Origin of the sequence: Actinoplanes auranticolor, from assembly GCF_018332655.1 — a bacterium.
GTDB classification, from domain to species: domain Bacteria; phylum Actinomycetota; class Actinomycetes; order Mycobacteriales; family Micromonosporaceae; genus Actinoplanes; species Actinoplanes auranticolor.
Genome location: NZ_BOQL01000078.1, coordinates 1 through 55,934, shown reverse-complemented (window position 1 = coordinate 55,934; position 55,934 = coordinate 1). Strand labels below are relative to the sequence as shown.

Annotated in this window: 53 protein-coding genes; 28 read left to right on the top strand and 25 right to left on the bottom strand. The window is 72.7% G+C overall.

Annotated features, from left to right (window positions below; translation table 11 throughout):
- Positions 1-476 precede the first annotated feature (476 nt).
- Complete coding sequence (locus tag Aau02nite_RS41385; RefSeq protein WP_212994139.1) at positions 477-1,985, top strand: chromosomal replication initiator protein DnaA; 1,509 nt, start codon at positions 477-479, stop codon at positions 1,983-1,985.
- Positions 1,986-2,203: 218 nt separating this feature from the next.
- Complete coding sequence (locus Aau02nite_RS41380) at positions 2,204-3,349, top strand: SigB/SigF/SigG family RNA polymerase sigma factor (protein WP_212994138.1); 1,146 nt, start codon at positions 2,204-2,206, stop codon at positions 3,347-3,349.
- A gap of 15 nt (positions 3,350-3,364) precedes the next feature.
- On the opposite strand, the gene Aau02nite_RS41375 is transcribed toward Aau02nite_RS41380, so the two are convergent.
- The 6 genes from Aau02nite_RS41375 to Aau02nite_RS41350 form a co-directional block, all read right to left on the bottom strand.
- The gene (locus Aau02nite_RS41375) at positions 3,365-4,093 is read right to left on the bottom strand and encodes an ATP-binding protein (protein WP_212994137.1); all 729 of its coding nucleotides are present in this window, start codon (positions 4,091-4,093) and stop codon (positions 3,365-3,367) included.
- 58 nt (positions 4,094-4,151) lie between these two features.
- Positions 4,152-6,014, bottom strand: coding sequence for a CheR family methyltransferase (locus tag Aau02nite_RS41370; RefSeq protein ID WP_212994136.1), 1,863 nt, complete (start codon positions 6,012-6,014; stop codon positions 4,152-4,154).
- Positions 6,015-6,047: 33 nt separating this feature from the next.
- On the bottom strand, positions 6,048-7,100 hold the full coding sequence (locus tag Aau02nite_RS41365) for a chemotaxis protein CheB (RefSeq protein WP_212994135.1): 1,053 nt from the start codon (positions 7,098-7,100) through the stop codon (positions 6,048-6,050).
- Positions 7,097-7,837, bottom strand: a complete 741-nt coding sequence (locus Aau02nite_RS41360; protein WP_212994134.1) for an ATP-binding protein — start codon at positions 7,835-7,837, stop codon at positions 7,097-7,099. The genes Aau02nite_RS41365 and Aau02nite_RS41360 overlap by 4 nt, the downstream gene beginning before the upstream one ends.
- An 87-nt stretch (positions 7,838-7,924) precedes the next feature.
- A complete protein-coding gene (locus tag Aau02nite_RS41355; RefSeq protein ID WP_212994133.1) occupies positions 7,925-9,061 on the bottom strand; it encodes a glycosyltransferase in 1,137 nt (378 codons plus the stop codon).
- Entirely contained in the window at positions 9,058-10,074 is a 1,017-nt protein-coding gene (locus tag Aau02nite_RS41350) for a glucosyl-3-phosphoglycerate synthase (protein WP_212994132.1), read from the bottom strand. The genes Aau02nite_RS41355 and Aau02nite_RS41350 overlap by 4 nt, the downstream gene beginning before the upstream one ends.
- Between Aau02nite_RS41350 and Aau02nite_RS48150 the strand changes: the two genes are divergently transcribed.
- The 4 genes from Aau02nite_RS48150 to secA2 all read left to right on the top strand — a co-directional run bounded on the left by Aau02nite_RS48150 (position 10,066) and on the right by secA2 (position 16,502).
- Positions 10,066-11,241 carry a Gfo/Idh/MocA family protein gene (locus Aau02nite_RS48150; protein WP_438841227.1) on the top strand — a complete coding sequence of 392 codons (1,176 nt, stop codon included), beginning with the start codon at positions 10,066-10,068 and terminating at the stop codon, positions 11,239-11,241. The genes Aau02nite_RS41350 and Aau02nite_RS48150 overlap by 9 nt on opposite strands.
- Positions 11,234-12,319, top strand: a complete 1,086-nt coding sequence (locus tag Aau02nite_RS41340) for a zinc-dependent alcohol dehydrogenase (protein ID WP_212994131.1) — start codon at positions 11,234-11,236, stop codon at positions 12,317-12,319. Before Aau02nite_RS48150 ends, Aau02nite_RS41340 begins: the two co-directional genes overlap by 8 nt.
- 54 nt (positions 12,320-12,373) lie before the next feature.
- Positions 12,374-14,107 (top strand): ABC transporter ATP-binding protein, encoded by a 1,734-nt coding sequence (locus tag Aau02nite_RS41335; RefSeq protein WP_212994130.1) that lies wholly within the window; start codon positions 12,374-12,376, stop codon positions 14,105-14,107.
- A 106-nt stretch (positions 14,108-14,213) separates the two neighbouring features.
- Entirely contained in the window at positions 14,214-16,502 is a 2,289-nt protein-coding gene (secA2, locus tag Aau02nite_RS41330) for an accessory Sec system translocase SecA2 (RefSeq protein WP_212994129.1), read from the top strand.
- A gap of 11 nt (positions 16,503-16,513) precedes the next feature.
- Here the strand turns inward: secA2 and Aau02nite_RS41325 are convergent, their stop codons facing one another.
- Positions 16,514-17,446 (bottom strand): DUF3500 domain-containing protein, encoded by a 933-nt coding sequence (locus Aau02nite_RS41325; RefSeq protein WP_212994128.1) that lies wholly within the window; start codon positions 17,444-17,446, stop codon positions 16,514-16,516.
- Complete coding sequence (locus Aau02nite_RS41320) at positions 17,443-17,835, bottom strand: ankyrin repeat domain-containing protein (protein WP_212994127.1); 393 nt, start codon at positions 17,833-17,835, stop codon at positions 17,443-17,445. The genes Aau02nite_RS41325 and Aau02nite_RS41320 overlap by 4 nt, the downstream gene beginning before the upstream one ends.
- Positions 17,836-17,887: 52 nt before the next feature.
- Here Aau02nite_RS41320 and Aau02nite_RS41315 point away from each other — a divergent pair, with 52 nt between their 5' ends.
- The 5 genes from Aau02nite_RS41315 to Aau02nite_RS41295 all read left to right on the top strand — a co-directional run bounded on the left by Aau02nite_RS41315 (position 17,888) and on the right by Aau02nite_RS41295 (position 21,331).
- Positions 17,888-18,265, top strand: coding sequence for a signal peptidase I (locus Aau02nite_RS41315; RefSeq protein WP_212994126.1), 378 nt, complete (start codon positions 17,888-17,890; stop codon positions 18,263-18,265).
- Positions 18,266-18,627: 362 nt separating this feature from the next.
- The gene (locus tag Aau02nite_RS41310; protein ID WP_246595842.1) at positions 18,628-19,098 is read left to right on the top strand and encodes a winged helix-turn-helix domain-containing protein; all 471 of its coding nucleotides are present in this window, start codon (positions 18,628-18,630) and stop codon (positions 19,096-19,098) included.
- 20 nt (positions 19,099-19,118) lie between these two features.
- Positions 19,119-19,748: a nucleoside/nucleotide kinase family protein gene (locus Aau02nite_RS41305; protein ID WP_212994124.1), complete on the top strand. Its 630-nt coding sequence runs from the start codon at positions 19,119-19,121 to the stop codon at positions 19,746-19,748.
- A gap of 220 nt (positions 19,749-19,968) precedes the next feature.
- Positions 19,969-20,391, top strand: coding sequence for a TraR/DksA family transcriptional regulator (locus tag Aau02nite_RS41300; RefSeq protein WP_212994123.1), 423 nt, complete (start codon positions 19,969-19,971; stop codon positions 20,389-20,391).
- Positions 20,392-20,464: 73 nt separating this feature from the next.
- The gene (locus Aau02nite_RS41295) at positions 20,465-21,331 is read left to right on the top strand and encodes a DUF72 domain-containing protein (protein ID WP_212994122.1); all 867 of its coding nucleotides are present in this window, start codon (positions 20,465-20,467) and stop codon (positions 21,329-21,331) included.
- Here Aau02nite_RS41295 and Aau02nite_RS41290 read toward each other — a convergent pair.
- Both Aau02nite_RS41290 and Aau02nite_RS41285 read right to left on the bottom strand, forming a co-directional pair.
- On the bottom strand, positions 21,328-22,116 hold the full coding sequence (locus Aau02nite_RS41290) for an aminotransferase class IV (RefSeq protein ID WP_212994121.1): 789 nt from the start codon (positions 22,114-22,116) through the stop codon (positions 21,328-21,330). The two genes, Aau02nite_RS41295 and Aau02nite_RS41290, sit on opposite strands and share 4 nt — an antisense overlap.
- 9 nt (positions 22,117-22,125) lie before the next feature.
- Positions 22,126-22,857, bottom strand: a complete 732-nt coding sequence (locus tag Aau02nite_RS41285; protein WP_246595841.1) for a DUF72 domain-containing protein — start codon at positions 22,855-22,857, stop codon at positions 22,126-22,128.
- 112 nt (positions 22,858-22,969) lie between these two features.
- Here Aau02nite_RS41285 and Aau02nite_RS41280 point away from each other — a divergent pair, with 112 nt between their 5' ends.
- Together Aau02nite_RS41280 and Aau02nite_RS41275 are read left to right on the top strand one after the other, a co-directional pair.
- Positions 22,970-23,287, top strand: a complete 318-nt coding sequence (locus tag Aau02nite_RS41280; RefSeq protein WP_212994119.1) for a BatC protein — start codon at positions 22,970-22,972, stop codon at positions 23,285-23,287.
- A gap of 10 nt (positions 23,288-23,297) precedes the next feature.
- Positions 23,298-24,551 carry a cupin domain-containing protein gene (locus Aau02nite_RS41275; RefSeq protein ID WP_212994118.1) on the top strand — a complete coding sequence of 418 codons (1,254 nt, stop codon included), beginning with the start codon at positions 23,298-23,300 and terminating at the stop codon, positions 24,549-24,551.
- Positions 24,552-24,697: 146 nt separating this feature from the next.
- On the opposite strand, the gene Aau02nite_RS41270 is transcribed toward Aau02nite_RS41275, so the two are convergent.
- The 5 genes from Aau02nite_RS41270 to Aau02nite_RS41250 all read right to left on the bottom strand — a co-directional run bounded on the left by Aau02nite_RS41270 (position 24,698) and on the right by Aau02nite_RS41250 (position 29,734).
- Positions 24,698-25,408 (bottom strand): hypothetical protein, encoded by a 711-nt coding sequence (locus Aau02nite_RS41270; protein ID WP_246595832.1) that lies wholly within the window; start codon positions 25,406-25,408, stop codon positions 24,698-24,700.
- A complete protein-coding gene (locus Aau02nite_RS41265; protein ID WP_212994117.1) occupies positions 25,405-28,050 on the bottom strand; it encodes an FtsK/SpoIIIE domain-containing protein in 2,646 nt (881 codons plus the stop codon). Before Aau02nite_RS41265 ends, Aau02nite_RS41270 begins: the two co-directional genes overlap by 4 nt.
- Positions 28,043-28,942, bottom strand: coding sequence for a hypothetical protein (locus tag Aau02nite_RS41260; protein ID WP_212994116.1), 900 nt, complete (start codon positions 28,940-28,942; stop codon positions 28,043-28,045). Before Aau02nite_RS41260 ends, Aau02nite_RS41265 begins: the two co-directional genes overlap by 8 nt.
- A 4-nt stretch (positions 28,943-28,946) precedes the next feature.
- Positions 28,947-29,207: a hypothetical protein gene (locus Aau02nite_RS41255; protein ID WP_023364464.1), complete on the bottom strand. Its 261-nt coding sequence runs from the start codon at positions 29,205-29,207 to the stop codon at positions 28,947-28,949.
- 152 nt (positions 29,208-29,359) lie between these two features.
- Positions 29,360-29,734, bottom strand: coding sequence for a hypothetical protein (locus Aau02nite_RS41250; protein WP_212994115.1), 375 nt, complete (start codon positions 29,732-29,734; stop codon positions 29,360-29,362).
- Positions 29,735-29,842: 108 nt separating this feature from the next.
- Between Aau02nite_RS41250 and Aau02nite_RS41245 the strand changes: the two genes are divergently transcribed.
- Positions 29,843-32,440: an ATP-dependent Clp protease ATP-binding subunit gene (locus Aau02nite_RS41245; RefSeq protein WP_212994114.1), complete on the top strand. Its 2,598-nt coding sequence runs from the start codon at positions 29,843-29,845 to the stop codon at positions 32,438-32,440.
- A gap of 48 nt (positions 32,441-32,488) precedes the next feature.
- On the opposite strand, the gene Aau02nite_RS41240 is transcribed toward Aau02nite_RS41245, so the two are convergent.
- Both Aau02nite_RS41240 and Aau02nite_RS41235 read right to left on the bottom strand, forming a co-directional pair.
- Entirely contained in the window at positions 32,489-33,469 is a 981-nt protein-coding gene (locus tag Aau02nite_RS41240) for a LysR family transcriptional regulator (RefSeq protein ID WP_212994113.1), read from the bottom strand.
- Between the two features lie 180 nt (positions 33,470-33,649).
- Entirely contained in the window at positions 33,650-34,255 is a 606-nt protein-coding gene (locus Aau02nite_RS41235) for a hemerythrin domain-containing protein (RefSeq protein WP_212994112.1), read from the bottom strand.
- Between the two features lie 97 nt (positions 34,256-34,352).
- On the opposite strand from Aau02nite_RS41235, the gene Aau02nite_RS41230 reads away from it, so the two are divergent.
- Positions 34,353-35,660, top strand: a complete 1,308-nt coding sequence (locus Aau02nite_RS41230; protein ID WP_212994111.1) for a M20/M25/M40 family metallo-hydrolase — start codon at positions 34,353-34,355, stop codon at positions 35,658-35,660.
- Between the two features lie 19 nt (positions 35,661-35,679).
- Entirely contained in the window at positions 35,680-36,345 is a 666-nt protein-coding gene (locus Aau02nite_RS41225) for a hypothetical protein (RefSeq protein ID WP_212994110.1), read from the top strand.
- Between the two features lie 208 nt (positions 36,346-36,553).
- On the opposite strand, the gene Aau02nite_RS41220 is transcribed toward Aau02nite_RS41225, so the two are convergent.
- The gene (locus tag Aau02nite_RS41220) at positions 36,554-36,745 is read right to left on the bottom strand and encodes a DUF5703 family protein (RefSeq protein ID WP_212994109.1); all 192 of its coding nucleotides are present in this window, start codon (positions 36,743-36,745) and stop codon (positions 36,554-36,556) included.
- A 5-nt stretch (positions 36,746-36,750) separates the two neighbouring features.
- Entirely contained in the window at positions 36,751-37,767 is a 1,017-nt protein-coding gene (locus Aau02nite_RS41215; RefSeq protein WP_212994108.1) for an aldo/keto reductase, read from the bottom strand.
- 166 nt (positions 37,768-37,933) lie between these two features.
- Here Aau02nite_RS41215 and Aau02nite_RS41210 point away from each other — a divergent pair, with 166 nt between their 5' ends.
- The 5 genes from Aau02nite_RS41210 (at position 37,934) to mshC (ending at position 42,493) form a co-directional block, all read left to right on the top strand.
- Positions 37,934-38,986 carry an LLM class F420-dependent oxidoreductase gene (locus Aau02nite_RS41210; RefSeq protein ID WP_212994107.1) on the top strand — a complete coding sequence of 351 codons (1,053 nt, stop codon included), beginning with the start codon at positions 37,934-37,936 and terminating at the stop codon, positions 38,984-38,986.
- A gap of 2 nt (positions 38,987-38,988) precedes the next feature.
- Entirely contained in the window at positions 38,989-39,678 is a 690-nt protein-coding gene (locus tag Aau02nite_RS41205; RefSeq protein ID WP_212994106.1) for a histidine phosphatase family protein, read from the top strand.
- Positions 39,679-39,787: 109 nt separating this feature from the next.
- Positions 39,788-40,387 carry a DUF3090 domain-containing protein gene (locus Aau02nite_RS41200; RefSeq protein ID WP_212994105.1) on the top strand — a complete coding sequence of 200 codons (600 nt, stop codon included), beginning with the start codon at positions 39,788-39,790 and terminating at the stop codon, positions 40,385-40,387.
- Positions 40,384-41,199, top strand: coding sequence for an SCO1664 family protein (locus tag Aau02nite_RS41195; protein WP_281421173.1), 816 nt, complete (start codon positions 40,384-40,386; stop codon positions 41,197-41,199). The genes Aau02nite_RS41200 and Aau02nite_RS41195 overlap by 4 nt, the downstream gene beginning before the upstream one ends.
- 55 nt (positions 41,200-41,254) lie before the next feature.
- Positions 41,255-42,493, top strand: coding sequence for a cysteine--1-D-myo-inosityl 2-amino-2-deoxy-alpha-D-glucopyranoside ligase (gene mshC / locus Aau02nite_RS41190; RefSeq protein ID WP_212994104.1), 1,239 nt, complete (start codon positions 41,255-41,257; stop codon positions 42,491-42,493).
- Positions 42,494-42,885: 392 nt separating this feature from the next.
- Here mshC and Aau02nite_RS41185 read toward each other — a convergent pair whose 3' ends face one another.
- Positions 42,886-43,143 carry a 2Fe-2S iron-sulfur cluster-binding protein gene (locus tag Aau02nite_RS41185; RefSeq protein ID WP_246595840.1) on the bottom strand — a complete coding sequence of 86 codons (258 nt, stop codon included), beginning with the start codon at positions 43,141-43,143 and terminating at the stop codon, positions 42,886-42,888.
- A 129-nt stretch (positions 43,144-43,272) separates the two neighbouring features.
- Here Aau02nite_RS41185 and Aau02nite_RS41180 point away from each other — a divergent pair, with 129 nt between their 5' ends.
- Positions 43,273-43,488, top strand: coding sequence for a hypothetical protein (locus Aau02nite_RS41180; protein WP_212994102.1), 216 nt, complete (start codon positions 43,273-43,275; stop codon positions 43,486-43,488).
- Between the two features lie 41 nt (positions 43,489-43,529).
- Here Aau02nite_RS41180 and Aau02nite_RS41175 read toward each other — a convergent pair whose 3' ends face one another.
- Complete coding sequence (locus Aau02nite_RS41175) at positions 43,530-44,600, bottom strand: alkene reductase (protein WP_212994101.1); 1,071 nt, start codon at positions 44,598-44,600, stop codon at positions 43,530-43,532.
- Positions 44,601-44,722: 122 nt separating this feature from the next.
- On the opposite strand from Aau02nite_RS41175, the gene Aau02nite_RS41170 reads away from it, so the two are divergent.
- Positions 44,723-45,229 (top strand): MarR family winged helix-turn-helix transcriptional regulator, encoded by a 507-nt coding sequence (locus tag Aau02nite_RS41170; protein ID WP_212994100.1) that lies wholly within the window; start codon positions 44,723-44,725, stop codon positions 45,227-45,229.
- Here the strand turns inward: Aau02nite_RS41170 and Aau02nite_RS41165 are convergent.
- Complete coding sequence (locus tag Aau02nite_RS41165; protein ID WP_212994099.1) at positions 45,216-46,007, bottom strand: GntR family transcriptional regulator; 792 nt, start codon at positions 46,005-46,007, stop codon at positions 45,216-45,218. The genes Aau02nite_RS41170 and Aau02nite_RS41165 overlap by 14 nt on opposite strands.
- A gap of 114 nt (positions 46,008-46,121) precedes the next feature.
- On the opposite strand from Aau02nite_RS41165, the gene Aau02nite_RS41160 reads away from it, so the two are divergent.
- Together Aau02nite_RS41160 and Aau02nite_RS41155 are read left to right on the top strand one after the other, a co-directional pair.
- Positions 46,122-46,925 (top strand): class I SAM-dependent methyltransferase, encoded by an 804-nt coding sequence (locus Aau02nite_RS41160; protein ID WP_212994098.1) that lies wholly within the window; start codon positions 46,122-46,124, stop codon positions 46,923-46,925.
- A gap of 10 nt (positions 46,926-46,935) precedes the next feature.
- Positions 46,936-47,283 (top strand): hypothetical protein, encoded by a 348-nt coding sequence (locus Aau02nite_RS41155; protein ID WP_212994097.1) that lies wholly within the window; start codon positions 46,936-46,938, stop codon positions 47,281-47,283.
- 28 nt (positions 47,284-47,311) lie between these two features.
- Here the strand turns inward: Aau02nite_RS41155 and Aau02nite_RS41150 are convergent, their stop codons facing one another.
- Positions 47,312-48,256, bottom strand: coding sequence for a TetR/AcrR family transcriptional regulator C-terminal domain-containing protein (locus tag Aau02nite_RS41150; protein ID WP_212994096.1), 945 nt, complete (start codon positions 48,254-48,256; stop codon positions 47,312-47,314).
- Positions 48,257-48,388: 132 nt separating this feature from the next.
- Here Aau02nite_RS41150 and Aau02nite_RS41145 point away from each other — a divergent pair, with 132 nt between their 5' ends.
- A complete protein-coding gene (locus Aau02nite_RS41145; protein ID WP_212994095.1) occupies positions 48,389-49,144 on the top strand; it encodes an ABC transporter ATP-binding protein in 756 nt (251 codons plus the stop codon).
- Positions 49,141-50,457 (top strand): FtsX-like permease family protein, encoded by a 1,317-nt coding sequence (locus tag Aau02nite_RS41140; RefSeq protein WP_212994094.1) that lies wholly within the window; start codon positions 49,141-49,143, stop codon positions 50,455-50,457. Before Aau02nite_RS41145 ends, Aau02nite_RS41140 begins: the two co-directional genes overlap by 4 nt.
- Before the next feature lie 46 nt (positions 50,458-50,503).
- Here the strand turns inward: Aau02nite_RS41140 and Aau02nite_RS41135 are convergent, their stop codons facing one another.
- Positions 50,504-51,373 (bottom strand): PAC2 family protein, encoded by an 870-nt coding sequence (locus tag Aau02nite_RS41135; RefSeq protein WP_212994093.1) that lies wholly within the window; start codon positions 51,371-51,373, stop codon positions 50,504-50,506.
- A 167-nt stretch (positions 51,374-51,540) separates the two neighbouring features.
- Between Aau02nite_RS41135 and metH the strand changes: the two genes are divergently transcribed.
- A complete protein-coding gene (gene metH / locus Aau02nite_RS41130; RefSeq protein ID WP_212994092.1) occupies positions 51,541-55,065 on the top strand; it encodes a methionine synthase in 3,525 nt (1,174 codons plus the stop codon).
- A 542-nt stretch (positions 55,066-55,607) separates the two neighbouring features.
- On the opposite strand, the gene Aau02nite_RS41125 is transcribed toward metH, so the two are convergent.
- Positions 55,608-55,934: hypothetical protein (locus Aau02nite_RS41125; RefSeq protein WP_212994091.1), on the bottom strand; the 327-nt coding region annotated here is incomplete at its 5' end.

Here is a 55,934-nt window from a genome sequence, read left to right as displayed (position 1 = left end):
GTCCGGTGGAGCCCCGCTCGCCTGGTGCCGGACCGGTCACGCCGACGCCGCCGCCATCCGGACCGGACTCGCCCGGTATGACGCCGCCCGGACTTGTCCCACCCGGGCCGGAAGCGTTCGGCCCGCCTTCGCCGGCCGAGCCCTCAGCTGATCTCTCGCAGACGCAGTCCTTCTCGACGGACCCTTCCGCGGGTCAACCGTCTGCTGGTCGAGCACCGTTCGGCCAAGCTTCATCCGCGCAGTCCTTCTTCAGCCATGCGCAAGCTGCTCGACCGTCGCTCGACCGCGATGCCGATCCCGGCGGCCTCACGCCCGGTCGCCCGGACGCGGGTGGCCCGGACGCAGGCGGTCCCGACCTGAGCGGCCCGGACGCTGGTGTTCCGGATGCCGCCCGGCTGAGCGAGAACTCCCAGGACGCGGGGCAGCTCCCTGCCGGCCTTCCACCAGCAGGCCGCCCGGACGTGAACCAGCCGGGGATGAGGCGCACGGAAGGCGGCCTCTCCACGCCCGCCGAGCAAGATGCCGGACAGGCCGGCCCCGCACGACCCGCTGCGGCCGGCCAGACACCCGAGCCGGCCCGCGCGGCCCCGGACGTGGACCCTCTGCTGCTGGGGCCACCGCTGTTCGTCCAGCAGAACCGCCCACTGGACGCACCCCGCTTCACTTCGTCGGCCCGCACGCCCGATCCGGCCACCCCGCCGAGCAACGCCAACGGCACGGCCCGGCACCAGCCCGGCACCAGCAGCTCCCCGCGGCCGGACTCGACCCCCCAGCCCGCCGCGGGATGGAGCGGAGACCTGGACGCCTCCTCGCACCAGAACCAGACCGGCCGCCCCACCGAGGCACCCCAGCCCGGCCCGACCAACCACCCCGCCCCGCACCACAACCCCGCCACCAGCACCTCATCGCCTTTCACCCGCGACGACGACCGCACCCGGCCCGCCGCCTCGTCGGACGGCCCAGCCAACCCGGCCGCCGGCCAGCAGAGCGCCCCGGTAGGAACTCCTCTCCAGGGCAGCCTCAATGAGCCCGGCGGTCCGCACCAACCGGCCAACCCCGCCGTCGCCCAGCAGCCCCACCCGGCCGGGCCGGGCCAGCAGTGGGGAGCCCCGCCGGCAGGCCAGACCCAGCCGACCAACCAGCAGCCCGGCCTGAGCGCGCCGGCTGCCCACCAGCCCGGCACGGTCCCACCGAGCGGCCAGCAGTCCGGTCCAGGCGGGCCGGGTGTCCAGCAGCCGGGCCCGGGCGGGTCAAGTGGCCAGCAGTCCGGTCCAGGCGGGCCGGGCGTCCAGCAGCCGGGTCTGGGCGGGCTCGGGGTCCAGCAGCCGGGCCCGGCCCGGCCCGGCGACCAGCAGTCCGGCCCCCATCCGCCGAGCGGCCAGCCAGCCGCCCCGGCCAGGCCGTCCTACCCCGCAGCCCAGCCCCGCCAGTCCAACCGCCCCCCACTGGAACCCCCGCAGATGGGCCAGCTCAACCGCCCCTTCGACCCCGCAGCCCCGACGGCGACCCCCGCCCAGCCGCCCGCCGCCCCCCGGGATCAGGCGAACGGCCCTCAGGCCCCCGGAGCTCCGCAGCCGCATCGATCCACGCCCCAGGGACCGGCGCCGGCCCAGACCGCCGGCCCGGCCCCGCTGGGCGCCGCGCCGACCCAGCCACCGCACCCGAGCGCCCAGGAAGCCACCCCCCAGCCCGGCAGCCCGTCGGGCCTGAGCCGCCCGGAACCGGCCGCCCGCACCACCCGCCCACCCCTGGAGCCCCCGCAGATGGGGCAGCTCAACCGCCCTCCCGCACCCCCTGACACACCCTCGGGACTGCCCGCGCGGGGTGCCGCTCCGCAGGCTCCGGCCGCCTGGCCCGCCGCGGCGGCCGAGGCTCCGGCGAGCGCGGCGCCCGAGGACGCGCCGAGTGGCCTCCCGCGCCGCCCGGACGCGCCCGCCCGGCCCGATCCGGCCGCGGACCAGCCCGGGGGACACCACAACGGCTGATCACGGACGACCTGGGCATGATCGGGTGGACAATCAGCAACTCCTATCGGTGGATTGTGTTTCGGCATGAATCGGGTCGGGCAGTACCGTGGCCGGAGGAGTCGGTCCTGGGGGTCTCATGATCGGCTCGGACCGGCATCGGGCCTTCGCGCGCCCGGGGTCACAATCAGCGTTTCGCGTGTCGAGATCGCCCAGTGATGCGTGATCTAGGAGGATGCATGTCTTCGCCTGACTACGTGCAGCTGTCCGGTGAGCGCGTGCTCGAAGACCTGGATCTGGCCGCCACCGGCTATGCGGAGCGTCTCGAGTCGGCCGACGCCGCCACCCGCGAGCAGTTGCGGGAGGAGTTCGTCGCGCTCTGCCTGCCGTTCGCCGGCCGGATGGCCCGCCGCTACCGCGGCCGCGGCGAGGCTCTCGAAGACCTCGAGCAGGTGGCGCGGCTCGGCCTGATCAAGGCCGTCGACCGGTACGACCCGCAGCGGGGCTCCTTCACGGCGTACGCGGTCATCACGATCTCCGGTGAGATCAAGCGGCACTTCCGTGACCGGACCTGGGGTGTGCACGTGCCCCGCCGGGTCCAGGACCTGAGCCTGGAGGTCGGGCACGCCACGATGGTGCTGACCACCGAGCTGTCCCGCCGGCCCACTCCGGCTGAGCTCGCCGCACACCTGCGGTTGTCGGAGTCCGCGGTGCTGGACGCGCTGGAGTCCTCCGCCGGCTATTCGCCGGCCTCGCTGAACGCGCCGGCCGGGGTGGACGGCGCGGCGGAGTTCGGTGACCTGATCGGCGGGATGGACGCCGAGCTGGAGGCGGTCGACGACAAGATCACCGTGGCCGGGCTGCTGTTGCGGCTTCCGGCCCGCGAGCGCCAGATGCTGGCGATGCGCTTCTACGGCAACCGCACCCAGGCGGAGATCGCGGCCGAGCTGGGCATCTCGCAGATGCACGTGTCGCGGCTGCTCAGCCGGGCGCTGGGCTGGCTGCGCGAGGCCATGCTCAGCGACACGCTGCCCCGCTGGGAAGGGGCGAGCGCGCCGTCCGACGGCCACGGCATGCAGATCACCGTCACCCGCGAGGACGGTGTCCTGGCAATGCGGATCCGCGGCGAGGTCGACCGCGACACGGCCGGCCGGCTGCGGACGGGCCTGCGCCACGCCGTCGCCACCGTCGGCGCCGACCGGCTGGTGGTCGACCTGACCGCCGTGCCCCTCGTGGACGCCGCCGGCGTGGCGGCCCTGGTCGACGCCGCATCCGCGGCCGCGGTGGCCGAGGTCCCGCTGTCCTTGACCGGCGCCCAGCCCTACGTGTCGCGCATCCTCGCCGTCTCCGGCCTGCACAACCTGCTCGCCACCGACCGCCACTGAATCGGGCGCGGGGCGTCAGCTGACCTGCAGCGACGCCCAGACGACCTTGCCGTTGTCGGTCGGCAGCCAGCCCCACGAGTGCGCGGTGGCCTCCACGAGCAGCAACCCCCGCCCCCGCATCGAGGCGGCGCCCTCGTTGACCCGCCGGAGCGGCTCGCCTGCGACGCCGTCGCGGACCGCGATGTGCAGGAACCGCGGCCGCAGGGTCACCCGCAGCGTCATCATCGTGTGCGCGTGATCGACCACGTTGCTGACCAGCTCACTGGCCACCAGGCTGGCCGGGGCCAGCAGGTCGGGCAGGTCCCAGCGCAAGCACGCGTCGGTGGCCACGTTGCGGGCCTGCCGGGCCGCGCCCGAGATCGGCAGCAGCTCGTCGCTGAGCACGGACAGCGTGTGCCGTTCCAGCCCGGCGTGCTCGCGGGCCGCCTGGAGGGTGGGGAAGCGGGGCACGGTCCGGTATGCCGCGCCGCGCAGCAGGTTGCCGGTGTAGGGCTCGGCGGCGCACAGCAGGAACGGGATGCCGGGCCAGCGGGCGGCCTGCCGGCGCACGGCGACGAAGACGTGCAGGGCCAGCGGGTCCGTCAGCGTCAGGGCGGACAGGTCGATCAGCAGCGCCTCGGGCTGCTCGGCCAGGCATTTGAGCAGCTTCACCCGCAGGTCGGCGACGTCGCCGAGGCCGAGGGCGCCGGACAGCTCCGCGATCAGGCGGCGCCCGTCGTCGCTCACGGTGCAGTCGACAGACACTGCTACCGACCTCCCGATTTCGGTCCCGGGTGACGCTGGATACCCGATGCATCCAGTCTCAAACGGTGTCGGCCGTTACGCCGAGCATCGCGTCCGCCTCCATCACGATGATGGCGCCGTGGTCGTCCGGTCCGGCATCCGCGGTTGCGAGCGGGGTCGCGGCCACCCGTACGGTGACCGGCCGGCCCCGCCGGTTGATCGCCTCGACCGAGAGCTCCGCCGGGACGCCCTGAGCGCCGAGCACTCCGCGCAGCAGCGGCCGGAGCTGCTCGAACGGCAGCCCGATGTCCAGATTGAGGAAGTGCTTGCCGACCACCTCGTGCGAGCGCAGCCCCCAGAGGTCCTCCGCCCGCCGGTTCCACACCCGGATCCGCAGCTCGCTGTCGACGACGGCGACCCCGGCGCGCAGGCTGGCCAGCACGGTCTCCAGGAACGCGTTCGCGTCGTCGAGCTGCGTGGTGCTGACCCGCAGCTGGTCGTTGATGTTCTGCAGCTCCTCGTTGGTGGACTGGAGCTCCTCGTTCATCGTCTCCAGTTCCTCGTTGGTGGACTGCAGCTCCTCGTTCGTGGTCTCCAGCTCCTCGACCGTCGACTGGAGCTCCTCGTTGGTGGTCTCCAGTTCCTCGTTGGTGGACTGCAGCTCCTCGTAGGCGGCCTCGAGCTGCTGATGCGCCTGCTCCAGGTCGTCCTGCAGGCGCCGCGCCGCGGTGACGTCGTTGAAGACGATGTTGACCCCGAGCAGGCTGCCGTCGGCCGCCGTCAGCGGGCTGATCTGGACCTCGAGGTGGATCATCTCGCCGTTGCGCACGTACTCGACGTCGGAGACCCGCAGCGTGCGGCGCTCGACCTGGGCCTGCTCGGTGTAGCGGCGCAGTTCCACCGGCCGGTACGACAGGTCGAGGTCGCGGAACGGCCGGCCGATGTCCCGCGACGACACCCCGAAGAGACGGTCCAGCCGGTTGTTGGCCAGTGCCACCAGGCCGTCGGCGGTGAGCCCGAGCTGAGCCACCGGGCTGGCGGCGAAGGCCTCGATGCGCAGCTGGTCGAGACCGAGAACATGGTTCGCGGTGGCCGGCAGCTGCTCGCCGAAGACGGCGTTCTGGTGAAGAGCGCGGGGCACGCGGCGGAAGATCCGGCGCTTGAGGTCCACCGGGGTGAAGATGCTGCCGTGGCTGAGCAGCATCTCGGCCTTGCCCAGCATCAGGATGCCGCCGTCGGCGAGGGCGAAGTGGAAGCGCGAAAGGATCTTGGTCTGCGTCTCGGCGTTGAAGTACATCAGGGTGTTGCGGCAGGCCAGCAGGTCGATGCGGGAGATCGGCGCGTCCTGGACCAGGTCGTTGCGCCCGAAGATGACCGAGCGCCGCAGGTCCTTGCGGAAGGTGAAGCGGTCGCCGGCCCGTTCGAAGTACTTCGGCCTCAGCTCGGGCGGGACCGCCTGCAGCGCCTGCTCGCCATAGGTCGCCTGCCGGGCCTCGGCGAGCTGCTCCTCGTCCACGTCGGTGGCGTAGATCTTGACCCGCTCGCGGAGGGCATCGATGCCGATCGTCTCGGCCAGCACGATCGCCAGCGTGTACGCCTCCTCGCCGGAGGCGCAGCCGGCCGACCAGATCCGGATCGGCGCTTCCGGCGCCCGGGCCGTCACCAGCGGCTCGAGCATCTCGGCGCGCAGGTATTCCCAGGCCTCCGGATCGCGGAAGAAGCCGGTGACGTTGATCAGGATGGTGTTGAACAGGTCCGTGAACTCGTCCGGATGGACCTGCAGGTGGTCGGCGTAGTCCTGGTAGCCGCTGATGCCGACCTGCGCCATGCGGCGGTCCACCCGGCGCATCAGACTGGACCGCTTGTAGCCGGTGAAGTCGAAACCCCGGGACTCCTTGAGGTGGACCAGCAGCGCCTCGAAGTCCGGGTCGGTGGGGATCATGGTCGCCTTCCGTCACATGGTTGCGCGGCGACGCTACCGCACGTCGGAGGGCGACTCGTCCGGATGTTCGCCCGGTGCCGCCGTGTCGGGCCCGCGTTCCGGCATCGCTCCGAGCCGCGCGATCAGCCGGCGGATCGTGGCACCGGCCGCGTCGGCGTCGGCGGCGATGTTGTCGAAGCGGGCCCCGGTGCCGGCCCGCCGGTGGGCTCCGTTGGCGGCCATCCGCCGGCTCAGCTCGGACTTCTCCTCCAGCGCCCGCAGCGCCATCCACAGCGCACCTTCGAGCGCGATGGCCTGCTCGTCCAGCAGGCTCTCCGGCGACCAGGCATGACCTATCCGGCACCGGTAGCGCGGGACCGGTCCGTCGTCGATCTGGAACAGCCCGCCGCCGCAGGCAGGACAGCCGAAGCCGGCCGGCGGGGCGAACCGGTCGGTCGTGACCGCGGCCAGGTCGGACATCGCCACCTCGCTGTCGAGCAGCTCATCGGCGGGCAGCCGTGGCTCGTCGGGCAGGGGCATGGCTGTCAGCTCCGCGAGGAGGCCGCCGAGCTTGGCGGCGGGTGCGACGTGCTCGGTGGCAGTCCGGGCGAGGGCGGCGAGCGGCATGGACGAATACAGCGCCTCGGCCGGATCCTGCACCACGGCCAGGCCGCCGCGCGCCACGATGCTGGTGAGGCCGGCCGCGCCGTCGTCGCGGGAACCGGAGAGCACGACGCCGATGCCGCGCGGGCCGGCGGCGCGGGCGACGGAGCGGAACAGGGGGTCGATGGCCGGGCGGTGCCCGTTCTCGGCCGGGCCGTGAGACAGCCGCAGGTGCCCGTCGAGCAGCAGCAGGTGGTGGTCGATGGGCGCGACGTAGATGCGGCCGGGCCGGATGCGCTCACCTTCGAAGACCCCGGCCACGGGCAGCGGGCCGCTGCGGTCCAGGATCGAGGGCAGGGCGCTGGGCGCATCGCGGGGCAGGTGCAGGACCACGAGGACCGAGGCCGGGAGGTCCGGTGGCAGACCGGCGACCAGAGCGCGGAGGGACTCGACTCCGCCGGCGGACGCGCCGACTGCGATCACGTCCCGGTGCCTGGCCGTCACGCTGCCGCTCCCGCCGTCAGATGGGTCCACACCACCTTACCGTCGGAGACCGGCAGGACTCCCCAGGCGTCGGTCAGCTCCCGGACGAGTTGCAGGCCACGGCCACCGGCGTCGCCGATCCCGGGTGCCTTGGGCCGGGGGAGCGTCCGGCTGCCGTCACGGACGGTCAGGCACACCCGCCCGTCGCGCAGCCCGACCGTGAACTCCATGGTGGTGTGCGCGTGCCGGACCACGTTGGCGACCAGCTCGGTGGCGACCAGCGCGGCGGTGCCCGCGAGCTCGCGGCGGTGCCACGAGGTGCAGGCCTGGGTCACCAGCTGGCGTACCTGCCGGCAGGCGTCCGGGACCGGCCGCAGCCGGACCCGGATCCGCCGGGGCTCGGGTTCTTCCTTGGTGTCGGTCAGCGCGTCGGCGCAGTTGGCCGCGGTGCTGACCGCGGCGCAGTCGGGCCAGGCGGCGATGGTCCGGGCCGTGTCGGGCCCGGCGCCGCAGAGCACGATGGGTACCGCCGGCCAGTCGGCCGTCCGGCACACCACCGTGCTCAGCACGTCCAGCGCGGCGGGATCGGGGATCTCGAGAGCGGCGACGTCGAGGAGCAGGGCCTCGGGCTGGGCCGACAGCGCATGGGAGATCCCGTGCTCCAGCGCGCCCTTGGTCATCGCGTCCAGCACGCCGCTGACCCGCAGGATCGCCACCGGGAGGTGCTGCTCCGGCCGGCAGACCAGCTGGCTCGTCATCCGCCCCCCTCTACCGACGCGTCGTGTCCGTCGCGTCGTTCGCGATCAGTGCCCGCGAACCCACCGGGGCAAACGCAAGGAGCGGCATCACACCCCGACGGCGGCCCCGTCCCGTACCCGTTCGTAGAGGCCCAGGTACTGCGATGCCATCACCGCCGGGGTGAACCGGCGGGCGGCCTCCTCCCGGCAGGCGGCCTCGGCGATCGTGCCGGCGGCTGCCACGAGCTCGCCGAGCTCCTCCTCGTCGGAGGTCAGCAGACCGGTCCGGCCGTGCTCGATGAGCTCGGGCAGGCAGCCGCGGGCGATGCCGATCACCGGGGTGCCCAGCGCGAGCGACTCGACCACCGCCGTACCGCCGGGCTCCTCCCAGCGCAGCGGGAAGAGCGCGACCCGGGCGCGCGCGACCAGGTCGTCCCGGTCCTGCCCGGTCACCGTGCCGACCCAGCGGACCCGGTCACCGTCGACGTGCGGGGCGACCTGCTCCTGCCAGAACCGGACATCGGGATTCTGCGCCGCCGCCGGGCCGGCCGCGGCGAGATCCTCGGGCCGGTGGTACGGCCCCACGGGCCCGGCCAGCACGAGGTCGAAGCCGGCACTGTGCGCGAGCCGGGCCGCCAGGTCCTGGCCCTTGCCGGGATTGATCCGGCCCAGCACGACCGCGTAGTCCTCCTTGGCGACCGGCGCGCGCAGATCCGCCCCGTCCGCCAGCGGCGTCGCGAGGTGCACGTGGCCGACGGCGTGCGCCCGCAGCGCGGCCGGGGCGTGGGTCAGCTGGTTCGCCGAGACGCCGTTGACCCGGACCCGGTCGCCGCCGTCGAAGGTGCCGTAGAGCTCGGGGTGCTTGGCCAGATCCCAGTGCAGGGTGTGCAGGCCGGGCGGGGAGTCCGGGCCCAGCGCGGCCAGGGTGGCCAGCCCGGCCGCCTCGACGTGGTCGTGCACCAGGTCGATGTCGCCCTCGGCGAGCCGGCGCCGCACGGCGTGCAGGTGCGCGGGCACGATGCCGCACACCTGGTTGTACGGCCGTTGCAGCAGACCGAACTGGCCGGTGCCGAAGACCGACAGCTGCTCGTCCACCGCGAGCGTGCTCTCCGCCACGGTGGCCAGTACGACCTCGACCCCGAGCCGGCGCAGCTCGGGCACCAGGGTGGCGATGACGTTCTCGATGCCGCCGTAGCCGTTCGGGGGGACCGGGAGCCACGGCCCGGCGTTCATCAGGACCTTCATGCGGCCGGCACCGACCTGCGCGCCACCGTCTTCAGCGGCGGCCGTTCCGTGACGCCCACCTCGCTGAGCACGATCTCGCGGTCCAGGTGCGGCAGGGCGTCGGCGCCGCCGCGGCGGAACTGGGTGAGCAGCGTCGAGGGCGGCAGCGGGTCGGTGACCAGGCCACGGCGGTGCAGCCGGGACCACGCGGTCACCATGATCTGGGCCGACATCCGGCCCAGCGCCTCGGTGCCCTGGTGGCGGTGGAACCGCTCGCCGAGGTCGACCTGGGCGAGCGCGTCCAGGCCGACCAGGTCCAGCAGGTCGATCAGCATCGCGATCTCGACGCCGTACCCGGAGACGAACGGGATCCGCTCCAGGGTCGTGCGGCGGCCCGCGTACTCGCCGGCCAGGGGCTGGACCACGCCGGCCAGGTCCGGCCAGAACAGGTTGATCAGCGGCCGGGCGGCGAGCTCGGTGACCCGGCCGCCGCCGTCGGTCTCGACGCCGGTGCTGCTGACCAGCGGGCGGTGGTAGAAGCCCTTCACGAACTCGACCGACGGATCGGTGAGCAGCGGCCCGAGCAGGCCGGTCACGAAGTGCGGGGAGAAGTCGCGCAGATCACCGTCGACGAAGGCGACCACGTCACCGGTGCTGGCCGCGAGGCCGGCCCAGAGCGCGTCGCCCTTGCCCTCCATCCGGGGCAGGCCGCGGGTCACGTCGTCCTGGTGCACCACCCGGGCGCCCGCCGCGCGCGCCACCAGGGCGGTCGCGTCGGTGGACCGGGAGTCCACCACCAGGATCTCGTCGACCAGCGGCACCTCGACGCTCAGGTGCTCATGGATGGTCGACACGATCGCGCCGACCGTCGCCTCCTCATTGCGCGCCGGGATCACCACGCTGACGCGGGTGCCCTTCTTGGCGCGGGCCAGTTGCCGGGATGACCATTGTGTGGCATTTCCGGTCCGGTAGGCCGCCCAGGCCTCCACGATGGGTGACGCGGTCGGTGCAACGTTCGTGTGCGAATGCCGCATGGGCACACCCCCCAGTTGACGATCAACAGCGAAGCGCGGAACTTTCCCATGACCGGCCGCTTCCAATCTTGCCGGCGGGTAACAGCTGGATGTCCGGATCCGCGGGCAGACCTGACGTTTCACATTTGCCGGGGCGGAGAAGTCGAAGGGCCGCAGCACGGTGTCGAGGATCGGGGAGGGCTCATGGCCGGGACAAAAGTGGGAATCATCGGCGCCGGCGGTGTCGCGCAACGGCACGCCAGAGTGTTGTCCGGACTACCGGGAGTACAGGTAGTGGGCGTGACCGACGTCGTTCCGGCGGCGGCGCAGAGCCTTGCCGACGCGCACGGCGCCCGGGTTCATCCGGATGTCGAAGCGCTCCTGAGTGCCGGAGTCGATGCGGCTTATGTGTGTGTGCCGCCGTTCGCGCACGGCGACGCGGAGCGCGCGGTGGTGGCCGCGGGCCTGCCGTTGTTCGTGGAAAAGCCTATTTCACTTGATTGGGATACGGCTACCGAAATCGCTGCCCTCACCGCTAAGCGTCAGGTATTGACAGCAGTCGGTCACCATTGGCGATATCTGGCCATTGTCGAACAAGCGCGTGCCCTGCTGGAGGACCGCCCGGTCCGGCTGGTGACCGGGGCGTGGCTGGACAAAGTGCCGCCGGTGTCCTGGTGGCCGCACCAGGACCGGTCCGGTGGCCCGGTGGTCGAGCAGGCCGCCCACGTGCTCGACCTGGCCCGCCACCTGGCCGGCGAGGTCACTGAGGTGACCGCTGTGGGAAACGGCACACCGCCACCGGTCGACGGGGCGGATGTGGACGGCGCCACCGCCGCCACGCTGCGCTTCGCCAGCGGGGCCGTGGGGACCCTGGCCGCGACCTGCGTGCTGGGCTGGAAGGAGCGGGCGGGCCTGGAGGTCTACGCCGACGGGCTGGCCCTGGCGGTGACCGAGACCGGGCTCGTGGTCCGCGACGCCGACGGACCGCGCACAGTGGACAGCGACCCGGAGAGCGCGCGCATCGCCGTGGACCGGGCGTTCATCGACGCCGTCCGGGGAGACGGCGACGACATCCGGGTGTCGTACGCCGAGGCGCTGCGTACCCATGCCGTGGCCCTGGCCGTCGCCGAGTCCGCGGCCACCGGCCGGGCCGTCACCCCCCGCAGCGCGGAGGTCTCGCATGTCTGACCGCAACATCATCGTGGCCGCCCCCGGCCGGCTGGAGGTCGCCGAGGAGCCGGTCGCTCCGCTCGCCGACGGGCAGTTCCGGGTCGCGACCCTGTTCAGCGGGGTGTCGGCGGGCACTGAGCTGAGCTACGTCAAGGGCACCAACCCGGCCCTGCACCACGGCTTCGACCCGGTCCTGGGCCTGTTCGGCGGCCCGGTCGAGCAGCCGTTCCCGGTGACCCGGCTCGGCTACATGGAGGTGGCCCGGGTCGAGCAGAGCCGCACGCCGGCGGTCGCCGAGGGCACTGTCGTGGCGATGACCTACGGGCACCGCACCGGCTACACCGGCGATCCGCTGCGCGACCGGGTCGTGCCGCTGCCCGCCGACCTCGATCCCATGCTGGGCATCTACGTCGCGCACATGGGCCCGATCTGCGCCAACGGCCTGCTGCACGCCGCCGCCGACCTGTACGGCACCGCGGTCCGCGGCCTCGGCGACGGCGTGGCCGGCCGCCGCGTCGCGGTCACCGGGGCCGGGGTGGTCGGCCTGCTGACGGCCCTGTTCGCCCGGGCCCACGGCGCGGCCTCCGTGGTCGTGCTCGACCCGACGCCGCAGCGGCGCGCGGTCGCCGCCGCACTCGGCCTCGACACCCTGGACCCCGAGGACGGCGACCCCGCGGTCACCCTGAAGACCGCCTGGCGGCACACCGCGGACGACCGCGGCGCCGACCTCGTCTTCCAGTGCCGTGGCCAGGCCTCGGCGCTGCAGCTCGCCCTGCGGTTGCTGCGCCCCCAGGGCACGGTGATCGACCTGGCCTTCTACCAGGGCGGCGCGGACGAGGTCCGGCTCGGCGAGGAGTTCCACCACAACGGGCTGGGGCTGCGCTGCGCCCAGATCGGCCGGGTGCCCCGCGGCCTGGCGCCGACCTGGGACCGCGAACGCCTCTCGGCCGCGACGATCGACCTGCTGCGCGCCGACGGCGACCTGATCCGTAAGCACCTCGTCTCGGCTGTGGTGCCCTTCGACGAGGCGCCACAGTTCCTCGACGACCTGGCCGCCCGCCGCCGCCAGGAACTCCAGGCGGTACTGGCCTGCTGAGAGAGTGCTGAGCGACACCATCCGGTGCGGGCGGGGCACGGCTACGCTCGGCGCATGGCCGTGCGGAGAGTGGGACTGCCCGCACTGCTGCCCTACCTTCGCGAGCATCGCGGCACGCTGGCCGTGGTGGGCGGGCTCTCCCTGGTCACCGCGGTCACCGCGCTCGTGCAGCCGGTCCTGGTCCGCTCGGTGCTCGACGGCATCGGCGCCGCGCGGCCGATCGGCGGGGTGGTGGCTCTGCTGATCGCCCTGCTGCTGACCGGGGCGGCCCTCGGCGGCCTGCGGGACTACCTGCTGCAGCGCACCGCCGAGGGGCTGGTGCTGACCACCCGCCGCCGGCTGGCCCGGCACCTGTTGCGCCTGCCGATCACGGAGTACGACAGCCGTCGCACCGGTGACCTGCTGTCGCGGGTCGGTGCCGACACCACTCTGCTGCGCGCCGTGGTGACCTCCGGGTTGTTCGAGATCGTCACCGGCACGGTCATGGTGATCGGCGCGACCGTCGCCATGGCCGTGCTCGACCCGCTGCTGCTCGGCGTCGCCCTGTGCGGGCTCGCCGTCGGGATGGCCGTCGCCATCTCGGTCTCGCGCCGCGTGCGCGGGCTGTCCGAGCTGACGCAGGCGCGGCTCGGCGAGATGACCTCGGCCGTCGAGCGGGCCATCTCGGCGGCGCGCACCATCCGGGCCAGCGGCGCCGAGCAGCGGGAGGCCGAGACGGTCACCCGCAGCGCCACGGAGGCGTACGAGGCGGGCATGCGGGTGGCCCGGCTGCGCGCACTGATCGGGCCGGCCTCCGCGGCGGCCACCCAGGGGGCGTTCCTGCTGGTGCTGGGCGTCGGCGGGGCCCGCGTGGCGTCCGGGGCGATCAGCGTCGGCGACCTGGTGGCGTTCGTGCTGTTCCTCTTCTTCCTGGTGCTGCCGCTGGGTCAGGCGCTCAACGCGTACACCCAGCTGCAGACCGGCCTCGGCGCCCTGCAGCGCATCGAGGAGGTCCTGGACCTGCCGTCGGAGACGGCCGGCGACAGCCCGGCGCCGGCCGGGCCCGAGCGCGACGGCGAGCCGGCCGTCGTGCTGGAGAACGTCAGCTTCGGTTATCCCGGCGGGACCGAGGTGCTGCGCGACGTCTCCTTCACCGTGCCGGCCGGCAGCCGGATCGCGCTGGTCGGGCCGTCCGGCGCGGGCAAGTCCACGGTGCTCGCTCTCATCGAGCGCTTCTACGAGCCCACGGCCGGCACGATCCGCGTCGACGGCACCGACATCCGGCAGCTGCCGCGGGACGCGCTGCGCCGCCGGCTCGGCTACGTCGAGCAGGAGGCCCCGGTGCTGGCCGGCACCCTGCGCGACAACCTGCTGCTCACCGCGCCCGGTGCCGGCGAGCAGCGTCTGCTGGCCGCGCTGGAGCAGGTCAATCTCGGTGCGCTGGCGACCCGTACCCCCGAGGGCCTGGACGTGCAGGTCGGTGAGGGCGGCGTGCTGCTCTCCGGCGGTGAGCGCCAGCGCCTGGCGATCGCCCGCACGCTGCTGGCCGACGCCCCGATCCTGCTGCTCGACGAGCCGACCAGCAATCTCGACGCCCGCAACGAGGCGTCGCTGCGTGAGGCGATCGCGGCGGCGTCCTTCCGGCGCACCCTGATCGTCGTCGCGCACCGGCTCAGCACCGTGGTCGACAGCGATCTGATCGTGGTGCTGGAGGCGGGCCGGGTCGTCGCCGTCGGCCCGCACGAGCAGCTGCTGGAGACCAGCCCGCTCTATCGCGAGCTCGCCACGCACCAGTTGCTGGTCAGCTGAGCCCACCCGCGGCGGAAAACTCATGCACGTTAGTTACATGAGCCCAGGGCGAAACAGCCGGGAGTCGGCACCACGTTTCAAGGTAAGTGAAGTACCGTAACCGCCCATGGGTGTGTCGCAGCGGTTCAAGAACCGGTTCCGTAAGTTCCTGCAGCGTCCGGGCACCACGGTCGATCTGGCGCCGCTCGAGCGCCGGCTGCCGGCCATCGAAGCCCGTGAGGAGGCGCTGCGTGAGCTCGACGACGCCGCGCTGACCGAGGCCGCTGCCGCGGCGGACGACTACACCGAGATCTGCGCGGTCGGCCGGGAGGCCGCCTGGCGCGCCCTCGAGCAGCGGCCGTACGACGTCCAGCTGGTCGGCGCGATGGCGCTGCTGTCCGGCAAGGTCGCCGAGATGGCCACCGGTGAGGGCAAGACCCTGACCGCGACCATCGCCGCGTACGGCCACGTGCGGCGGGGCAACGGCCCGGTACACGTGCTCACGGTCAACGACTACCTGGCCCGCCGTGACGCCACCTGGATGGAGCCGGTCTACAAGCTGCTGGGCCTGACGGTCGGCTGGGTTACCGAGGCCTCCACCCACGAGGAGCGCCGCGAGGCGTACGCCGCGGACGTCACCTACGTCTCGGTCAGCGAGGCCGGCTTCGACTACCTGCGCGACCAGCTCGTCACCGACCTCGCCGACCGCGTGCAGCGCAAGTTGGCCACGGCCGTCGTCGACGAGGCCGACTCGATCCTGATCGACGAGGCCCGGGTGCCGATGGTGCTGGCCGGCAGCATCTCCACCGAGAGCGACCCGGTCCACGACGCCGCCGCGCTGGTCCGCGACCTGCGCCCGGGCAAGGACTACGAGGTGGCCGAGGACGGACGCAGCGTCGCCTTCACCAACGCCGGTCTGGAGGCGCTGGAGAAGAAGATGGGCATCGACCTGTACGCCGACGACCAGGTCGAGCAGCTTTCCGCGGTCAACGTGGCCCTGCACGCACGCGCCCTGCTGCGCCGCGACGTCGACTACATCGTGCGCGACGGCGGCGTCGAGCTGATCGACGAGATGCGCGGCCGGGTCGCCCAGCGCCGCCGCTGGCCCGACGGCCTGCAGGCGGCCGTGGAGGCCAAGGAGGGCCTCAGCGCCACCGCCGAGGGCGAGGTCCTCGACACGATCACCGTCCAGGCCTACATCGCGCTGTACGAGACGGTGTGCGGCATGACCGCCACCGCGGTGCACGTCGGCGAGCAGCTCCGGGAGTACTTCAAGCTCGAGGTCGCGGTCATCCCGTCGAACACGCCCAACATCCGCGAGGACGAGCCGGACCGGATCTACTCCGCGCACGACATGCGCGACGAGGCCCTGGTCGAGGAGATCAAGATCGCCCACGACAAGGGGCGGCCGGTGCTGATCGGCACCCTCGACGTGAAGGCCTCCGAGCTGCTGGCCAAGCAGCTGGCCGCGGCCGGCGTGCCGAGCAACGTGCTCAACGCCAAGAACGACGACGAGGAAGCGGCGATCATCGCCGAGGCCGGCTCCCTGGGCGCGGTCACCGTCTCCACCCAGATGGCCGGCCGCGGTGTTGACATCCGCCTCGGCGGCAGCGACGGCAAGGACGCGGAGAAGGTCGCCGAGCTGGGCGGCCTGTACGTGATCGGCAGTGGCCGGCACGACAGCCGCCGCGTCGACGACCAGCTGCGCGGTCGCGCCGGCAGGCAGGGCGACCCGGGTGGCTCGGTCTTCTTCGTCAGCCTCGAGGACGACCTGATCACCCGGCACGCCGGCGACATCCTGCCGTCCTCGCCGCGGATGGACATGGACGGCGTCGTGCACGACGAACAGGTGGAGTACGCCGTCGAGCACGCCCAGCGCGTCGCCGAGGGCGTCAACCACGAGATCCACCGCAACACCTGGCGCTACAGCGTCGTGATCGAGGAGCAGCGCCTGGCCCTGGCCCAGCGCCGGGAGCGGCTGCTCACCTCCGAGGTCGCCGCGATCATGCTGCTCGAACGGTCGCCGGAGAAGGCGAAGGAGATCGACGAGGACGTGCTCTCCGACGCCGCCCGCTCGATCGCGCTGTACCACCTCGACCGGCTCTGGGCCGAGCACCTGGCCGAGCTGTCCGAGGTCCGCGAGGGTGTGCACCTGCGGGCGCTGGGCAAGCTGGACCCGCTCGACGAGTTCCACCGGGCCGCGGTGCCCGCCTTCCAGAAGGTCTTCACCGAGATCGAGGCCCGCACCATCGCCACGTTCGAGGAGCTCGACCTGAGCGACGGCTACCACCCGGAGCAGGCCGAGATCGTGCGCCCGAGCGCGACGTGGACGTACCTCGTGCACGACAACCCGTTCGGCTCCGAGCTGGACCGGCTCATCGCGGCCGTCGGCCGCCGCCTCACCGCGAGCAGTTAGACCGCGTTTGCTCAGACGTGCGGGACGTCCGCGCGGTGGGCGGCGAGGATGTCGCCGCCGAATTCGCCGTGCGGGCGCCGCAGCACGCTGTGCGCGTGGTTGCCGTCGTTACTGGTGTTGTCGAACTCGATGAGCAGGTCGTCGGCCTGGATCCGGTAGTAGTGCCGGGTGCCCGGGCCGGGCCGCCCCTCCCAGGCGAAGTGCACGTCGCCCCCGGCCGGGTCGAGGGCCGCCGCCAGCTCGTCCGGCAGCCGGCCCAGGTGCACCGCGACGAGCTGGTCGAGCAGGGCCCGCTCGCCGGGCCGCAGGTCGGTGCGGGCGATCCCGGCGGGGGACAGGCGGGTGCTGTCCGGCCGGGTGGCCGAGCGGATGTCGGACGGGGCCTCGTCGGCCACCACCGCCCGGCTGCGCGCCGCCGCGGGCAGTGACCGCAGCAGCTCGTGGCCGAGGTCCTCCTCGATGGCCAGCGGCCGCAGCACCGTACGGCCGAGGGTCTGCACCCGGGCCGGGTTCGCGCCCAGGAACACCGGGGCGGGGGAGACCCGGTCGCCGGCCACGGTCATGCTCACCGACAGGTGATGGCCCTCGAAGCGCCAGCCCCACTCGTCGTCGCCGGGCGCGCCGAAGACGATCACCCGGTAGTCCTCGCTGTGCCGTCCGCGGGCCCAGCCCTCCTGGCGGTCGAGGACCTCTTCCAGCGCCAGCACCGCCATCGCCTGGGCGTACGCCGGCGGGCTCAGGGCGGTGGCGAGCAGCCGGTGCGCGGCCTTGCGGGCGCCGACCCCGAGGTCGACCAGGCTGAGCCCGGGCCGCGGCCGGGGCCGGTATTCGATCCAGCGGCGCGCCCGGTCGTCGTCGAAGGCGGCAGCGGCCCGCGCGCCCTCGGTGGTCGCGAGCAGAGCGGCGGCCGCCTCGCGCATGTCGACGGCGAGCGTCATGATCATTCTCCCCGTAGCAGTGCGGCCATCTCCGGCAGCTCGAAGAACTCCGCCGTCTCGATCGCCGACGGGCTCCCGGCCGCGGGGTCGGCCCCCGCGGCGAGCAGCGCCCGGACACTCTCGGCGTTCTTGCGGAAGACCGCGGCCGCCAGCGCGGTCTGCCCGCGGTCGTTGACCCGGGCCGGATCGGCGCCGCGCTCGAGCAGCATGGCGACGGTCGGCGGATGGTTGTGGTACGCCGCGAGAATCAGCAGCGTGTCACCCTTGTCGTTGGTCAGGTTGGCCGGCAGTCCGTGGGCCACCTGACCGGAGAGCTCCTCGGTCGAGCCGGAGCGCGCGAGGTCGAACATGCGGTGCGCGAAGGCGATCGTTTCGGCATCCAATTCCTCGGGCATGCCGGCCAGCCTACGGTGCTAATGTCTCACGCACATTATCCGGGGGTGAGCGGTGCACGACGGCGTCTACGTGGGCCGGGCCGGGCCGGACGGCGCGGCCAACCAGGGCTGGCTGCTCGGCCATTTCATGCCCAAGGGTGAGCTGTTGCACAGCGTCGACGTCGAGGTGAAGTGGGGCGTGCACCCGCCCGGCGACCGGCGCGTGGCGTGGGCCACCGGTGAGGTCCGTACGGCACTGCTGGTGCTGATCCGTGGATCTTTCGACATCGAGTTGCGTGATCGTACGGTGCTGCTGCGCGAGCCCGGCGATTACGTCGTCTGGGGCCCCGGTCAGGACCACTCCTGGCAGGCCGGGGACGTGGAGACGGTGGTGCTGACCGTACGCTGGCCCTCGCTTCCGGGCTGGCGCCTGCCGCCGCCGGCGCTCTGATCGGCTGCCGTCCCGCTTTATTTGTCACCGAAGACAAACGGACGCCCGCCGTTAACCGCAGCGATGGTAATCGCATTCCGAGTGCGGGAAAACACGATGCATCCAACGGTTATGGAACGAGTTTCCCACAGTGTGGATGCTACCTTGACCCGGCAACCGCGTGGCCGGAAATATCGACCGCGGTTTAAGCGTGCATTAATTCGCGCCCGTTGTCGGGTGCGTCGTTTTCATTCTTCGACGCAGGAGGATTCATGGCGGTCACCGCCCTGTCGGCACGCACGGGACGACATGCGAAGGGGTCGGGCCGGCTGGCCGCGATCCGCCGCGTCGCCCCCGCGCCCGTGCCTCCCGCCGCCCTCACCATCACGCTCAACATCCCGCTGACCGGTGACACGCTGCCGCCGCAGGCGCACCGGCTCATCGAGGCCGTCCGTGAGCTGGTCGAGGCCGGACAGGGCTCCGTGGCCGTCGAGCCGCCGAGGGCCGAGCGGGTCGCCGAGCCGGAGCCCGTCGTCCAGCACGACGGCACCGTCGAGGTGCGGCTGCTGACGGCGTCGCGCCAGGTGCTGGTCGACGGCGAGCTGCTCCCGCTGACCCGGCTCGAGTTCGACCTGCTGCTGTTCCTGGCCGACCACCCGCGCCGGGTGTTCAGCCGCACCCAGCTGCTCAACGCGGTCTGGGGCTACGAGCACACCGGCGAGCGCACAGTCGACGTGCACGTGCGCCGCCTGCGGGTCAAGATGGGCACCCAGCTGCCCCTGATCACCACCGTCTACGGAGTCGGCTACCGGCTGGCCGACGAGGCCCGGATCGTGGTCCTGCCGCACGACTAGGGCCCGGCTAGAGTGGCCGGGTGCGGGTGCGTCCGGTGTCGATCGAGATCCTGGTCGACGAGCTGGCCGACCGGCTGGCCGGCACGGCGGCCGACGGCCGGCTGCGGGTCGCGATCGACGGCGCCGACGCCGCCGACCCCGCGGCACTGGCCGACGCCCTCGTCGATCCGCTGCGGGCCCGGGGCCGCCCGGCCGTCCGCGTACGCACCGACGACTTCCTGCGGCCCGCCTCGGTGCGCTTGGAGTTCGGCCGGACCAACCCCGACTCGTTCTACCTCGGCTGGCTCGACGAGGCCGGGCTGCGCCGCGAGGTCCTCGACCCGGCCGGCCCGGGCGGCAGCGGGCGCGTCGTGACCAGGCTGTGGGACGCCCGCACCGACCGCGCCACCCGCGAGCCCTACCGGGAGCTCGCCCCGGACGCCGTGGTGATCGTCAGCGGCCCCCTGCTGCTCGGCTCCGGACTGCCCTTCGACGTCACCGTCCACCTGCATCTCTCAGCGGCGGCGCTGCAGCGGCGCACCGGGCCGGAGCAGCACTGGACGCTGCCCGCGTTCGCCCGCTACGGCGACGAGGTCGACCCTGCCGCCTTCGCCGATGTCGTGGTCCGGCTCGACGACCCGCGGCGCCCGGCCGTGGTCCTCGGATCATGAATGAATCGCTCGTCACACCCCCGCTGAGCTGCGACGCGAAAGCTGGATCGCCCAGTCCGTGGCGGTGACGTGCACTGACAGTTATGCTGCGGTTACTTTTTTGCGAGGGTCCCGTTTGGGATCTTCGGCGGTGGGTATCAGCGGGCTCCACGGTGCGACGCCAAGGGCCGGCGCGGGGGACGTCCACCGGCAGGGGCAGAGGGAAGGGCAGGGGGAGCACATGCTCGTCAACAGTGCGGTCATCACGGGTAAAGGTGCCGACACCGCCAAGGGTCGCTCCAGCGATGAGCTCGACCAGATCCGCGAATTGCTGCGGGCCCGGTTCGACGATCTGACGGCCGAGTACGAGGAAGCCGTCGCCGAGAACCAGAAGCTGCGGCTCGTCGAGATCGGCGACGCCGCCGGTGACGACCAGGCCGACAGCGGATCCAAGACCGCGGAACGCGACGCGGCGTCGTCGCTCATCCGCACTCTGCTCGACCGGCGGACGCAGGCGGAACACGCCATGCAGCGCCTGGAGGACGGCACGTACGGCAACTGCGAGGGCTGCTCGAAGCCGATCCCGGTGGAGCGGCTCGCCGTCTTCCCGTCGGCGACCTCGTGCGTGGCCTGCAAGTCCAACCGCGAACGGCGCGCGGGCTGACCACAGCGGCTTGATCCGGTCCGTCGCCCGCAGCCGGGCGGCGGACCGGCCGTATCGGGGATAGCTTGTCGTGATGGGCGAGATCCGCGTCGGCACCGCTTCGTGGACCGACAAGACACTGCTCGAGTCGGGCTGGTATCCGCAGACGGCGAACACCCCGGAGAAGCGGCTGGGGTACTACGCCAAGCAGTTCCCGATCGTCGAGGTCGACGCAACGTACTACGGGCCGCCGGCCGAGCAGACGACCAGGCTGTGGGCCGAACGCACCCCGGACGGCTTCACGTTCAACATCAAGGCGTTCAGCATGCTGACCGGCCACCCCACCAAGGTGTCCGCGATCTACAAGGATCTGCGCCCGGAGACGGACAAGAAGAACGTCTACCCCGGCGACGTGCCGCCGCAGACGTACGAGGAGATCTGGACCCGCTTCCTGAGCGCCCTGGATCCCCTGGTCGAGGCGGGCAAGCTGGGCGCGCTGCTGTTCCAGTTCCCGCCGTGGTGGGGCATCCGCCGCGACAACAAGGACTATCTGCGCGAGGTCGCCGCCCGGTGCAAGCCGCTGCGGCCGGTCTTCGAGTTCCGCAACGCCTCCTGGTTCGACGGCGACAACGCCGAGGAGACCCTGAGTTTCCTGCGCCGCCATGAGCTGCCGCTGGTCTGCGTCGACATGCCGCAGGGCCACAAGTCCTCGGTGCCGCCGCTGATGGCCGCGACCGCCGACCTGGCCGTGGTGCGCTTCCACGGCCACAGCGACAAGTGGACCAGCAAGGACATCCACGAGAAGTTCGGCTACCGCTACTCCGAGAAGGAGCTGCGGGAGTGGGCGCCGAAGCTGCGCGCCCTGGCCGACGAGGCGCAGCAGACCCACGTCCTGATGAACAACTGCGCGGGCGACTACGCCCAGCGCAACGCCACCCAGCTGATCGAGCTGCTCGACTAGAGCTCGTCCCAGGGCACCGTCTGCCACGCCGTCTGCAGCGCCTCGGCGAGCTGGCCGTCGTCCTTGAGCGGGAGCTCGTCGATGCTGGCGATCGGCTGCGCCGGGCGGTGCGAGTTGGCCGCCGCGGCCGCCGCGAAGCCACTCAGCTCCTCCGCGTCGATCGGCCGCAGGGTCCACGGCGTGCCGTTGATCGACAGGGCGATCTGCAGCAGCACCATGGTCACGCCCTTGAGCACCGGCGCGTCCGGCCACACCACCTGGGCGCCGTCCCAGAAGGCCACGTTCCACGACGTGCCCTCCCGGACCCGGCCGTCGTGACCCACGAAGAGCGCGTCGTCGAAGCCGGCCAGGCGGGCCTCGCGGAGCCGGTAGTGCAGGCCCATCGTCGCCCGGTGCTTGTGCTCGGGCAGCTCGCGTTCGTAGCGCACCGTCTGCACCCGCAGCGGCGGGCGGGGCTCTTCCGGCGCCGGCTCGGAGACCGACACGAGCACGTCCGGCGGGGCCGGCTCCTCGGAACCTGGCACGAAAGTCACCCGTACGGAGGCGTCGCGGACGTCGTCGAGGGCGTGCCGGATGAGCCCGAGCAGCCGGTGTTCCTCCGCCACCCCGATGCGGTGGCCGAAGAGCTCCTCCGAGGCGTCGGCCAGCCGGGCCAGGTGCAGAGCCAGGCCGCGGACCCGCAGATCGCGCACCTGCATGCAGGTGTAGTGCCCGTAGTTCACGGTGGCGATCCGGTGCAGCTGCGCCAGGTCCGGCGCCCGCCCGTTGAGCTCGACGTTCAACACCTCATCAACCTACGGCGTCCGGGTGACCTTGATCCCGCGGCGGCGGGCCTGCGCGGCCATCGCGGCGGCGTCGATGACTGCCGCGCCGCCGGGGTCGTTGTTGAAGAAGACATAGGTGGGTACGCCGGGCAGCCGGTCCACCCAGGTCGCCAGCGAGGTACGCCCGTAGCGCGGCCACGGCTGCGCCCGCCCCTCGTGCATCCGCAGATAGCCGAAGTCCGCGGTGACCCACAGCGGGGTCACCGGCCGGCCCTTACGATCGGCCCAGCTCAGCGCCGCGTTGTGCCGGCACAGCAGGTCACGGACCTCGTCGGTCCACCACGAGTCGTGCCGCGGCTCGACGGCGACCTTGACGCTCCGGGGGAACAGCCCCAGCGTCTCGTCGAGCGCCGCCACATCGATCTTGAGCGTGGGCGGGAGCTGCAGCAGCACCGGGCCGAGCTTGTCACCGAGCGCCTCGGCCCGCCCGAGGAACCGGGCCACCGGCTCGGCGGGCTCCCGCAACCGCTTGATGTGGGTCAGGTAGCGGCTCATCTTCACCGCGAACACGAAGTCGTCCGGGGTGCGCGCCCGCCACTGGGCGAAGGTGTCGCGCTCCGGCAGCCGGTAGAAGGCGTTGTTGACCTCGACGGTGTCGAAGGACTCGGCGTACTTCTCCAGCCAGAGCCGCTGCGGCAGCTTCGGCGGGTACAGCCGGTCCTCACCGCGCCAGTCCTTGTACTGCCAGCCGGACGTCCCCATCACCAGCACGCGGTGGTGTTACCCACGTCCGGGCCCGGTTAGACGTGATCCACGCAGGGTACGAGCAGATCTCCACCTGCCCCAGCGTCGGGGCGACACGAAGGAGCTTTCCATGCGACTCAGCGACGACGACATCACCGGCGGCAGCGGCGTTTCGGGCGAGGGTGTGGCCGACGGCGGCGCCAACGCCAACGGTCACGACGGTGGCGCGGACGGCGGCGCGGGCGAGGGCCCGGCCGACGGTGGCGCGAACCCGGCCGGTCACGACGGCGGTGCCGACGGTGGCGCCGGTGCCGAGGGCCCCGCGGACGGCGGCGCGAACCCGGCCGGTCACGACGGCGGCGCGGACGGCGGCGCGGGCGAGGGCCCGGCCGACGGTGGCGCCAACCCGGGCGGCCACGACGGTGGCGCCGACGGCAGCGCGCTCTGAGGCTGACGCCATGACGAACCCTGCGCCGGGCGGCACCGAGGACCGCCCGGCACTGGCGCGGGCGATCGCCCTCGACCCGGCGAAGTTCGCCGAGGCCTACTGGGGGCGCCAGCCGCTGCTCACCCGGGCCGACGAGCTGGCCGGCCCGGACGGCTTCACCGACCTGCTCTCCCCGGCGGCGGTCGACGAGCTGCTCAGCGAGCGCGGCCTGCGGACCCCGTTCCTGCGGGTCGCCGACCAGGGCAAGGTGCTGCCCGCCTCGTCCTTCACCGGCGGCGGCGGGGCCGGCGCCGAGGTGAGCGACCAGGTGATCGACGACAAGATCATGCACCTGTACGCCGGCGGCGCCACCCTCGTCCTGCAGGGCCTGCACCGGATCTGGCCGCCGCTGATCGACTACGCCCGCCGGCTGGGCGAGGAGCTGCGGCAGCCGCTGCAGGTCAACGCCTACCTGACGCCGGCCGGCAACAAGGGCTTCGCCACCCACTACGACACCCACGACGTGTTCGTGCTGCAGGTGGACGGCACCAAGCGCTGGCGCATCCACGAGCCCGTCCTGCCCGAGCCGCTCGAACGCCAGGCCTGGGGCGGCCGCGCGGACGAGGTCGGCGCGGTGGCCGACGGCCCGGCGACGCTGGACGTCGTGCTCGCCCCCGGCGACGCCCTCTACCTGCCCCGCGGCTGGCTGCACTCGGCCCAGGCCCAGGGCGAACGCTCCCTGCACCTGACCTTCGGCGTCCGCGCGCTGACCCGGTACGCCCTGGTCGAGGAGCTGCTCCAGCTCGCGGCGGAGGACCAGCGGCTGCGCGCCACCCTGCCGTACGCGATGGACGTCGCCGACCCGCAGGCCGTCGCACCGGAGCTCACCGCGACGGTCGAAGCCCTGCGCGACTGGCTGCTCACCGCCGACCCGGCCACCGTGGCGGCCCGGCTGCGCGACCGGGCCTGGCCGGCCAAGCGCCCGGCCCCGGTCCGCCCGCTGGCCCAGCTGGAGTTCGCCGAGCGCCTCGGCCCGGACGACCGCATCACGGTCCGCGAGGGGCTGCGCTGGCAGCTGCACGAGGACGGCCCGGAGCACGTGGTGCTCCGCATGACCGGGCGCACCCTGCGCTTCCCGGCCTACTGCGCGGCGGCGGTGCGCACCGCGCTGGACGGCACCGCCCACCGCGTCGGCGACCTGCCGGAGCTGGACGACGACCACGACCGCCTGGTCCTGGCCCGCCGCCTCCTCCGCGAAGCGTTGACCGTCCCGGCGACCGCCTGACGTCCCGGGCGCCGCCCTACCGGCGCCCGGGCACCCGGCCAGTTCCCGCCCTCGCCAGGCCCGCCTCCGCGCAGGCCCGGCTTCCGCGCAGGCCCGGCTTCCGCGCAGAGGTCCGGCTTCCGCGCAGAGGCCCGGCTTCCGCGGGCTCAGGCTGCGGCGCTGCCCCGGGCCAGGGCCAGCACCAACCCGGCGGCGATCAAGCTGGCGATCAGCACGGTCGCCACCGCCGACGTGTCCAACGGCACCGTGCGCCGGTCAGCGACCCGCTTCGCGGTGATCACCGCGAGGATCGGCCCCAGCAGCGCGACGACCAGCGCCACCACCGGCAGCCCGGCCGCCCAGTCGCCCCCGGCCTCCCGGCCCGCCCACCGCAACGTCGACCACGCCGCCACCCCGACCGCGCCGCCCAGCGCGCCCAGCACGACGTACAGCAGTGAGGCCCCGCTGGAGGGCTTGCGCGGCGCCGGCGCCCAGGCCGCGGTGGCCGCGGCCTCCTGCAGGTAGTCCTCGGCGTCGCGGTCCCGCTGGTGGGGCACGGTCGGCTGCGGGGCGTGCGCGCCGAACCGCTCGGCCACCCGGCCCGCCTTGTGCGCGAACTCGGCCCACAGCACCGCCGAGCGCGCGTCGATCTCCTCCCGCTCGCGCTGGGCCGCCCGCCACGCCGCCTGGGTCTCGCGGATCCGCTGGTCGGCCGCCCGGACAGCGTTGTCGGCCTCGATCGCGCGGCTGTCGTGCCAGGCCCGCGCCTCGGCCCGGTGGGCGGCGGCCTCGTTGTCCAGGTTGGTCAGCTTCCGTACGACACTGCGGTAGTCCGGCGTGCGGCGCTCCACCGTGCCGTCGTTCTCCGGCGCGGTCACGACGGCCCGTACGGGATGATGACCTCGGCCCCGCGGTGCACCGAGCGGTCGAAGTGCAGGGCCCGCCAGGGCCGCGGATACCAGTTCGGCGAGCCGTGTCCCGGGTAGTACGGCGACAGCTCACTGCCGTGCACGTCCAGCGCCACCCACGCTCCCACCGTGTCGGTCCTGGTGCCCTGCCCGCCGAGGGTGTCGCGCAGCAGGGCCGCCCCGCGCCACCAGCCGATCACGTGGATGCGGCGTTCCGGGCCCTGACGCATGATCCGGCGCAGCAGCTCGTTGCTGCCGCCGGGCGCCGCGTCGACGGCGTACAGCAGCAGGAACCAGGGCTTGTCGGCCGCCGAGCCGAACTCGGCCCGCTCGGCCGCCAGCTCCAGCAGGCTGTCCACGTTGTCGTTGTCGAAATAGCCGGTCTCGGCCGGCAGGTACGGCTTCAGCGCCTCGACCGCCACCGCCGCATCGGTGTCCAGGCACGCCACGGAGAACTGGGCCGCTCCCGGTGTGAACTGGGCGGCCAGCGACCGGGCCGCGGTGCCCAGCACCGCGCACGCCTCGTCGACCCGGGTGCCGAGCACCGCGATGGTCCGGCCCGGCGCCCGGCGCAGCGTAGTCTGCGCGGACCGCGACGCGACATCGATGGTCTCGCCGAGCAGCACCACCGGCGCGGGCACCGTGGCGGCCGGCGCGAACCGGCGGAACTCGGGGCTGTCCTCCAGTCGGGGGATGGCGTCGCCGTCGAACAGCCGTGGTGCGGGCAGCTCCGGCGGCCGGTGCCGCCACAGCCGGTGCTGCAGCTCGCTCCAGCGTTCCCGGTTGCCCGCGTCCGGCACCCGGACCACCCGGTTCGCCTCGATCGCGCCCGAGTCGGCGTTGACGACCGCGTGGTAGCGCGGCAGCGCGTCCGCGGCCTGGTTGGTCTCGGCCAGCACCCGGCGGGCCCGGGGCAGCGCGATCCGCAGCGAGAACTGCGCGACCAGCGCGGGCCGGCCCCACAGCGCCTCGATGCCGGAGACGTCCTGGCTGGCCAGCACCAGGTGAATGCCCTGCGAACGGCCGCGCCGGGCCAGATCCTCCAGCAGGTCCACGGCCTCGGCGGCCACCGCGTCGCGCCCGGACAGCAGCACCTGGAACTCGTCGACCACGGCCACGATCCGCGGCCACGAGCCGTCCGGATCCTCGGCCCGCAGCTCGGCCAGGTTGGTCACCTCGTGCCGCTTGGCCGCGTCCGCCCGGCTGCGCAGCTCGGCGCCGAGGAACCGCAGCAGCGCCAGGCCGAATTCCCGGTCGGTGTTGACGTTCACCCCGACCAGCCGTACGTGCGGCAGCCAGCTCGGGTCGCGCCGGCCCGGCGCGAACCGGGCGAACGACACGCCCTCCTTGAAGTCGAGCAGATAGAAGGCCAGCTCGGCGGGGGAGTACCGGGCCGCGAGCGCGCCCATCCAGGCGTAGATCAGATTGGTCTTGCCAGTGCCGGACGGCCCGGCGATCAGGGCGTGCGGCGGGTAGTCGCTCAGGGTCACGTGCACCGGGGCGCCCTGCGGGCTGTCGCCGAGCGGCGCGGTCAGCGCCCGGGCGGAACTCTGCTGCCACTCGTGCTCCGGCAGCAGGCTGTCCAGGGCGACGGGGGCGGGTCCGGCGGCGACCTCGTCGGCGATCTGCCGGCAGGTGCGGGTGACCACGGACGCCGGCGGGCCGGCGTCCAGGCGTACCGGAAGGTCACCGCAACCGCTCAGCCGCGCGGCGTCGCCTTCGGCCGCCGTGACGACCTCGATGCCGGTGCCGGGCCGCACCGCGAGACCCCGCATGATCAGGTGTACGCCGCAAGCGGCCCCAGTGCGCAGCAGCCGGTCGAGCTGACCGCGCTCGTGCCGCGACAGCTCGTCGGCTCGCCCGGCGCCCAGCAGGATCGCCACCCGCCAGGGCTCGGGCCGCCGGCCGGTCGCCGAGGCCAGCTCGCGCAGCGACGTGTGCTCGCCGGCCAGCACGGTCTCGTTGATCCGCCGGACGTGGTCGACGAGCTCGTCCAGCAGGGCCGGGAGCCCGCCGGGGCCGACGAAGCTCAGCACCCCGGCCGGGGCCAGCGGCGCGAAGCCGGCCAGTCCGCCGCCGAGCTGCTCGGGGTCGTAGCCGGTGAGCCGGATCCGGCCCGCCTCCGAGCTGCCGAGGGCCCGCAGCAGCAGGCTGGCGACGACGTCGTCACCGATGCGCTCGTCGCCCTCGACCACCACGTGCCCGTGATCGAGCAGCGGCACGAGCGCGGGCACGTCGCCGTCGTACGGCAGCAGCAACCGGCCCACCCGCAGCTCCGGCGCCGCGACCTGGGTGCCGGCCGGGGTGGGCCGCCACTGGTCCCAGGGCAGACCGGCGGCGCCCGGCGCGGCCAGCAGAGCGGTCTCGGTAGCGGCCCCGGCCAGCGCGGCGAGGTCACGTTCGTGCTGCTCGTCGATCTCGCGCAGCCGCTTGTCGCGTTCGCCGGCGAGCCGGATCCGCCGCTCGCGGGCCGCGGCCACCACCCGGGCCCGCCTGGTCACGGCCGCCTCGTACGCGCTGCGGGCCTCCTCGAGGGCGTCGTCGGCCGCGCCGAGGGCGTGCGACAGCGCGGCGCGGACCTCGACGACCTGCTGGGCCTTGGAGTCAGGCATCGACACCGCGGGGTCGCAACGGCTCGGGCGCGCCCGGGTCGAGCGTCGCCGGATCGCGGCCCAGGCGGGCCAGCAGCACGCCGGTCAGCACGCTCGCGGTGACCGCCGAGTCGGCCGGGTGGGCCGGCGCCTGCTCGGGTGGCTTGGTCCGGCAGATGCGGGCGAGCAGGGCGTCCAGCACGGCGGGCGGCGTGCCCGGCAGCAGGGACTTGACCCGGCCCCCGGCGGCGCCGCGCAGCCGTTGCAGGTCGTCGGGCCCGGGCTCGTGACCGAGCAGGTCGCCGGCGAGGCGCTGGAGCACCGGCGGGGTCACCGCGGACAGGCCCAGCCCGGTGGCGGCGTTGACGCCGTGCAGGTCCCGGCCGAGCCGCGCGCGGTCACCCGAACGCACCCCGGCGGCCACCTTGCGCAGCAGCTCGGCGGTGTTCTGCGGGCGTTCCGGCGTGTCGCTCTCCTGCGCCGGGGGCGGCGCCTCACCGGTCAGCTTCTCGACGCGCTCGCGCCACCAGGGGCCGAGCTTCTCCGGCGGGGGCTGCTGCTCCTGCTGCGCCGGGGGGCCCGCGGGCTCGTCCTGCTTCTTCTCCTTCTGCTCCTGCAGGCCGGCCTTCCAGTCCCGGTCCGGCGGGGCACTCGCTTCGGCGGACAGGCCCAGCGCGGCCAGGTACGCCGCGATGGCGTCCTGGGCCAGCCGCAGGGCGGCCGCGGCGTGCTCGGCGTGCTCGGTGGCGTTGCCCAGCTGCGGTACGCCGATCGGGTCGACGGAGGTCTGGCGCACCCAGTTCAGCAGCTCGGTGGCGCTGCGCAGCCGCTCCATCGCCACCGTGACCAGGCCGGTGGGCAGCTCGTCGGAAGTGGCCCGGAGCTGGGCGCCGAGTTCCTGCAGCAGCGACATCGCGTTACAGCGTCGCCGTGTAGGTCTGCGCCTGCTCGACGGCGAGCAGCGTGGCGCCGAGGCACTCCTCGAGCTGCTGGTCGGCCTGCGACAGGGAGGCATGGGCGGCACCGACCGCGTCGTTGGCGCTGCCGTCGAGCGCCGCGGCCAGGCTCTGCTGGGCCTCACCGAGCTTCTCGCGGGCTGCCTGGATCGCCGCCTGACCCTCCGTGACCTGTTGGAGTGCGGCGTCCACAGCCGCTCTGACCTCGGCGACGCTGGCCACTCGTGCAGCCTCCTGCGATATCGACACGGCGGTGAGAACCCAGAATAGTCGTCCACGATGGGGCGGTCGTGCCCGCACGCCCCTTTCGCGAATTCATGCTCGCACGTCCGCCGGGGACACGGCAGCGCGGCCCACCCGGTGCCCACGGGAGCTCAGCGGGGGACGGCTGAAGGACCGCGTACCGCCGCGCCCAGGGCGGTCACCCGCTCGCGCAGGCCGCGGTCCGCGGTCACCACGACCACCGGCCGGCCGGCGCCCTCGCCGGCGACCACCGCCACGATCGTGTCGTCCCCGGAGCCGGACGCGCGCACGACGCGGACCCCCTCGACCGCCGGGACGTCGCGGGCGCGGCCCTCCACGACCAGCACCACCTCGACCGGTCCCGGAAGATCCGGCAGCCCCGTGGCGTTGATACCCACGAGGCCGTCGCGCAGCCTGGCGGTGGCCCCGGCGCGGTCCCGCCACCAACCGTCCGGCTTGGAGCCGAGCACGTTGGCGGCGTCGACGACCAGCAGCGGGACGCTCATGTAAGGAGCGTCTCACACCGGAATCAAACACCCGTTCAGGGCGCTGTGCTGCCACGGGCAGGCGGTGGATCGCCGCTCCCGACCAGCTGTATCAGGAGAGAAGAGACTATGAGCATCGGACCCCTGGGGCCGGGTGGCCCCGGTGACTGGGACGACCTGTTCGCCCGCTTCTTCGGGGCGGCCGAGCCACGACGGTCCGCGCAGCGGATCGACATCACCAGATTCATGAGCGCGGACGCGCGTGAGGTCCTGTCCGTCGCCGCGCGCCGGGCCGCCGAGGTGGCGCCGGCCGGCATCGGCCTCGCGGACCTCGACACCGAGCACCTGCTCTGGGCGCTGCTCCAGCAGGAGCCGCAGCAGGCCCTGGTCCGCCGGGCCGGCGGCGACCCCGACGCCCTGCTCGCCGAGCTCGGCGGCGTCACCCGGGTGCCGGGCGGCCAGCTTCCCGACCGGATCGCGCTGACCCCCGCCGCCAAGCGCGCGCTGCTGGACAGCCTGCAGCTCTCGCGCGCCGTCGGCGCCTCCTATGTGGGGCCCGAGCACATCCTGATGGCGCTCGGCCTCAACCCGGACTCCACGGCGGGCCGCCTGCTCGCCGCGCGGATCGACCCGCGCACGCTGCAGCAGGCCGAGCCGCAGCCGGGCCGGGGTGGTCCCGGTGGTCGCGGCAATGAGAACGGCGGCACGGGCAGCACCCCCACCCTCGAGCAGTACGGCGTGGACCTGACCGAGCTGGCCCGGCGCGGCGAGATCGACCCGGTCATCGGCCGGGCCGACGAGATCGAGCAGGCCGTCGAGATCCTGTCGCGGCGGACCAAGAACAACCCCGTGTTGATCGGTGAGGCCGGCGTCGGCAAGACCGCCGTCGTCGAGGGCCTGGCCCAGCGCATCGTGGACGGCGACGTGCCGCAGACCCTCGCGGGCAAGCGCGTCATCCAGCTCGACCTGACGGGCCTGGTGGCGGGCACCCGCTACCGCGGCGACTTCGAGGAGCGGCTGAGCAAGATCATCGACGAGATCCAGGAGAACGGCGACGGCCTGATCGTCTTCCTGGACGAGATCCACACCCTGGTCGGCGCCGGTGGCGGCGGCGGCGACGGTGGCGGCATGGACGCCGGCAACATGCTCAAGCCCGCCCTGGCCCGGGGCCGGATGCGGGTGGTCGGCGCGACCACGCTGGACGAGTACCGCAAGTACCTCGAGAAGGACGCCGCCCTGGCCCGCCGCTTCCAGCCGGTCCTGATCGGCGAGCCCAGCGTCGAGGACACCGTGGCGATCCTGCGCGGTCTGCGCGACAACTACGAGGCGCACCACCAGGTGCGGATCACCGACGAGGCGCTCGACGCCGCGGCGGAGCTGTCCGACCGCTACATCACCGACCGGTTCCTGCCGGACAAGGCGATCGACCTGATCGACCAGGCCGGTGCGCGGGTGCGGCTGCGGGTCAAGACCCCCGCGGCGGACGTACGCGAGCAGGAGCGGCTCCTCGAGCAGCTCACCCGCGACCGCGACCAGGCGGTCGCGGCGGAGAACTACGAGAAGGCCTCGGCCCTGCGGGACGAGATCAACGCGATCAAGCAGCGGATCGAGGGTACGGACGCCACCGGCTCAAGTGACGGTCTTGCCTCGGTTTCCCGCCGCGGGGCCGGCTCAGCCGTGCCGCAGGTGACCCCGGACGACATCGCCGAGGTCGTGTCGCGGGCCACCGGCATCCCGGTCGCGCAGCTCACCGAGGAGGAGCGCGAGCGGCTGCTGCGCCTCGAGACGCACCTGCACGAGCACGTGATCGGTCAGGACGAGGCGGTCTCCGCCGTCGCCGAGGCGGTCCGGCGGTCCCGGGCCGGGCTGGGTGACCCGGACCGGCCGGTGGGCAGCTTCCTGTTCCTCGGCCCGACCGGTGTCGGCAAGACCGAGCTCGCCCGCACCCTGGCGGACGCGCTGTTCGGCGACGCCGAGCGGATGGTCCGCTTCGACATGAGCGAGTTCCAGGAGCGGCACACCGTCTCCCGGCTCGTCGGTGCGCCTCCCGGCTACGTCGGCTACGACGAGGCCGGTCAGCTCACCGAGGCTGTGCGGCGCCGGCCGTACTCGGTGGTGCTGCTGGACGAGATCGAGAAGGCGCACCCGGACGTGTTCAACATCCTGCTGCAGGTGCTGGACGACGGGCGGCTGACCGACAGCCAGGGCCGGACGGTGAGCTTCAAGAACACCGTACTGATCATGACGAGCAACATCGGCTCGGACATCATCAGCGGCACCAAGCGCACGCTGGGCTTCGGCACCGGCGACGACGGCTCGGCCGTCGACGACGGCCTGCGGGAGAAGCTGGACCGCCGCCTGCGCGAACAGTTCCGGCCGGAGTTCATCAACCGGATCGACGAGATCATCGTCTTCCGGCAGCTGGAGACCGAGCAGCTGCGGCAGATCACCGAGATGCTGCTGGAGGAGACCCGGCGGCGCCTGCACGCGCAGGACGTCACGCTGGACATCACCCCGGTGGCGATCGACTGGCTGGCCGAGCGCGGCTTCCAGCGCGAGTACGGCGCCCGGCCGCTGCGCCGCACGATCCAGCGCGAGCTGGACAACCGGCTCTCGCGGCTGCTGCTCAGCGCCGACCTGGCGCCCGGGCAGACGGTCCGGGTCGACGTGGCCGAGGGTCAGCTGACCTTCGACGTGCAGTCGCCCGCCCCGGCGGCCACGGCCTGACCGGCGAGAGACAACGCCCCGGTTCTCCTCGGAGAGCCGGGGCGTTCGTCATGCCGCCGCGAGGTGCGCCCCGCCGAGCTGCGGATAGTCCTCCAGCCACTCGATGTAGAGCGGGTTGCGGGCCACGACCTCGTTGTAGGTCTCCGCGGCCATGGTCATCAGCCGGGGCGCGACCCGGGCGGCGGTGCTGTCCGGGTGCCAGCCGAGCACCTGGCGCCAGCGCAGCGGCGCGCCCTGCAGCGGGCGGTGGGTGAGCCCGGCCGGTGGCCGGAACGTCGGCTGGCACAGCGCGAGCGCCAGCCCCGACTCCACCATGTCCACGCAGCCGCGGATATCGGTCTCCAGCATCCGGCGCGGGGTGAAACCCGAACGGGCGCAGCAGGCCGCGAAACAGTCGGCGAAGCAGCCGTCACCGGTGCCGGCCACCCACTGCTCCTCGGCGAGCTCCGCGAGGTCCACGTCGACGCCCTTGGCCGCCGGATGGTCCTCGGGCATCAGTACGCACACCGCGTCGACCGCGATGGTCTGCCACACCAGGCCGTAGTCGGCCGACGGGATGGCGTCACCGCAGACACCCACCTGGGCGTAGTCGAGCTTGCCGGCCAGCACCATGCCGCACAGCTCGTCCACGTAGTACGACGCGTGGGTGCTGATCTGGGCATCGGGCTGGGCCTCGGAGAGCCGGTGCACCATGCCACCGATGACCGGTCCGCCGATCCCGCCGATCCGGTAGCGGGTCATCACGTTCTCGTCCGCGCCGGACCCGGCCAGCCGGGCGGCCTCGTCCTGCAGACCTTTCATCGCGGGCAGCAGCACCCGGGCCCGGGAGAGGACGAGTTCACCGAGGGCGGTCGGGCGGGCACCGCGCCGGTCACGTTCGAAGAGCGGCCCACCCAGGGTCCGCTCGATGCGTTGCAGCTGAGCGGTCAGCGCCGGCTGGGCGAGCCCCAGCAGCGATGCCGCCTTCGTCACGCTGCCCGTCTCCGCGATGGCACAGACCACCTTGAGATGCCGCAGCTCCAGGTTCATAGCGTGACGGTAGGACTTTCGCGGGATAACGGCTAGACCTTCGGCCAGCCAAAGATCCTCCACTTGTGACAAATAGGTTAACCAAAAGGACAGAAGCTGCGAACCCGTACGCTGTTACCGGCACGTACCGTGAGGTGTGTTTCACTATCCGTAAAATCTGCCGTCCACTTTGTGCTTTGTTCATAGATCCCGCGGGTACGTCGTCCGCCGGCTCACCATGTCGCGCATCTTGTCCACCACCGCCACCGCCGGATCGACCACCTTGTTCCACGGTGGCGTCGCCGGAGTGCCCGGGTGCGGACGCGTCGGAGCGGCCTCCTCGGCCAGCTCGACCCGGTTGCCGAGCCGGATCAGGTCCTCCACCGGGGCCATCTGCAACAGCAGCGGCAGCAGCTCGCCCGCCGCGGCGTCCGCGTGCCGGGTGAGGCGCCGGGAGACGTCGTCCGCACGCCCGGCCCGGCTCTCGTCGTCCGCGGCCTCCAGCAGCCGCAGAGCCTCCAGCAGAGCCCGGTCCTCGGCGATCTCCCGGTCCACGAGCGCGTAGCCGTCCGGCACCGTCGTCCGGATCGCGGGGTAGAGGTACTGCTCCTCCGCGGACAGGTGCCGCGACAGTTCCGCGCTGATCACCTGGGCCAGGGTCCGGCGGCGCGCCGCGTCCGTACCGTCGCCGGTGAGCTCGTCGCAGAGCGCGAGCAGCTCGCGGTGCTCGCGGTTGATGAGATCGACGACGTTGGGACCGGTCGTCTCACCGCCCACGGGCGGCAGGGGAGGCAGCTGAACCGACACTGTGCTTCCTTTCGCGGAACCCGGCGGGTCGGGCCCGTCTTACCCGTACCTGATCTCCCGCCAAACGCGGCCGGCGGTCAGCTGGTAAGAAGAGCGGATGGAACCTGTCCCCGCCGACGAGGTCGTCGACATCTGCCGCGACCTGCTCCGGATCGACACCAGCAACACCGGCGATCCGCGCACCACCGTCGGCGAACGCGTCGCCGCCGAGTACGTCGCGGCCAAGCTCAGCGACGTCGGCATCGACGTCGAACTGCACGAGTCCGCACCCCGGCGGGCCAACCTCGTCGCCCGCATCCCGGGCGCCGACCGCAGCCGCGGCGCCCTGCTCGTGCACGGGCACCTCGACGTCGTCCCGGCCGACGCCAGCGAATGGTCGGTGCCGCCCTTCTCCGGCGAGGAGAAGGACGGCTACCTGTGGGGCCGCGGCGCGATCGACATGAAGGACTTCGACGCGATGATGCTCGCCGTGGTCCGCGGCTGGCAGCGCACCGGCTACGTCCCGCCCCGCGACATCGTCCTGGCCTACACGGCCGACGAGGAGGCGGGCATGGAGTACGGCTCGCAGTTCCTCGTCCGCGAGCACGCCGACCTGTTCGAAGGCTGCACCGAGGCGATCGGCGAGGTCGGCGGCTTCTCCTACACGGTCAACGACGACCTGCGCCTCTACCTGGTCGAGACCGCCGAGAAGGGCATCGACTGGCTGCGGCTGCACGCCAAGGGGCGCCCCGGGCACGGCTCCTTCGTGCACGACGACAACGCCGTCACCGCGCTCGCCGAGGCCGTCGCCGCGGTCGGCCGGCACAAGTTCCCGATGGTCGTCACCCCGACCGTGCGGTCCTTCCTCGAGCAGATTTCCGAGGCGCTGGGCGTGGAACTCGACCCGGACGAGCCCGAGCTGGCCATCGCCAAGCTCGGCCCCATCGCCAACCTGATCGGCGCGACCGTGCGCAACACCGCCAACCCGACCCGGCTCGAAGCCGGCTACAAGGACAACGTCATCCCCGGCAAGGCGTCGGCGACCATCGACTGCCGTACCCTGCCGGGCCAGGCCGAGATCTTCCTCGAGCAGCTGCGCGGGGTGATCGGCCCGGACATCGAGATCGAGCACATCTCCCGGCAGGGAGCCCTGGAGACCGGCTTCGACGGCGCGCTCGTCGAGGCCATGGGGGCCGCGCTGCGCGCCGAGGACCCGGGCGCACGCACGGTGCCGTACATGCTCTCCGGCGGCACGGACGCCAAGGCGTTCAGCACGCTGGGCATCCGCTGCTTCGGCTTCGCACCCCTGAAGCTGCCGGCCGACCTGAACTTCTCCGCGTTGTTCCACGGCGTCGACGAACGGGTTCCGGTGGAAGGACTACAGTTCGGCGTGCGTGTGCTCGACCGACTGCTGCAGGCGAGCTGATGAAAGGACTTTTCACACCATGACCGACCAGCACGCGGATCTGGATGCCGCTCTCGAGCGCGTCGTCGAGGCCGCGAAAGCCCACCTGGCGGCAGTCAAGGCCGCCCAGGGGCGGGTGGATGACGACGATGTGTGGCAGGCGTACGTCAACCTCAACAACACCTCCTTCGCGTACGACGAGCAGCTGCTCGAGGCGTTCGGCGAGGTCACGCCGTGGGACGTCGAGTCCATCGACCCCGACGAGGCCGACCAGCGCTTCGGTACGGTCGCCGGTCTCGACGGCGCCGGCGCCGACCCGCATGCGCGGGTGATCTCGGTGCGCCAGCGCCGCGACTACCGGGTGCCCAGCGTCTCGGCGCTGCTGCGGGTGGCCGACGCGACCCGCCGCAACCTGGTCCCGGCCGACGAGGAGGCCGGCGAGGTCGAATCGGTCGGCGAAGCGGTGCTGGAGCTGCTCCAGGCCGGCGACGGCTCGCTGTCCTCGCTCGACGTGCCGGAGCTGGAGCCGCTCGACGGCCTGCTCACGGTCAGCGAGGTCACGGAACCCCTCGACCTCGAAGCCTTCGAGGACGAGGACGGCGCCGGCCCCTTCGCCCCCGCCCCCGACGACCAACTGGTCGGCCGCCTGGACGAACACCCCTTCACCGAAGACGAGGAAGACGAACACGCCGGCCACAACCACTGAGCTGAATGGCCTCGCTCCGCTCGGCGGGCAGTGCGCCCCACGAGGTCGATGCCGGGGCCGCCGAAACTGACCACGGCAAAGAGCGCCTAGTCAGTTCGGCGTCCCCGACATCGACGGGCGCACTGCGACTCTGGTTGCGGTGTAACCCGCGTCGGGCAGGGCAACAGCCGCCCGCCTCCTTGAGGCGGGCGGCTGCTTTTGACTTTGGCTAGGTGCTCAGGCCTGGCTGGAGGTTGCCCTGGATCTTGCGGCGGAGCATCACCTGCCGGGTTCCGTCCCGGAAGAGCTGGACGCGGGCCAGCTCCCACCCCGAGAATTCCGCCTGGATCGCCAGCTGCGCCGCGGCGGTCAAGCGATCGACATTCGATGGCAACCGGAGCGGCGCGTACTCGTAGTCCATGCGTCCTAATATGCCCCGGCGCCCGGCATGTCACCAGTCCCCGGGCCGGTCAGGCCCTCTCTCTCGGGATAGCCGACCGGCACCGCCGACACGTCGTCGAGCGCGTCGGCGATCTCGCCGGGCAGCACCAGCTCCTCGCTCTGCAGCGCGCCCTGCAACTGCCCGGCCGTGCGGGCGCCCAGGATCGGCGCGACCACTCCCGGGCGGTCGCGGATCCAGGCCAGCGCGACCTCCAGCGGCGACACGCCCAGGCCGCCGGCCGCGATCACCACCGCCTCGACGATGCTCGAGCTGCGCGGCTCCAGGTACGTCTGCACGAACGGCGCCAGGTGCTCGGTGGCGGCCCGCGAGTCCAGCGGCCGGCCGTTGCGGTACTTGCCCGTCAGCACCCCGCGGCCCAGCGGCGACCACGGCAGCACCCCGATGCCCAGCGCCGCCGCGGCCGGCAGCACCTCGCGTTCGACGCCGCGCTCCAGCAGCGAATACTCCACCTGGGTGGCGACGATCGGGGCCCGGGTCGGGAAGGCCTGCTGCCAGGCGGCGGCCCGCGCGGTCTGCCAGCCGGCGAAGTTCGACACGCCCACGTAGCGGACCCGGCCGCTGTTCACCGCGTGGTCCAGCGCCGACAGTGTCTCCTCCAGCGGCGTCTGCGGGTCGTAGCCGTGCACCTGCCACAGATCCACGTAGTCGGTGCCGAGCCGGCGCAGCGACTGGTCCAGGCTGCGCAGCAGGTGGCCGCGGGAGCTGTCGCGGCGGCGGAAGCCGTACTCGCCGAGGCCGGCCTTGGTCGCGATCAGCACCTCGTCGCGGGGCACCAGGTGGTCGATCAGGGAGCCGATGACCGTCTCGGCGTCGCCGTCGCCGTACACGTCGGCGGTGTCGATCAGCGTGCCGCCCGCCTCCAGATAGAGCTTCAGCTGGTCGGCCGCGTCGTCGGGATCGGTGTCCCGGCCCCACGTCATGGTGCCGAGAGCCAGCCGGGAGACCGCCAGCCCGCTTCGGCCGAGCGGTCGCTGTTGCATGGGTGAACCTTATTCAGCCCGGCCCGGCCGCGAAACGCTCGCGGCAGCTCAATAGGGCCGCGATCGGTCGGGTTGACGACCGAACACCGCGAAGATCACTGAGCGTGTTCGCCTAGGCTTCGTAGCGCGGAGCATCGGTGCTCTCGCGGAAGAAACGGGAGGACCCGTGCGGCTCGGACTCAGCCTCGGATACCAGACCTCGTGGACCACACCCGCCGACCATCTCGCCATGGCCCAGGAGGCCGACCGGCTCGGCTACTCGGTGGTCTGGGCGGCGGAGGCGTACGGCTCGGACTCGCCCACCATGCTCGCCTGGATCGCCGGCCAGACGCAGTCGATCGACGTCGGCGCGGCCGTGATGCAGATCCCGGCCCGCAGCCCGGCGATGACCGCGATGACCGCCGCGACCATCGACACCCTCTCCGGCGGCCGGTTCCGGCTGGGCCTGGGCGTCTCCGGGCCGCAGGTCTCCGAGGGTTGGCACGGGGTGCGCTTCGGCAAGCCGCTGGGCCGCACCCGCGAGTACGTCGACATCGTCAAGCTGGCGATCGCCCGCAAGCCGGTGGCCTACGACGGCGAGCACTACACGCTGCCGCTGCCCGACGGCCCGGGCAAGGCGCTGCGGCTGGGCTTCCACCCGCCGCGCGAGCAGATCCCGATCTACCTGGCCGCGGTGGGCCCGAAGAACCTCGAGCTGGCCGGCGAGATCGCCGACGGCTGGCTGGCCATCTTCTTCGCCCCCGACGCCGCGGGGGAGTATCTGCAGCACGTCGAGCGTGGCCGGTCCAAGAGCGGCGCCGGGCTGACCGGCTTCGACGTGGCGCCGACCGTGCCCGTGGTGGTCGGTGACGACATCGCGGCCGGAGCCGACCAGATCCGGCCGTACGCCGCGCTGTACGTCGGCGGCATGGGCAGCCGCGAGCAGAACTTCTACAACCAGCTCGCCGTCCGGATGGGCTACGCGGACGCCGCCAAGGAGGTCCAGGACCTCTACCTGGACCGCAAGCCGCGCGACGCCGCGGCCGCGATCCCGCAGGACTTCATCACCCGGACCTCGATGATCGGCCCCAGGGCGCGGATCACCGAACGCATCCGGGAGTACGCCGCCGCCGGCGTCGGCACGCTCTCGATCAGCCCGTACGTGGGCGATCTGGAGAGCGGCATCGCCACGCTGCGCACCGTCGCGGAGGCGTACGAGGCGTCGGGCGTGGCCGAGTAGCCGTGGCCACCGTCCTGCTGCTCCGCCACGGGCGGACCACCGCCAACGCCACCGGTGAGCTGGCCGGCCGGCTGCCGGTCGAGCTCGACGAGGCCGGCCGGGGACAGGCCCAGCGGGTCGGTGAGCGGCTGCGCAAGCTGCCGCTCGCCGCCGTGGTGACCAGCCCGCTGATCCGCTGCCGGCAGACCCTGGAGCTGGCCCTGCCGGACATCGTGCCGGAGGTCGACGAGGGCCTGATCGAGTGCGGCTACGGCGACTGGGAGGGCCGCCCGCTCAAGGAGCTGACCGGCGAGCCGCTCTGGCCGGTCGTCCAGCAGCACCCCAGCGCGGCCGTGTTCCCCAACGGCGAGGCGATGGCGGCCATGTCGGCCCGCGCGGTGGCCACCATCCGCCGCTGGGACGCCCAGGTCACCGCCACGCACGGCCCGGAGGCGCTGTGGCTGGCGTGCAGCCACGGCGATGTGATCAAGGCCATCGTGGCGGACGCGATGGGCCTGCACCTCGACGAGTTCCAGCGCCTGGTGGCCGATCCGGCCTCGGTGAGCGTCATCCGCTACACCCCGACCCGCCCGTTCCTGGTGCGGCTCAACGACACCGCCGACCTGTCGGCGCTGGTCCCGGCCAAGCCCGCCGAGGGCGCGCTCCCGGAGTCCGACGCGGCCGTGGGCGGTGGCGCGGGCGGCGGCGCATGAGTACGGCCGGTAACCGGCGTGTTACCACAGCGTGCGCTCGCTTTGCGCCCTCGGCGAACCCCGCCGGTGGGCTGAGCGCTCGCGCACGCGGGCGGATAGGGTCGAACCCATGACCCACCAGGTGCATGCCTTCGAGCCGCCCGAGCGGTTCGTTGCCGGGACGGTGGGCGAGCCGGGGGACCGGACATTCTTCCTCCAGGCCCGCGGTGGCGGCCGGGTGGTCAGCGTGGCGCTGGAGAAGGTCCAGGTGTCGCTGCTCGCCGAGAAGCTCGAGGAGCTGCTCACCGAGGCCAGCCGCCGCTTCGGCGTCGACCTGCCCGAGGCCCCCGTGCTCGCGATCAACGACAACGAGCCGCTGGACACCCCCGTCGACGAGGAGTTCCGGGTCGGCACGCTCGGCCTGGCCTTCGACGTCGACACCACCACGGTCGTCATCGAGGCGATCGAGGCCGGTGAGGGCGAGGCGGAGGTCGAGCTCGACGAGGACGACGAGGACGACGACGCCCCGATCGCCGACGACGACGAGGACGACGAGCCCGACGACGATCTCGACCGGCTGCGGGTCCGGCTGACCCCGGAGGCGACCCGCGCGTTCATCGACCGCGCCCGGCGCGTGGTCGCGGCGGGACGCCCGCCGTGCCCGCTCTGCGGCCAGCCGCTGGACCCGGCCGGCCACCTCTGTCCCCGGCACAACGGTTACCACCGGTGACGACGGAGCCGGCCAGCGTGCTCGCCGAGGACGAGGCCCTGGAGCTGCTCGCCCGCGGCGAGATGGAGCTCGAGGGCCGGCTCGTCGACGCCTCCAACACCACGCTGCGCGCCGAGATCACCCTCGACGGGCTGACCCGGCGCTGCGTCTACAAGCCGGTGCAGGGTGAGCGCCCGCTCTGGGACTTCCCGGACGGCACGCTGGCCGGGCGCGAGGTGTCGGCGTTCCTGGTCTCGCAGGCCACCGGCTGGGGGCTGGTGCCGCCGACGATCCTGCGGGACGGCCCGCTCGGCCCCGGTGCCTGCCAGCTCTGGATCGACGAGCCGGACGACGCCGAGTCGCTGGTCGGCTTCGTCCCGGCGTACGACGTGCCGGCGGGCTGGTTCGCGGTCGCCTCGGCCCGCGACGAGGACGGCGACGCGTACGCCCTGGCCCACGCCGACGACCCGCGGCTGTCCCGCCTGGCGGTGCTGGACGCGGTCATCAACAACGCCGACCGCAAGGGCGGCCACGTGCTGTACGCCCCCGACGGCCGGATCCACGGCGTCGACCACGGCGTCTGCTTCCACGTGGAGAACAAACTCCGCACGGTGCTCTGGGGCTGGACGGGCAAGCCGATCCCGGCCGACTCCGTCGAGGTGCTGACCAGGCTGGGCGAGCAGCTCGACGGCAGGCTGGGCGAGGCTCTCGAGGAGCACCTGACCCTCACCGAGGTTCAGCACGCCCGGCTGCGCGTACGCCGGTTGCTGCGCGCCGCCCGCTTCCCGCGGCCGCCGCAGGACTGGCCGGCCGTGCCCTGGCCGCCGGTCTGAGGCTTTACTCACGCCGGGCGGATTTCTGTCGTTGGCGCTGGATAGGCTCCTGGCCATGGACGCATGGACCGGGCACGAGGTGCCGAAGCTGCCGGGGACCGCGACGCTGCCGGCGCTGTACGACTCGGCCCGCCGGTCGGTGCAGCCGACGACCCCCGCTGACACCGCGACGATGTACGTCTGCGGCATCACGCCCTACGACGCGACCCACCTCGGTCACGCGGCCACGATGATCACGTTCGACCTGGTCCAGCGCGCCTGGCGGGACGCCGGCCTGGACGTGCGCTACGTGCAGAACGTCACCGACATCGACGACCCGCTGCTCGAGCGGGCCGCCCGCGACGGCGAGGACTGGGTGGTCCTGGCCATGCGCGAGACGGCGCTGTTCCGCGAGGACATGGAGGCGCTGCGGATGATCCCGCCGGCGCACTACGTCGGCGCGGTCGAGTCCATCCCGGCGATCGCGGCGCACGTGCGCGAGCTGCTCGACGCCGGCGCGGCCTACCGGCTGGAGGACGGCACCGGCGACGTCTACTTCCCGATCGAGGCGGCGCCCCAGTTCGGCTACGAGTCCCACCTGTCCCGCGACGAGATGCTGGTGCTGTCGGCCGAGCGCGGCGGCGACCCGGAGCGCCCGGGCAAGCGCGACCCGCTCGACCCGCTGCTCTGGCGCGGCGCCCGCGACGGCGAGCCCGCCTGGGACGGCGGCGACCTCGGCCCCGGCCGCCCCGGCTGGCACATCGAGTGCGCCACCATCGCCCTGGCCCTGCTCGGCGAGACGATCGACGTCCAGGGCGGCGGCAACGACCTGCTCTACCCGCACCACGAGTGCTCCGCGGCGCACGCCGAGCGCCTCACCGGCACGACACCGTTCGCCCGGCACTACGTGCACGCCGGCATGATCGGCCTGAACGGCGAGAAGATGTCGAAGTCCAAGGGCAACCTGGTCTTCGTCTCCCGCCTGCGCGCCGACGGCGTGGACCCGATGGCGGTCCGGGTGGGCCTGCTCGCCGAGCACTACCGCACCGACCGCCAGTGGACCGACGACGTCCTCAAAGCGGGCCAGCAACGCCTGGCCCGCTGGCGCGAGGCATCCGCCGCCGCAGCCGGCCCGTCGGGCGAGGGCCTGCTGGCCGCGGTGCGCGAGGCTCTGCACAACGACCTCGACACACCGGCGGCCCTGGCCCTGGTCGACGCCTGGTCCGAGGCTGCGCTGTCCGGCGTGGGCGACGACGTGCAGGCCCCGGCCCTGATGGCCCGCACGGTCGACGCCCTCCTCGGCATCCGCCTGTAGCGGTCCCGGCGCGGCCGCTCGGCGACAGCGCGAGGGCTTGCCCTTCCGCGCCCTCGCCGAGGCGGCTTCCTGGGGGTGTTGCCCCGTCGGCTTGGGAGGTCTCGACGGGCCGGCGCGCACCGACGGGTTCGGCCGTGGCCGGGGGTGGCACTGAGGCAGCGTGACCTGACGGGCGTGAAGGCCGTGACCGCCGTGACGGCCGCGACGACATCCGGGCGACCGCGACGCCTCGGGCGACGGCGACGGCCCCGACGGCGACGGGACGGCTGCGACGGCCACGGCCCCGGCCACGGCCGCGACGGCCACGGCGATGGCCCCGGCCGTGATGGCCGCGACAGCCACCAGCCACCAGCCACCACGGCCAACGGCGATCACCACGCCCTGGGACAGCCCTAAAGGTCGAGCACAACAGCTCCGCGCGGGCGGGCAGAGCAGATCAAAACGTCGCCGTCCGCAGGCGGATCGACCGGTTCCGTGATGTAGGCGACCTCCCCCGACAGCAGCCCCGTCTCGCAGCTGTGACACACCCCGGCCCGGCACGACCAGCGCACCGGCACGTCACAAGCCTCAGCCAGCTCCAGCAGGCTGTCCCGCCCGTCACCCCACGGGACGGTCACCCCCGCTGCGGGCGAAGGACAGCGCCGGCCCATCTCCCGGCTCACCCGCGGGAGCATGCGGCGCCCGGCCCGCCGCCGCGCTGATCCCGGGCGTGATCCCCGGCTCCGCCCCGAAGATCTCCGTGGTGATCCGGTTCCCCGGCACGCCGGCCGCCACCAGCGGTGCCGATCGGCGCGGCGGTGGACCGGCTGACCCGGTGGTGGGTGCCGGTGCTCGCGGTCGCGGGGATGGCGATGTTCCTGATCGTGCCGCTCGGCCCGGCCGGGGTGACCGGGCCGCTGTTGCTGCTGATCGCATTCGGCCTGCTCGGCCGCGATCTGCGCCGGCCGCGGGAGACCGTGGACGGTCCGGCCCCCGTCGTGGCCGCGGCGGCTTGAGGGCCGCCCGGCAGCTGGAGGGGGCTGCCGGGCGGCACCGGTCACGCGGCGCTCAGGGCCGGGTAGTCGGTGTAACCCTCATGGTCGCCGCCGTACGCCTTGCTGTAGTCCGGGGTGTTGAACGGCCCGCCGGCCGCGAGCCGCTCCGGCAGGTCCGGGTTGGCCAGGAACAGGGCCCCGTACGAGATCAGGTCGGCGTCGCCGTTCTCGATCCGCTTGAGCGCCTCCGGCCCGGTCCAGGCCCCCGGCGTGTACGGGTTGAGGATCAGCGTCCCGCTCCAGCGCTCCCGCAGCACCGGCGTGAAGTCGGTGTCCGGCCCCTCCGCGACGTGCAGGTACGCCAGCCCGAGCGGCGCCAGCGCGTCGAGGAGCGCCAGGTAGGTCTCGCGGTGGTCGTCCTCGGCGATGTCGTTGAACGGGTTGGCGGGGGAGATGCGCAGCCCGAGCCGGTCCGCGCCGATCGCCGCCGCGACGGCCCCGGCCACCTCGACGGTGAGCCGGATCCGGCCCTCGATGGTGCCGCCCCAGTCGTCGTCACGCCGGTTGGCGTTGGTGGACAGGAACAACTGGTGCAGCAGGTAGCCGTTCGCGCCGTGCAGCTCCACCCCGTCGAAGCCGGCCTCGATCGCGTTGCGCGCCGAGGCGGTGAAGTCAGCGATGGTCTCGGCGATGCCCTCGGCGTCCAGCGGCTCGGGCTCGACGAAGTCCAGCGGACCCTCGGTGGTGTGGACCTGCCCGGCCGCGGCGACCGGGGAGGCGCCCACCGGGGTGGCGCCGTGCAGGCTCGGGTGTCCGATCCGGCCGGTGTGCATGAGCTGGGCGAAGATCAGGCCGCCGCGCTCGTGCACCGCCGCGGTGATCGGCTGCCACGCCGCCACCTGCTCGGGCGTGTGCAGGCCCGGGGTGTTCAGGTACCCCTGCCCGACGGGCGAGGGCTGGGTGCCCTCGGTGATGATCAGGCCCGCGCCCGCGCGCTGGCCGTAGTAGGTGGCCATGAGCCCGGTCGGGGTCGCGCCCGGCCCGTACGCCCGGCTGCGGGTCATCGGGGCCATCACCACCCGGTTGCGCGTCGTGTACCGGCCGAGCGGGGCCCCGTCGAATGCGCTGGTCATGACTAACTCCTGTCCTGGACAGCTAATTTGCTGTCCAGGACAGGTAAACCCCGCCCGTCCGCGTTTATTGCCGGCCCGCGGGGTGATCGGGGACACAGTCCGGCCGGACTACGCTGATCTGCATGAACGAGCGATCGGGCGCGCCCAGTGCCGCTGCCGGCGGGCCGATCAGCCACACCATCTTCCGGCTGGCCCGGATCCACTCCCAGCTCGCCGGCCGGCTGCTGCGCGAGGCGGGCCTGCACGCCAGCCAGGAGCTGACGCTGATGGTGCTCTGGGACGCCGGCCCGCAGCGGCAGACCGAGCTCGGCGCCGAGCTCGGCATGGACTCGGCCGGCACCACCCGGGTCGTGCACCGCCTCGAACAGGCCGGCTTCGTGCGCCGCCGGCCGGACCCGTGCGACCGGCGGGCCACCCTGGTCGAGGTCACCACCGCCGGGCAGGCCCTGCGGGAGCAGGTCGAACGCATCTGGACGCAGCTCGAGGAGCTCACCGTGGCCGACATGTCGCCGGCCGAGCAGCGGGCCGCGCTGGACACCCTGCTCCGGCTCGAGGGCAACGTGCTGGACACCGTGCCCGGCGGCCGCGCCGGTCAGGCGGCGGCGCGGCGCGGCGTCACGCGAGAGTGAGACCCGGGTCCGGGTCCGGCTCGGGGACCGGCGCCGGGATCCGGTACTCCTCGGTCAGCGTGGTCATCGGCCCCGGCCAGGTCGCCTGGGCCACCTCGATCGGTTTGCGGGTCTCGTCGAACGCCACGTGCAGCAGGTGCAGGACCGGGGTGTCCGGGCGGATCTGCAGGATCTCCGCCTCCTCGCGGCTGGGCTGCCGCGCGCTGATGGTGTCGGTCGCCGACGCGTAGCGCCGCCCGATCGCCTCCTCGGCCTCCTGGTAGAGCGGCCGGCCGAAAGCCTCGGCCCGCTCCAGCGACGTCCCGGTCGCGTCGGTCACCCGGAACCACGACGCGCCCACCTCGACGGTGGCGTCGTCGGCGCGTACGAGATGTCGCCGGACCAGCATCTCCGTGCCGTCGCGGACCCCGAACGCGTCCGCCACCTCGGGCGGCGCGGCCTCGCGGCCGACGCCGGCCAGCTGCTGGCGGTACCGGGCCGCCAGGTCGGCGTGGTAGCCGCGGTGGGCGCCGTAGCGGCCGCGGGAGAGCCGGTTGAGCCGGCGCCGGGTGCCGCGCACGTACGTGCCGGAGCCCGGCTTGGTGATCAGGATGCCCTCGACGCGCAGCTGGTCGACGGTGCGTTGCACGGTCTGCTTGGCGACGCCGAACATCTCGGCCATGGCGGGGATCGAGGGGAGCCGCTCACCGGGGTTCCAGTCCCCGCGGCGGATCCGTTCGCGCAGTTGGGCGGCGATCTGCCGGTGCGGGAACTCGGCGGCGCCGGGATTGATCGTCATGGCGGTACCTCCTGACCCTAGGTTCCTAGGATGACTCACGCAGCGTGCGCCCCGGGGCAGCGACACGCGGAAAGTCGGTCGACGAGAGCGGTGCGGACATCGAGCATGGTCAGCATGCTGAGTCCGGAGATCCTCGAGTACTACGAACGCGGCGGCGAGCACCTGCGGCTCACCGCCGGCACCGGCCGTCTGGAGTTCCTGCGCACCTGGGACGTGCTGACCCGGGTGCTGCCGCCCGCGCCGGCCCGGATCGTCGACGTCGGCGGGGCCACCGGGGTCTACGCGCGCCCGCTGGCCGAGGCCGGATACGCCGTCCGGGTGATCGATCCGGTCCCGGGCCACGTGGAGGCCGCCGCTGCTCTGCCCGGAGTGACCGCCGCCCTGGGTAATGCGCGGGCGCTGCCCGAGCCCGACGCCGGTGCCGACGCGGTGCTGCTCTTCGGCCCGCTCTACCACCTGCCCCGGCGCGCGGACCGCATCGCGGCATGGCGGGAGGCGGCCCGGGTCGTTCGGCCGGGCGGGGTGGTCGCCGGAGCCGTGATCAGCCGTTTCGCGTCGCTGTTCGACGGCGTGGTGAAGGGCTACTACGCCGAACCCGAGTTCGTGCCGATCGTCCAGGGAGCGCTGGACGACGGCGTGCACCGCAACGAGGGCGGGCAGTCACGGTGGTTCACCAGCGCGTACTTCCATCGGCCCGAGGAGCCGGCGGCCGAGGCGACCGAGGCCGGGCTCACCGGGGCGCGCACGGTGGCGGTCGAGGGCCCGCTGTGGATGACCGGTACGCGGCTGACGGAGTTCCTCGCCGACGAGCGGCTGACCGGCATCATGCTGGACATGCTGCGCCGGATCGAGGACGAGCCGAGCCTGCTGGGCGCGAGCAGCCACCTGCTGACCATGGCCCGCCGGCCCGCCCCCTAAGCTGTCCTCCGTGGAAGCTCTACGGTTGATCCTGCGCTATGCGCACCTGATCGGTTTCGCGCTGCTGCTCGGCGGGGCGATCGCGCAGTTCGTCTCGGCGAAACTGCGGATCAACCCGGCGATGCTGTGGGGCTCGATCATCCAGGTTCTCACCGGCCTGGCGCTGGCGGCGCCGTTGCGTGGGGGCGGCGACGACGAGCCGGCCCCGGCGAAGCTGGCCGTGAAGCTGGTGCTCGCGATCCTGATCTTCATCATGGTCTTCGCGTCCCGCAAGCGCGCCGACGTGAACCGCGGCCACTTCATCGGCATCATCGCCCTGACGCTGATCAACGCCGCGGTCGCCACCTTCTGGCGTTAGAGCCTGTCGGCCGGCCCGGCGCGGGCCGTCATGACCGGCGGGACCGGCCCTGGCCGTCCAGGACGGGCGCGAGTCCGTCCAGGAGGCGTTGCAGGCCGAACTCCATCAGTCGGTCGACATCGAACTCGAGCTCCGGGTCGGCCACGGCCCGGTGCATCAACGGGTAGCGGCCGCTGCCGAGGATCTCGCCCAGCCGGTTCTGCTGGGAGTCCAGCCACTGCTCCTCGCTCATCCCGGTCTCCTGCTCGGCCTGGGCCTCCTCCTCGATGTTGACGGCCGTGCCGCGGACGTAGTTGGCCACGGTGACCGCGGCCAGGAAGAGCACGTCCGGGGCGAGGCCGTGCCCGTCGAGGGCGCGCATCGTCCACTCCGTGTGGGCCATCGCGCGCGGGGCGAGCAGCGGCCGGGTGAAGGAGACGGCCTGGGCCAGCCACGGGTGGCGCCGGTACATCGACCACTGGAGCCGGGCCAGCGCCTCGACACAGGCGCGCCAGCCGTCGGTGCCGGGGGAGAGCGCCGGCAGGGCGTCACCGGCGAAGACCGTGTCCATCATGAACAGCAGCAGTTCCTCCTTGCCGGACACGTGCCGGTAGAGCGACATCGTCGGCATGCCCAGCTCGCCGGCGAGGCGGCGCATGGAGAGCGCGCCGAGGCCTTCCGCGTCGGCGACGGCGACGGCGGTGCGCACCACCCGCTCGCGGTCCGGCACAGCCGGCGCGATCCGACCGTGCTGGGATGGGCTTGGCCGGGGATGGGCCGGGGTGGCGACGACCGTGCCGACGCCGGGCCGGGTCCGGACCAGGCCCTGCTCGCGCAGGGTGGCGATGACCTTGGTAGCCGTCGCCATGGCGATGCCGTGGTCGGCGATCAGCTGCCGGGTGGACGGGACCCGGTCCCCGGGCGCGAGCTCCCCGGCGGCTATCCGGGCCGCGATCCCGGCGGCGATCCGGCGGTACGGCGGTACGGCCCCCATGACCCTCCTCTGCACTAGTGCGCTCTACTCTAGTGCACTAGTGAGCGCCAATGAATACGGGTGTTAGCACCACTTGAGGCCACCATAGTGCGCTCGTACGGTGTACCAAGACCTCCACGGGAAAGGCCTGCCATGACCGACGCCGTACGCCTCGAGACGCTCTACAAGACCTATGACGACACCGGTACCGCCGTCACCGCGCTCGACGGTGTGACGGCTTCCTTCGGCGCGGGCACGTTCACCGCGGTGATGGGCCCCTCCGGTTCCGGCAAGAGCACCCTGCTGCAGTGCGCCGCGGGTCTGGACCGGCCCACCGCCGGCCGGGTGTTCCTCGCCGGGACGGAACTGCACGCCGGCAAGGACACCGCGATGACCAAGTTCCGCCGCACCCGGGTCGGCTTCGTGTTCCAGGACTACAACCTGCTGCCCGCGCTGACCGTCGAGCAGAACGTGCTGCTGCCGTCCCGGCTGGCCGGCCGCCGCGCCGACCACGCCCGGGCCCGGGCGGTGCTGGACCGCCTCGGCTTGCTGGACCGCCGGGACGACCTGCCCGAGCGGCTCTCCGGTGGCCAGCGGCAGCGGGTGGCGATCGCCCGCGCGCTGATCGGTGACCCGGCCGTCGTCTTCGCCGACGAGCCGACCGGCGCCCTGGACCTGCGCAGTGCCCGCGAGGTGCTGAGCCTGCTGCGGACCGTGGTGCACGAGCACGGCCGTACCGTCGTGATGGTCACCCACGATCCCGTCGCGGCCGCGTACGCGGACTCGGTGCTCTTCCTGGCCGACGGCCGGCTGGCCGGCGCGCTGAGCGCGCCCACCGCCGAGGCCGTCGCGGAACGCCTGGCCCACCTGGGCGACCTGGTCGGCGCCGGTGCGGAGGCCGTCGCATGATCGCCGTCGCGCTGCGCGGCCTGCGGCACCGCCCGGGCGGTTTCGTGGCCACGTTCCTGTCGGCCTTCCTCGGGGCGACCCTGCTGATGACCTTCGCGGCCATGCTGGACACCGCGGCGGGCGCGGACACCGTCAGCGCCGAGTCGCTGTCCACGACCGCGGCCGTGGCGGGCGGCTGGTGCCTGATCATCGTGATCTTCGCGGTCACCTCGACGCTGAGCCTCGCGGTGCGCCGGCGGGCCGAGCAGACCGCCCTGCTGCGCCGGCTCGGCGCGACCGGTCCGCAGGTGGGCCGGATGATCGTCGGCGAGGCCGTCGCGGTGGCCCTGGTGGCGTCGGCGGCGGCCGTACCGGTCGGGCTGGTCCTGGGCCGGCTGCTGCTCGCCCTGATGCAGGACACCGGCCAGGTCGCCGCCGGCGTCGGGTACGCGTTCGGCCCGGTCGCGCTGGGTGTGGGCTTCGGCGTCACGCTGCTGGGCTCGGTGGTCGCGGCGGTGGCGACGGTCCGGCGGACGGCCGGACCGGCCGGCGCCCGCCCCGAGCGCCCCCGGGCCCGCCGCGTCGCCGGGGTGGTGTTCCTGCTGATCGCCACGAACTGCTCGGTGCTCACCGCGACTCTGATGGACGGCAAGGGCATCGACGCGATGCAAACGGCCGGCCAGGCCGGCATCTGGGCCGCGATCGGCCTGGCGCTGTTCGCGCCGGAACTGCTGCGCCTGGTCACGGCGGTGCTGGCCGGCCCGGTCCGGCTGGCCGGCGGCGCGGCGGGGGAACTGGCGGTGCTGGGGGTACGACAGCGCACCCGCCGGCTCGCGGGCGCGGTGATGCCGGTGGCCCTGTTCACCGGCATCGCCACCGGCACGGTCTACATGCAGGGCATCGAGGACGACGCGGCGGCCGGCACGATCCAGCCCGCGTACGCGCGCGACATCCAGACCCTGAACTACGTGGTGGTCGGCATGATCACCGTCTTCGTGGCGATCATGTTGGTCAACTCCCTGATCGCGGCGACCGCCCACCGGCGTCGCGAGTTCGCCCAGCAGCGGCTGGCCGGCTCGACGCGGGGGCAGGTGCTCGCGCTGGTCTCGCTGGAAGGGCTGCTGGTGACGGCGACCGGGGTGCTGTCGGGCTCGACGGCGTCGCTGTTCACGATCCTGCCGTTCGGCGCGGCCCGGGCCGACCGGGTGTGGCCGGACGCGTCGCCGGTGGCCTACATGACGATCGTGGTGATCGCGGTCGCATTGACCGGGCTGTCGCTGCTCGGCACGACCCGCCGTACCCTCCGGGGCCCGGCCGTCGCGGCCCTGCGCTGACGGTGTCGCCGTCCCCCACTGCTCCGGGCGGTGGGGGACGGCGTTGCTACCAGGAGCCGGCGGTCGGGCCGGCCGAGCCGCCGCGGCGGCGCAGGTACTTCTCGAACTCGGTGGCGATCTCGTCGCCGGTCAGCGGCTTGATGCCCTCGTCGCCGACCCGTTCCTCCAGCTCACGGACGTAGTCACCGAGCTCGGTGTCCTGCTCGGCGGCGGCCCGGACGCGCTTCTCCCACTCGTCGGCCTCCTCCGCCAGGTCGGCCAGCGGCACCGGCAGGTCGAGCACGTCCTCGAGCCGGCTCAGCAGGGCCAGCGTCGCCTTCGGGCAGGGCGGGTTGTTCGCGTAGTGCGGGACGTGCACCCAGAACGACAGGGCGTCCACGTCCGCGCGGTCGGCCGCCTCCTGCAGCACGCCGACGATGCCGGTCGGGCCGTCGTAGCGGGTCGGGACGACCTTGTACTTCTCCGCGACCTCCTTCTCCGACGCCGAGCCGCTGATCGGCAGCGGCCGGGTGTAGGGCACGTCCGCGAGCAGGGCGCCGAGCAGCACGATGCGGTTGACCTCCAGGCTGTGGCAGACCTCGAGGATCTGCTCGCAGAAGGTGCGCCAGCGCATGCTCGGCTCGATGCCGCGGATCAGCACCACGTCACGGTCGGTGCCGGGCGGGCTCGCCACGCTGAACCGGGTGGTCGGCCAGTCGATCCTGCGGGTCTCACCCTCGGTCATGGTGATGGTCGGCCTGCTGACCTGGAAGTCGTAGAACTCCTCGGGGTCGATGGTGGTGATCTCGCGAGCCTGCCAGACCTGCTCGAGGTGCTCCACCGCAGCCGTCGACGCGTCGGCCGCGTCGTTCCACCCTTCGAAGGCGGCGATCGCCACGGGGGAGCGCAGCAGGGGTAGACCGTCGAACTCTGTCACGGTGCCAACCTTTCGTACCTCACGTACGCAAAGCCTACGTGTACGCGTCTGATCCCACCCGGCGGCCGCGCCGACCCCCGTCAACGCTTGGAGAGCCCGATCACAGTCCGTCCACCTGTCGGACACCGATCCTCCGCAGTCGGGGGATGTGCCATTAGCCTTGAAAGGTGCAGACTTCCTTCCTTGCCGCGCTGACCGATCGTGTCCTCGTCGCCGACGGAGCGATGGGCACGATGCTGCAGGCCGCCGACCTCGACGTGGACACCGATTTCCAGGGTCTCGAAGGCTGCAACGAGATCCTGAACGTGACCCGGCCCGACGTCGTCCGGGGCGTGCACGAGGCGTACCTGACCGCCGGGGCCGACTGCGTGGAGACGAACACCTTCGGTGCGAACCTCGGCAACCTCGGCGACTACGACATCCAGCACCGCATCCGGGAGTTGTCGCAGGCCGGTGCCGCGGTCGCCCGCGAGGCGGCCGACGCCTTCTCGACCCCCGAGCAGCCCCGGTACGTGCTGGGCTCGATGGGTCCCGGCACCAAGCTGCCCACCCTCGGCCACACGCACTACACCACGCTGCGTGACGCGTACCACGAGAACGCGGCCGGCCTGGTTCTGGGCGGCGCCGACGCGCTGATCATCGAGACCTGTCAGGACCTGCTGCAGACCAAGTCGGCGGTGGTCGGCGCGCACCGGGCGATGGCCGAGGTCGGGCGCAAGGTGCCGATCATCTGCCACGTGACCGTGGAGACCACCGGCACGATGCTGCTGGGCAGCGAGATCGGTGCGGCGCTGACCGCGCTGGAGCCGCTGGGCATCGACCTGATCGGACTCAACTGCGCGACCGGCCCGGCCGAGATGACCGAGCACCTGCGCTACCTGGCGCAGTCGGCGGGCGTACCGGTGTCGGTCATGCCCAATGCCGGTCTGCCGGTGCTGGCCGCCGGCGGCGCGTACTACCCGCTGACCCCGGACGAGCTGGCCGAGGCGCTGGACCGCTTCGTCCGCGAGTACGGCGTCTCCCTGATCGGCGGCTGCTGCGGCACCACGCCCGCGCACATCGAGGCCGTCGTCAACCGGGTCCGCGGTCTGCAGGCCGCCCCGCGCGAGCCGCAGCACGCGCCCGCCGCCGCATCGATCTACCACGAGGTCCCGTTCCGGCAGGACGCCGGCGTGCTGATGATCGGCGAGCGCACCAACGCCAACGGCTCGAAGGCGTTCCGCGAGCCGATGCTGGCCGGCGACTGGCAGGCCTGCGTGGAGATCGCCCGCAGCCAGGCCCGCGACGGCTCGCACCTGCTCGACCTCTGCGTCGACTACGTCGGCCGCGACGGCACCCAGGACATGCGCGAGCTGGCCGGCCGCTTCGCCACGGCGTCGACCCTGCCGATCATGCTGGACTCCACCGAGCCCCAGGTCGTCGAGGCCGGCCTGGAGATGCTCGGCGGCCGCTGCGTGGTCAACTCGGTCAACTACGAGGACGGCGACGGCCCCGGCTCCCGGTACGCCCGGATGATGCCGATCGTCAAGGAGCACGGCGCCGCCGTGGTCGCCCTGACCATCGACGAGGAGGGTCAGGCCCGCGACGCCGACTGGAAGGTCCGGGTCGCGACGCGACTCATCGACGACCTCACCGGCAAATGGGGCATGAAGCTGTCCGACATCCTGGTCGACTGCCTGACGTTCCCGATCGCCACCGGCCAGGAGGAGACCCGCCGCGACGGCCTGGAGACGATCGAGGCGATCCGGCGGATCAGTGAGCTGTACCCGGGCGTCAACTTCACCCTCGGCGTCTCCAACATCTCGTTCGGCCTGAACCCGGCCGCCCGCCAGGTGCTCAACTCGGTCTTCCTGCACGAGTGCGTGCAGGCCGGGATGACCAGCGCCATCGTGCACGCCAGCAAGATCCTGCCGATGTCGAAGATCCAGGACGAGCAGCGCGAGGTCGCGCTGGACATGATCTACGACCGGCGCCGTGAGGGCTACGACCCGCTGCAGAAGTTCCTGCAGCTCTTCGAGGGTGTCGACGTCACCTCGGCCCGCGAGACCCGGGCTCAGGAGCTGGCCGGGCTGCCGCTGGAGGAGCGCCTCAAGCGCCGCATCATCGACGGCGAGCGCAACGGCCTCGAGGACGACCTGCTGGAGGCGCTGCAGACCGAGCCGGCCCTGGCGATCGTCAACGACGTCCTGCTCGACGGCATGAAGACGGTCGGTGAGCTGTTCGGCTCCGGGCAGATGCAGCTGCCGTTCGTGCTGCAGTCCGCCGAGGTCATGAAGGCGGCCGTGGCGTTCCTCGAGCCGCACATGGAGAAGAACGAGGACGAGGAGGGCAAGGGCCGCATCGTGCTCGCCACGGTCAAGGGCGACGTGCACGACATCGGCAAGAACCTGGTCGACATCATCCTCAGCAACAACGGCTACGAGGTCGTCAACATCGGCATCAAGCAGCCGATCAACGCGATCATCGAGGCGGCCGAGCAGCACCAGGCGGACGCGATCGGCATGTCCGGCCTGCTGGTGAAGAGCACGGTCGTGATGAAGGAGAACCTGCAGGAGATGGCGTCGCGCGGCGTCGCGGCGAAGTATCCGGTCATGCTCGGCGGCGCGGCGCTGACCCGCGCGTACGTCGAGGACGACCTGCGCTCGCAGTACGAGGGCGAGGTGCACTACGCCCGGGACGCGTTCGAGGGCCTGTCCCTGATGGACAAGGTGATGACCGCCAAGCGCGGCGGCGCCCCGGTGATCGACCCGGAGCGCGAGGCGGCGCTGGCCGCCCGCCGGGCCCGCCGCGAGAAGCAGCGCGCGATGGTCACGGAGAACCTGCCGCCCCTGGACGACGCCTCGGTCCGCTCGGACGTGGCGACCGGCGTCGACGTCCCGAAGGCGCCGTTCTTCGGCACCCGGGTGGTCAAGGGCATCCCGCTGAAGGACTACGCGTCGATGCTCGACGAGCGCGCGACGTTCCTGGGCCAGTGGGGCCTCAAGGCGGCCCGCGGCGGCAGCGGCCCGTCGTACGAGGAACTGGTGGAGAACGAGGGCCGGCCCCGCCTGCGCTACTGGCTGGACCGCCTGGCCGCGGAGCACGTCCTGGAGGCGGCGGTCGTGTACGGCTACTTCCCGGCGTACTCGGAAGGCAACACCCTGGTGGTGCTGGACGAGAACGGCGCCGCGGAAAGGGCCCGCTTCACCTTCCCCCGCCAGCGCCAGGAAAGGCGCCTGTGCCTGGCCGACTTCTTCAAACCCCGCGGCGCGGACGGCGAACTCGACGTGGTGGCCCTGCAACTGGTGACGGTGGGCCAGCCGATCAGCGAATACACGGCCAAGATGTTCGCCCGCGACGAGTACCGCGACTACCTCGAGGTCCACGGCCTGTCGGTGCAGCTGACGGAAGCCCTGGCGGAGTACTGGCACCGCCGGATCCGCTCAGAACTGATCCTGCCCAACGGTGCGGCGGTGGGCGCGAACGACCCGACGGACCTGGCCGGCATCCTGAAGAACGACTACCGGGGCTGCCGGTACGCGTTCGGCTACCCGGCCTGCCCGGACCTGGAAGACCGGGCCAAGGTGGTCGACCTGCTGGACGCGGGCCGCATCGGGGTGAAGCTGTCGGAAGAATTCCAGCTGGAACCGGAACAGTCGACGGACGCCATCATCACCCACCACCCGGACGCCAACTACTTCAACGCCAAGTAGCCGACACATAGGGTCTGAACTGCAGCGGAGTACCAGCAAATCCCCAGATTTGCATGATCAGGCCGTCGGGGTTTCCGGGTCGTCCGCGAATGCCCGGTCGATAGCCCGCCGGGTCCGGTCCTCGCTGGCGGGCAGCAGAACCGAGGCGTAGGTATGGCGCAGCACGTGCATGCCCTTGAGGCGGCTGTCCTCAATTCCGGTCGCCCGGATGGCTGGCTTCCACCCTGGCATTTGAAGGCCGGCCGGTTGAGCTTCCCCACGGCAATGTGACCGCCGACCGGTGGGTATCTCTTGGCGTGTGCTTCCGAGCGCCGCACCGAATCCGGCAGCGGCGCATCGCGCCCCTTGCCGTCCTTTGGCAAGCCGAATATCAGCCGTCCGTGAACGACCTTGACGTGCCGGGTGACATGGAGAACGGGCCGTGCGGAATCGGGCGGGCTGTGCTTCTCACGTCGGACGGCTTCGCTGACGGAGTGCTGACCTACGGGATCTTCGACTGGCGCGAGGCGCGACGGTCCGTTCCAACGCTGTACGCCCGTCCGTCACTTGGTGGCGAGATTGATGATGACGCCGATGGGGATGGATACCGCGATGCCGCCGACGAAGTAATACAGGGAAGTCTTACCGGCAGCCCGGTTGGCGTGATCCAGCTGATGTTGCTGCGCGACGATGCGCTGCTGGAGTGTGGCGACTCTATCGTCGAGTCCTTCGATGGCGGCGGTCATCTTATTGAGCGAGCTGTCAACCGCATGCGGCCTTGCCTCCGCCAACTTCTCGCTCGTTGCGATGAAGGCTTCGACCAATGCGCGCACAGCTTCCGGGTCTAGTACTCCAGCAGGAGATCCGTTCTGAGCTGCGGTGACGGTGTG

Bases quoted from the DNA above. Each gene is read 5' to 3' on its own strand.
- Aau02nite_RS41385 (WP_212994139.1), top strand. From the start codon at position 477: ATGAGGCGCACGGAAGGCGGCCTCTCCACGCCCGCCGAGCAAGATGCC.
- Aau02nite_RS41380 (WP_212994138.1), top strand. From the start codon at position 2,204: ATGTCTTCGCCTGACTACGTGCAGCTGTCCGGTGAGCGCGTGCTCGAA.
- Aau02nite_RS41370 (WP_212994136.1), bottom strand. From the start codon at position 6,014: ATGATCCCCACCGACCCGGACTTCGAGGCGCTGCTGGTCCACCTCAAG.
- Aau02nite_RS41360 (WP_212994134.1), bottom strand. From the start codon at position 7,837: ATGACGAGCCAGCTGGTCTGCCGGCCGGAGCAGCACCTCCCGGTGGCG.
- Aau02nite_RS41355 (WP_212994133.1), bottom strand. From the start codon at position 9,061: ATGAAGGTCCTGATGAACGCCGGGCCGTGGCTCCCGGTCCCCCCGAAC.
- Aau02nite_RS48150 (WP_438841227.1), top strand. From the start codon at position 10,066: ATGCCGCATGGGCACACCCCCCAGTTGACGATCAACAGCGAAGCGCGG.
- Aau02nite_RS41350 (WP_212994132.1), bottom strand. From the start codon at position 10,074: ATGCGGCATTCGCACACGAACGTTGCACCGACCGCGTCACCCATCGTG.
- Aau02nite_RS41340 (WP_212994131.1), top strand. From the start codon at position 11,234: ATGTCTGACCGCAACATCATCGTGGCCGCCCCCGGCCGGCTGGAGGTC.
- Aau02nite_RS41335 (WP_212994130.1), top strand. From the start codon at position 12,374: ATGGCCGTGCGGAGAGTGGGACTGCCCGCACTGCTGCCCTACCTTCGC.
- secA2 (WP_212994129.1), top strand. From the start codon at position 14,214: ATGGGTGTGTCGCAGCGGTTCAAGAACCGGTTCCGTAAGTTCCTGCAG.
- Aau02nite_RS41325 (WP_212994128.1), bottom strand. From the start codon at position 17,446: ATGATCATGACGCTCGCCGTCGACATGCGCGAGGCGGCCGCCGCTCTG.
- Aau02nite_RS41320 (WP_212994127.1), bottom strand. From the start codon at position 17,835: ATGCCCGAGGAATTGGATGCCGAAACGATCGCCTTCGCGCACCGCATG.
- Aau02nite_RS41300 (WP_212994123.1), top strand. From the start codon at position 19,969: ATGCTCGTCAACAGTGCGGTCATCACGGGTAAAGGTGCCGACACCGCC.
- Aau02nite_RS41295 (WP_212994122.1), top strand. From the start codon at position 20,465: ATGGGCGAGATCCGCGTCGGCACCGCTTCGTGGACCGACAAGACACTG.
- Aau02nite_RS41285 (WP_246595841.1), bottom strand. From the start codon at position 22,857: ATGGGGACGTCCGGCTGGCAGTACAAGGACTGGCGCGGTGAGGACCGG.
- Aau02nite_RS41280 (WP_212994119.1), top strand. From the start codon at position 22,970: ATGCGACTCAGCGACGACGACATCACCGGCGGCAGCGGCGTTTCGGGC.
- Aau02nite_RS41275 (WP_212994118.1), top strand. From the start codon at position 23,298: ATGACGAACCCTGCGCCGGGCGGCACCGAGGACCGCCCGGCACTGGCG.
- Aau02nite_RS41265 (WP_212994117.1), bottom strand. From the start codon at position 28,050: ATGCCTGACTCCAAGGCCCAGCAGGTCGTCGAGGTCCGCGCCGCGCTG.
- Aau02nite_RS41260 (WP_212994116.1), bottom strand. From the start codon at position 28,942: ATGTCGCTGCTGCAGGAACTCGGCGCCCAGCTCCGGGCCACTTCCGAC.
- Aau02nite_RS41250 (WP_212994115.1), bottom strand. From the start codon at position 29,734: ATGAGCGTCCCGCTGCTGGTCGTCGACGCCGCCAACGTGCTCGGCTCC.
- Aau02nite_RS41245 (WP_212994114.1), top strand. From the start codon at position 29,843: ATGAGCATCGGACCCCTGGGGCCGGGTGGCCCCGGTGACTGGGACGAC.
- Aau02nite_RS41240 (WP_212994113.1), bottom strand. From the start codon at position 33,469: ATGAACCTGGAGCTGCGGCATCTCAAGGTGGTCTGTGCCATCGCGGAG.
- Aau02nite_RS41230 (WP_212994111.1), top strand. From the start codon at position 34,353: ATGGAACCTGTCCCCGCCGACGAGGTCGTCGACATCTGCCGCGACCTG.
- Aau02nite_RS41225 (WP_212994110.1), top strand. From the start codon at position 35,680: ATGACCGACCAGCACGCGGATCTGGATGCCGCTCTCGAGCGCGTCGTC.
- Aau02nite_RS41220 (WP_212994109.1), bottom strand. From the start codon at position 36,745: ATGGACTACGAGTACGCGCCGCTCCGGTTGCCATCGAATGTCGATCGC.
- Aau02nite_RS41215 (WP_212994108.1), bottom strand. From the start codon at position 37,767: ATGCAACAGCGACCGCTCGGCCGAAGCGGGCTGGCGGTCTCCCGGCTG.
- Aau02nite_RS41200 (WP_212994105.1), top strand. From the start codon at position 39,788: ATGACCCACCAGGTGCATGCCTTCGAGCCGCCCGAGCGGTTCGTTGCC.
- mshC (WP_212994104.1), top strand. From the start codon at position 41,255: ATGGACGCATGGACCGGGCACGAGGTGCCGAAGCTGCCGGGGACCGCG.
- Aau02nite_RS41185 (WP_246595840.1), bottom strand. From the start codon at position 43,143: ATGGGCCGGCGCTGTCCTTCGCCCGCAGCGGGGGTGACCGTCCCGTGG.
- Aau02nite_RS41175 (WP_212994101.1), bottom strand. From the start codon at position 44,600: ATGACCAGCGCATTCGACGGGGCCCCGCTCGGCCGGTACACGACGCGC.
- Aau02nite_RS41170 (WP_212994100.1), top strand. From the start codon at position 44,723: ATGAACGAGCGATCGGGCGCGCCCAGTGCCGCTGCCGGCGGGCCGATC.
- Aau02nite_RS41165 (WP_212994099.1), bottom strand. From the start codon at position 46,007: ATGACGATCAATCCCGGCGCCGCCGAGTTCCCGCACCGGCAGATCGCC.
- Aau02nite_RS41160 (WP_212994098.1), top strand. From the start codon at position 46,122: ATGCTGAGTCCGGAGATCCTCGAGTACTACGAACGCGGCGGCGAGCAC.
- Aau02nite_RS41150 (WP_212994096.1), bottom strand. From the start codon at position 48,256: ATGGGGGCCGTACCGCCGTACCGCCGGATCGCCGCCGGGATCGCGGCC.
- Aau02nite_RS41145 (WP_212994095.1), top strand. From the start codon at position 48,389: ATGACCGACGCCGTACGCCTCGAGACGCTCTACAAGACCTATGACGAC.
- Aau02nite_RS41140 (WP_212994094.1), top strand. From the start codon at position 49,141: ATGATCGCCGTCGCGCTGCGCGGCCTGCGGCACCGCCCGGGCGGTTTC.